The sequence below is a fragment of the Mesorhizobium sophorae genome, from assembly GCF_002270415.1.
Lineage (GTDB): Bacteria > Pseudomonadota > Alphaproteobacteria > Rhizobiales > Rhizobiaceae > Mesorhizobium > Mesorhizobium sophorae.
Map to the genome: position 1 here is coordinate 562197 of NZ_NNRI01000022.1, position 55961 is coordinate 618157.

At 62.3% G+C, this 55961-nt stretch carries 56 protein-coding genes and 1 tRNA gene (1 of these 57 only partly in view); 34 read left to right on the plus strand and 23 right to left on the minus strand.

The genetic code is table 11. From position 1 onward, the window contains the following. Positions 1-36 precede the first annotated feature (36 nt). Genes CGZ66_RS33780 through CGZ66_RS33800 form a run of 5 tightly spaced genes read right to left on the minus strand, consistent with a single transcriptional unit; the run spans position 37 to position 5138 of the window. Positions 37-1095, minus strand: a complete 1059-nt coding sequence (locus CGZ66_RS33780) for an ABC transporter ATP-binding protein (RefSeq protein WP_095090989.1) — start codon at positions 1093-1095, stop codon at positions 37-39. A gap of 46 nt (positions 1096-1141) precedes the next feature. Next, entirely contained in the window at positions 1142-2074 is a 933-nt protein-coding gene (kce, locus tag CGZ66_RS33785) for a 3,5-dioxohexanoate:acetyl-CoA acetone transferase (protein WP_095090990.1), read from the minus strand. Positions 2075-2105: 31 nt separating this feature from the next. Then, entirely contained in the window at positions 2106-2954 is an 849-nt protein-coding gene (locus CGZ66_RS33790) for a carbohydrate ABC transporter permease (RefSeq protein WP_095090991.1), read from the minus strand. Further along, the gene (locus CGZ66_RS33795; RefSeq protein WP_095090992.1) at positions 2951-3886 is read right to left on the minus strand and encodes a carbohydrate ABC transporter permease; all 936 of its coding nucleotides are present in this window, start codon (positions 3884-3886) and stop codon (positions 2951-2953) included. The genes CGZ66_RS33790 and CGZ66_RS33795 overlap by 4 nt, the downstream gene beginning before the upstream one ends. 1 nt (position 3887) lies before the next feature. Next, complete coding sequence (locus tag CGZ66_RS33800; protein ID WP_095090993.1) at positions 3888-5138, minus strand: sugar ABC transporter substrate-binding protein; 1251 nt, start codon at positions 5136-5138, stop codon at positions 3888-3890. A gap of 149 nt (positions 5139-5287) precedes the next feature. Between CGZ66_RS33800 and CGZ66_RS33805 the strand changes: the two genes are divergently transcribed. The 3 genes from CGZ66_RS33805 (at position 5288) to CGZ66_RS33815 (ending at position 8593) form a co-directional block, all read left to right on the plus strand. Next, a complete protein-coding gene (locus tag CGZ66_RS33805; RefSeq protein ID WP_245331345.1) occupies positions 5288-6214 on the plus strand; it encodes a BadF/BadG/BcrA/BcrD ATPase family protein in 927 nt (308 codons plus the stop codon). Further along, complete coding sequence (locus CGZ66_RS33810) at positions 6215-7237, plus strand: SIS domain-containing protein (RefSeq protein WP_095090994.1); 1023 nt, start codon at positions 6215-6217, stop codon at positions 7235-7237. Positions 7238-7366: 129 nt separating this feature from the next. Further along, positions 7367-8593, plus strand: coding sequence for an ROK family transcriptional regulator (locus tag CGZ66_RS33815; RefSeq protein WP_095090995.1), 1227 nt, complete (start codon positions 7367-7369; stop codon positions 8591-8593). Positions 8594-8647: 54 nt separating this feature from the next. Here CGZ66_RS33815 and CGZ66_RS33820 read toward each other — a convergent pair whose 3' ends face one another. Further along, on the minus strand, positions 8648-9283 hold the full coding sequence (locus CGZ66_RS33820; RefSeq protein WP_095090996.1) for an FMN-dependent NADH-azoreductase: 636 nt from the start codon (positions 9281-9283) through the stop codon (positions 8648-8650). A 113-nt stretch (positions 9284-9396) separates the two neighbouring features. Here CGZ66_RS33820 and CGZ66_RS33825 point away from each other — a divergent pair, with 113 nt between their 5' ends. After that, positions 9397-10359 (plus strand): LysR family transcriptional regulator, encoded by a 963-nt coding sequence (locus CGZ66_RS33825; protein ID WP_095091720.1) that lies wholly within the window; start codon positions 9397-9399, stop codon positions 10357-10359. On the opposite strand, the gene CGZ66_RS33830 is transcribed toward CGZ66_RS33825, so the two are convergent. Then, the gene (locus CGZ66_RS33830; protein WP_095090997.1) at positions 10289-10918 is read right to left on the minus strand and encodes a TetR/AcrR family transcriptional regulator; all 630 of its coding nucleotides are present in this window, start codon (positions 10916-10918) and stop codon (positions 10289-10291) included. The genes CGZ66_RS33825 and CGZ66_RS33830 overlap by 71 nt on opposite strands. Positions 10919-10984: 66 nt before the next feature. Here CGZ66_RS33830 and CGZ66_RS33835 point away from each other — a divergent pair, with 66 nt between their 5' ends. Next, positions 10985-11401: a VOC family protein gene (locus CGZ66_RS33835; protein ID WP_095090998.1), complete on the plus strand. Its 417-nt coding sequence runs from the start codon at positions 10985-10987 to the stop codon at positions 11399-11401. A 107-nt stretch (positions 11402-11508) separates the two neighbouring features. Further along, positions 11509-12453: an arginase family protein gene (locus tag CGZ66_RS33840; RefSeq protein WP_206073832.1), complete on the plus strand. Its 945-nt coding sequence runs from the start codon at positions 11509-11511 to the stop codon at positions 12451-12453. Here CGZ66_RS33840 and CGZ66_RS33845 read toward each other — a convergent pair. Beyond that, positions 12416-13363 (minus strand): S1C family serine protease, encoded by a 948-nt coding sequence (locus CGZ66_RS33845; RefSeq protein ID WP_095090999.1) that lies wholly within the window; start codon positions 13361-13363, stop codon positions 12416-12418. The two genes, CGZ66_RS33840 and CGZ66_RS33845, sit on opposite strands and share 38 nt — an antisense overlap. Positions 13364-13577: 214 nt before the next feature. On the opposite strand from CGZ66_RS33845, the gene CGZ66_RS33850 reads away from it, so the two are divergent. The 3 genes from CGZ66_RS33850 (at position 13578) to CGZ66_RS33860 (ending at position 16080) form a co-directional block, all read left to right on the plus strand. Continuing rightward, positions 13578-14450: a S1C family serine protease gene (locus CGZ66_RS33850; RefSeq protein WP_095091000.1), complete on the plus strand. Its 873-nt coding sequence runs from the start codon at positions 13578-13580 to the stop codon at positions 14448-14450. 8 nt (positions 14451-14458) lie between these two features. Further along, positions 14459-15103: a helix-turn-helix transcriptional regulator gene (locus tag CGZ66_RS33855; protein ID WP_095091001.1), complete on the plus strand. Its 645-nt coding sequence runs from the start codon at positions 14459-14461 to the stop codon at positions 15101-15103. Between the two features lie 110 nt (positions 15104-15213). After that, positions 15214-16080, plus strand: coding sequence for an SDR family oxidoreductase (locus CGZ66_RS33860; RefSeq protein ID WP_095091002.1), 867 nt, complete (start codon positions 15214-15216; stop codon positions 16078-16080). A 108-nt stretch (positions 16081-16188) separates the two neighbouring features. On the opposite strand, the gene CGZ66_RS33865 is transcribed toward CGZ66_RS33860, so the two are convergent. Both CGZ66_RS33865 and CGZ66_RS33870 read right to left on the minus strand, forming a co-directional pair. Further along, positions 16189-16704: a TIGR00645 family protein gene (locus tag CGZ66_RS33865; protein ID WP_095091003.1), complete on the minus strand. Its 516-nt coding sequence runs from the start codon at positions 16702-16704 to the stop codon at positions 16189-16191. A 321-nt stretch (positions 16705-17025) separates the two neighbouring features. Then, positions 17026-19248, minus strand: coding sequence for an OmpA family protein (locus CGZ66_RS33870; RefSeq protein WP_095091004.1), 2223 nt, complete (start codon positions 19246-19248; stop codon positions 17026-17028). A 196-nt stretch (positions 19249-19444) separates the two neighbouring features. Between CGZ66_RS33870 and CGZ66_RS33875 the strand changes: the two genes are divergently transcribed. Both CGZ66_RS33875 and CGZ66_RS33880 read left to right on the plus strand, forming a co-directional pair. Further along, entirely contained in the window at positions 19445-19891 is a 447-nt protein-coding gene (locus CGZ66_RS33875; RefSeq protein ID WP_095091722.1) for a YcgN family cysteine cluster protein, read from the plus strand. Positions 19892-20195: 304 nt separating this feature from the next. Continuing rightward, on the plus strand, positions 20196-20615 hold the full coding sequence (locus CGZ66_RS33880; protein ID WP_095091005.1) for a hypothetical protein: 420 nt from the start codon (positions 20196-20198) through the stop codon (positions 20613-20615). Between the two features lie 253 nt (positions 20616-20868). Here the strand turns inward: CGZ66_RS33880 and CGZ66_RS33885 are convergent, their stop codons facing one another. Continuing rightward, a complete protein-coding gene (locus CGZ66_RS33885) occupies positions 20869-21579 on the minus strand; it encodes an SIMPL domain-containing protein (RefSeq protein ID WP_095091006.1) in 711 nt (236 codons plus the stop codon). Between the two features lie 135 nt (positions 21580-21714). Here CGZ66_RS33885 and CGZ66_RS33890 point away from each other — a divergent pair. The 4 genes from CGZ66_RS33890 (at position 21715) to CGZ66_RS33900 (ending at position 25924) form a co-directional block, all read left to right on the plus strand. Next, a tRNA-Ile gene (locus CGZ66_RS33890) sits at positions 21715-21790 on the plus strand. 81 nt (positions 21791-21871) lie between these two features. After that, entirely contained in the window at positions 21872-23542 is a 1671-nt protein-coding gene (locus CGZ66_RS40165) for a site-specific integrase (protein ID WP_167392354.1), read from the plus strand. Positions 23543-23860: 318 nt separating this feature from the next. After that, positions 23861-24370, plus strand: coding sequence for a hypothetical protein (locus CGZ66_RS33895; protein ID WP_095091007.1), 510 nt, complete (start codon positions 23861-23863; stop codon positions 24368-24370). 627 nt (positions 24371-24997) lie between these two features. Further along, positions 24998-25924 (plus strand): DUF3102 domain-containing protein, encoded by a 927-nt coding sequence (locus tag CGZ66_RS33900; RefSeq protein ID WP_095091008.1) that lies wholly within the window; start codon positions 24998-25000, stop codon positions 25922-25924. A 14-nt stretch (positions 25925-25938) separates the two neighbouring features. On the opposite strand, the gene CGZ66_RS33905 is transcribed toward CGZ66_RS33900, so the two are convergent. After that, positions 25939-26631, minus strand: a complete 693-nt coding sequence (locus CGZ66_RS33905; RefSeq protein WP_167392355.1) for a helix-turn-helix domain-containing protein — start codon at positions 26629-26631, stop codon at positions 25939-25941. A gap of 389 nt (positions 26632-27020) precedes the next feature. On the opposite strand from CGZ66_RS33905, the gene CGZ66_RS33910 reads away from it, so the two are divergent. Then, positions 27021-27449 carry a hypothetical protein gene (locus CGZ66_RS33910; protein ID WP_143748930.1) on the plus strand — a complete coding sequence of 143 codons (429 nt, stop codon included), beginning with the start codon at positions 27021-27023 and terminating at the stop codon, positions 27447-27449. Between the two features lie 184 nt (positions 27450-27633). On the opposite strand, the gene CGZ66_RS33915 is transcribed toward CGZ66_RS33910, so the two are convergent. Then, on the minus strand, positions 27634-28095 hold the full coding sequence (locus CGZ66_RS33915) for a hypothetical protein (RefSeq protein ID WP_095091011.1): 462 nt from the start codon (positions 28093-28095) through the stop codon (positions 27634-27636). A gap of 96 nt (positions 28096-28191) precedes the next feature. Further along, complete coding sequence (locus CGZ66_RS41190; protein WP_095091723.1) at positions 28192-28923, minus strand: topoisomerase DNA-binding C4 zinc finger domain-containing protein; 732 nt, start codon at positions 28921-28923, stop codon at positions 28192-28194. Positions 28924-29152: 229 nt separating this feature from the next. Here CGZ66_RS41190 and CGZ66_RS39590 point away from each other — a divergent pair, with 229 nt between their 5' ends. From CGZ66_RS39590 to CGZ66_RS33960, 8 genes are all read left to right on the plus strand, one after another. Beyond that, the gene (locus CGZ66_RS39590; protein WP_143748931.1) at positions 29153-29446 is read left to right on the plus strand and encodes a hypothetical protein; all 294 of its coding nucleotides are present in this window, start codon (positions 29153-29155) and stop codon (positions 29444-29446) included. 928 nt (positions 29447-30374) lie between these two features. Then, positions 30375-31499 (plus strand): hypothetical protein, encoded by a 1125-nt coding sequence (locus tag CGZ66_RS33930; protein WP_143748932.1) that lies wholly within the window; start codon positions 30375-30377, stop codon positions 31497-31499. Positions 31500-32168: 669 nt separating this feature from the next. Beyond that, complete coding sequence (locus CGZ66_RS33935; RefSeq protein ID WP_143748933.1) at positions 32169-32717, plus strand: hypothetical protein; 549 nt, start codon at positions 32169-32171, stop codon at positions 32715-32717. Positions 32718-32811: 94 nt separating this feature from the next. After that, positions 32812-33126 carry a hypothetical protein gene (locus CGZ66_RS33940; protein ID WP_095091015.1) on the plus strand — a complete coding sequence of 105 codons (315 nt, stop codon included), beginning with the start codon at positions 32812-32814 and terminating at the stop codon, positions 33124-33126. Next, positions 33123-33479 (plus strand): hypothetical protein, encoded by a 357-nt coding sequence (locus tag CGZ66_RS33945; protein ID WP_095091016.1) that lies wholly within the window; start codon positions 33123-33125, stop codon positions 33477-33479. Before CGZ66_RS33940 ends, CGZ66_RS33945 begins: the two co-directional genes overlap by 4 nt. 131 nt (positions 33480-33610) lie before the next feature. Further along, positions 33611-33868: a hypothetical protein gene (locus CGZ66_RS33950; RefSeq protein ID WP_095091017.1), complete on the plus strand. Its 258-nt coding sequence runs from the start codon at positions 33611-33613 to the stop codon at positions 33866-33868. Next, positions 33865-34071, plus strand: coding sequence for a hypothetical protein (locus CGZ66_RS33955; protein ID WP_095091018.1), 207 nt, complete (start codon positions 33865-33867; stop codon positions 34069-34071). The genes CGZ66_RS33950 and CGZ66_RS33955 overlap by 4 nt, the downstream gene beginning before the upstream one ends. Before the next feature lie 288 nt (positions 34072-34359). Then, positions 34360-34836, plus strand: coding sequence for a hypothetical protein (locus tag CGZ66_RS33960; RefSeq protein ID WP_095091019.1), 477 nt, complete (start codon positions 34360-34362; stop codon positions 34834-34836). Positions 34837-34981: 145 nt separating this feature from the next. On the opposite strand, the gene CGZ66_RS33965 is transcribed toward CGZ66_RS33960, so the two are convergent. Beyond that, complete coding sequence (locus CGZ66_RS33965; protein ID WP_095091020.1) at positions 34982-35563, minus strand: hypothetical protein; 582 nt, start codon at positions 35561-35563, stop codon at positions 34982-34984. 275 nt (positions 35564-35838) lie between these two features. Here CGZ66_RS33965 and CGZ66_RS33970 point away from each other — a divergent pair, with 275 nt between their 5' ends. Beyond that, the gene (locus tag CGZ66_RS33970; protein ID WP_095091021.1) at positions 35839-36189 is read left to right on the plus strand and encodes a DUF2958 domain-containing protein; all 351 of its coding nucleotides are present in this window, start codon (positions 35839-35841) and stop codon (positions 36187-36189) included. An 86-nt stretch (positions 36190-36275) separates the two neighbouring features. Here CGZ66_RS33970 and CGZ66_RS33975 read toward each other — a convergent pair whose 3' ends face one another. Continuing rightward, positions 36276-37058, minus strand: a complete 783-nt coding sequence (locus CGZ66_RS33975) for a hypothetical protein (RefSeq protein WP_143748934.1) — start codon at positions 37056-37058, stop codon at positions 36276-36278. Positions 37059-37379: 321 nt separating this feature from the next. On the opposite strand from CGZ66_RS33975, the gene CGZ66_RS33980 reads away from it, so the two are divergent. Beyond that, the gene (locus tag CGZ66_RS33980) at positions 37380-38582 is read left to right on the plus strand and encodes an ATP-binding protein (RefSeq protein ID WP_095091023.1); all 1203 of its coding nucleotides are present in this window, start codon (positions 37380-37382) and stop codon (positions 38580-38582) included. A gap of 73 nt (positions 38583-38655) precedes the next feature. On the opposite strand, the gene CGZ66_RS33985 is transcribed toward CGZ66_RS33980, so the two are convergent. Beyond that, complete coding sequence (locus tag CGZ66_RS33985) at positions 38656-40776, minus strand: DotA/TraY family protein (RefSeq protein ID WP_095091024.1); 2121 nt, start codon at positions 40774-40776, stop codon at positions 38656-38658. A 6-nt stretch (positions 40777-40782) separates the two neighbouring features. Beyond that, positions 40783-41097: a hypothetical protein gene (locus CGZ66_RS33990; RefSeq protein ID WP_143748935.1), complete on the minus strand. Its 315-nt coding sequence runs from the start codon at positions 41095-41097 to the stop codon at positions 40783-40785. A 288-nt stretch (positions 41098-41385) separates the two neighbouring features. On the opposite strand from CGZ66_RS33990, the gene CGZ66_RS33995 reads away from it, so the two are divergent. Genes CGZ66_RS33995 through CGZ66_RS34005 form a run of 3 tightly spaced genes read left to right on the plus strand, consistent with a single transcriptional unit; the run spans position 41386 to position 44154 of the window. Further along, positions 41386-41742 carry a hypothetical protein gene (locus CGZ66_RS33995; protein WP_095091026.1) on the plus strand — a complete coding sequence of 119 codons (357 nt, stop codon included), beginning with the start codon at positions 41386-41388 and terminating at the stop codon, positions 41740-41742. A 1-nt stretch (position 41743) separates the two neighbouring features. Next, entirely contained in the window at positions 41744-43675 is a 1932-nt protein-coding gene (locus CGZ66_RS34000) for a MobA/MobL family protein (protein WP_095091027.1), read from the plus strand. Then, a complete protein-coding gene (locus CGZ66_RS34005; RefSeq protein WP_143748936.1) occupies positions 43672-44154 on the plus strand; it encodes a hypothetical protein in 483 nt (160 codons plus the stop codon). Before CGZ66_RS34000 ends, CGZ66_RS34005 begins: the two co-directional genes overlap by 4 nt. 10 nt (positions 44155-44164) lie before the next feature. On the opposite strand, the gene CGZ66_RS34010 is transcribed toward CGZ66_RS34005, so the two are convergent. The 5 genes from CGZ66_RS34010 to CGZ66_RS34030 all read right to left on the minus strand — a co-directional run bounded on the left by CGZ66_RS34010 (position 44165) and on the right by CGZ66_RS34030 (position 49130). Continuing rightward, a complete protein-coding gene (locus CGZ66_RS34010) occupies positions 44165-45223 on the minus strand; it encodes a hypothetical protein (RefSeq protein WP_095091029.1) in 1059 nt (352 codons plus the stop codon). A gap of 48 nt (positions 45224-45271) precedes the next feature. Next, positions 45272-46225, minus strand: coding sequence for an HNH endonuclease (locus CGZ66_RS40470; protein WP_206073833.1), 954 nt, complete (start codon positions 46223-46225; stop codon positions 45272-45274). Positions 46226-46269: 44 nt separating this feature from the next. After that, entirely contained in the window at positions 46270-47229 is a 960-nt protein-coding gene (locus CGZ66_RS34020) for a hypothetical protein (protein WP_095091030.1), read from the minus strand. Beyond that, entirely contained in the window at positions 47222-47506 is a 285-nt protein-coding gene (locus CGZ66_RS34025; RefSeq protein WP_095091031.1) for a hypothetical protein, read from the minus strand. The genes CGZ66_RS34020 and CGZ66_RS34025 overlap by 8 nt, the downstream gene beginning before the upstream one ends. 505 nt (positions 47507-48011) lie before the next feature. Continuing rightward, positions 48012-49130 (minus strand): NAD(P)/FAD-dependent oxidoreductase, encoded by a 1119-nt coding sequence (locus CGZ66_RS34030; protein WP_095091032.1) that lies wholly within the window; start codon positions 49128-49130, stop codon positions 48012-48014. Between the two features lie 112 nt (positions 49131-49242). Here CGZ66_RS34030 and CGZ66_RS34035 point away from each other — a divergent pair, with 112 nt between their 5' ends. The 5 genes from CGZ66_RS34035 to CGZ66_RS34055 form a co-directional block, all read left to right on the plus strand. Further along, positions 49243-50148 (plus strand): LysR family transcriptional regulator, encoded by a 906-nt coding sequence (locus CGZ66_RS34035; protein WP_095091033.1) that lies wholly within the window; start codon positions 49243-49245, stop codon positions 50146-50148. A gap of 89 nt (positions 50149-50237) precedes the next feature. Beyond that, complete coding sequence (locus CGZ66_RS34040) at positions 50238-52316, plus strand: hydantoinase/oxoprolinase family protein (protein WP_095091034.1); 2079 nt, start codon at positions 50238-50240, stop codon at positions 52314-52316. A 4-nt stretch (positions 52317-52320) separates the two neighbouring features. Continuing rightward, entirely contained in the window at positions 52321-54306 is a 1986-nt protein-coding gene (locus CGZ66_RS34045) for a hydantoinase B/oxoprolinase family protein (protein ID WP_095091035.1), read from the plus strand. Then, positions 54303-54605, plus strand: coding sequence for a (2Fe-2S)-binding protein (locus CGZ66_RS34050; RefSeq protein WP_095091036.1), 303 nt, complete (start codon positions 54303-54305; stop codon positions 54603-54605). Before CGZ66_RS34045 ends, CGZ66_RS34050 begins: the two co-directional genes overlap by 4 nt. Further along, positions 54602-55961, plus strand: the 5' portion of a protein-coding gene (locus tag CGZ66_RS34055; protein ID WP_095091037.1) for an FAD/NAD(P)-dependent oxidoreductase. Its footprint extends 11 nt past the window's final position; 1360 of the gene's 1371 nt are visible here — the first part of the coding sequence; the start codon lies at positions 54602-54604; its stop codon lies off the right edge, out of view. Before CGZ66_RS34050 ends, CGZ66_RS34055 begins: the two co-directional genes overlap by 4 nt.

Sequence of the window (55961 nt, forward strand, 5' to 3'; positions counted from 1 at the left end):
GCCTTTTCTCATCGGTGGCTATCTTGCCGCCGCGATCTATTGGATCGCGGACGTGATGCGCCGACCCTCGGCGTTGAACAGATGGAGCTGTGTCAGGTCCGGGGCCAGGAAAACGTGCTGACCCGGCATCACGCTTATCCGCTCGCGCAGCAGCGCGCTCAGCGTGTTGTTTCCGGCTTTGGCAATGACAAGGGTTTCCGAGCCGGTCGGCTCGACCACTTCGACCACTGCCGGCACGCCGCTGTCGGAAAGCCTGAGATGTTCGGGCCGAATGCCCCAGGCGACGGCGCTTTCGGTCTGTTCCAGCACAGGCAGCGGGAACACGATGCCGTCGCCAGTGGTGAAGCCGTTGGCGGTGCTGCGCCCTTGCAGGATGTTCATTGCCGGCGAGCCGATGAACTGGGCTACGAACAGGTTGGCCGGCCGGTCGTAGAGATCGAGCGGTGCGCCGACCTGTTCGACGATGCCGCCATTCATGACCACGATCTTGTCGGCCATGGTCATGGCTTCGACCTGGTCGTGAGTGACATAGACGATGGTGGTTCCCAGGCGCTGGTGGAGCGCCTTGATTTCGGTGCGCATCTGCACGCGCAGCTTGGCGTCGAGGTTGGAGAGCGGCTCGTCGAACAGGAAGACCTTCGGCTCGCGCACGATGGCGCGGCCCATGGCGACACGCTGGCGCTGGCCACCGGAAAGCTGGCGCGGATAACGCTCAAGCAGATCCTGCAGTCCCAGGATTGTCGCGGCGCGCGCAATCTTGTCGTCGATTTCGCGCTTGTTTTCCTTCTTCAGCGTCAACGCGAAAGCCATGTTCTCGCGCACGGTCATATGCGGGTAGAGCGCATAGTTCTGGAACACCATGGCGATGTCGCGCGATTTCGGCGCGATGTCGTTGATGACCTTGCCTTCGAGCGCGATCTCGCCGGTGCTGATGTCCTCCAGCCCGGCGATCATCCTCAGCAAGGTCGACTTGCCGCAACCGGATGGGCCGACGAGGGTGACGAATTCGCCCGAAGCAATGTCCACCGACACGCCGTGGATGACCTTCGCCTTGCCATAGGCCTTCTCGACATCGGTGATGGAAAGCGCGCTCATCGTGTCATCCTTGGAAAAGATCTGGTCTCGGGAAAAGAAAATCGCCTCAGAAAGAGACCTTGTCGCCGCCCTTGAGTTGCAGGATCTGCCGCGCCTCGTCGGGGGTGGCCACAGAGGCGCCGAGCCCCTCGATGATCTGGCGCACCTTGCGCACCTGTTCGGCGCTGGATTTCGCCAGCTGGCCCTTGCCGATCCACAGTGAATCCTCCAGCCCGACCCGCACATTGCCGCCCAGCGCAATCGCCTGGGTGGCGATGGGCAGCTGACTGCGCCCGGCGCCCAGCACCGACCAGTGGTAGTCATTGCCGAACAGGCGGTCGGCGGTGCGTTTCATATGTGCGACATCCTCCGGATGAGTGCCGATGCCGCCGAGGATGCCGAACACGCTCTGGACGAAGAACGGCGCCTTGACCAGGCCGCGCTCGACGAAATGGGCGAGCGTGTAGAGATGGCCGATGTCGTAGCACTCGATTTCAAAACGCGTGCCGTTTTCCGCGCAGGTGCGCAGGATGTAATCGATGTCGCCAAAGGTGTTGCGGAAGATGCGATCGCGCGACCCTTCGAGATATGGCCGCTCCCATTCGTGCTCGAAGGTCTTGAATCGCTCCAGCATGGGATAGAGGCCGAAATTCATCGAGCCCATGTTGAGCGAGGCGACTTCCGGCGCAAAGGTCGCCGCCGGCTTGACCCGTTCCTCTACGCTCATCGTCGCGGCCCCGCCGGTGGTGATGTTGATCACGCAGTCCGAGCGCTGCTTGATCACCTGCAAGAAGGGTGCAAAGGCCTCGGTCGACTGGTCGGGACGGCCATCGGCGGGATTGCGCGCATGTAGATGGACGATGGCTGCACCTGCCTCGGCGGCTTCGATCGCGGCCTGTGCGATCTGCTCGGCGCTTACCGGCAGGTGCGGCGACATCGACGGCGTATGGATCGAGCCGGTAACTGCGCAGGTGATGATGATCTTGTTCTGGTTGGCCACTTGAAAGGATCCTCGTCTATTTGACCGCGCCCTATTTGACCGCGCCTTGGGTGATGCCCGAGATGAACTGCTTCGAGAGCACGATGTAGAGCAAGGTGATGGGCAGTGCCGCCAGCGTCAGTCCGGTGAACAGCACGCCCCAGTCGGTGGTGAACTCGCCGACGAAGACGGTGAGGCCCTGCGGCAGCGTCTTGAGATCGTCCGACGTGATCAGCACCAGCGGGAAGAAGAAATCGTTCCAGATCGGAACCGCGTTCTGGATCGCGACGATGACCAGAGCCGGGCGCGCCAGCGGCAGCATGATCGAGCGCATGATGCGAAATTCGCTGGCGCCGTCCATGCGCGCCGATTCTTCCAGTTCGCGCGGCAAGGTTCTGAGGAAGCCGGTCATGATGAACACCGCAGAAGGAATGCCCATGGCGACATAGACCAGCACCAAGCCAGCATAGCTGTCGACCAGTCCCAGCGTGTCCAGCTGGATGAACAGGGGGATGATCGCCAGTTTCAACGGCACGGTCATGCCGCTCAGGAAAAACATCAGCACCAGCGCGCTCAGCCTGAACTGGTAGCGGGCGATCGCGTAGGCGGCCATGGTGCTGAACAAGAGGATCAGAGCCACCGCTGCCGTGGTGATGCCGACCGAATTGGCGAGGTAGCGGACGAAGTTGGTCTCGGTCCACACACGTTCGGCATTGGTCAGCGAAAAGCTCGACGGCATGGCGAAGGGCGAACTGAATATCTCCGCATTGGTCTTGAAGGACGAGATCACCATGACGAACAGCGGATAGATCATGATGACGGCATTGAGCGCCAGCATCAGCTGGATGGCGCCGTTCTTCAACAATTCGCCGCGGTCCCGGCTGCCGGCTGCTGCGCTCACAGTTCGATCTCGCGACGGCGCAGGTAGCGAAGCGCGATTGCGGTGACGCCGGCAACGATGATGAACATCATCACGGCCAGTGCGCTGCCCTGGCCGAAATCCTGGATGCCCGTCGTCGTACTGCCAAAGGCGGTGCGGTAAAAATAGAGGCCGAGCACGTCGGTGGCGCCGCCGGGTGAGCCGGTAAGGCCAGCCATGACATAGGGAATTTCGAACCAGTTGAAGCTGCCGATGAAGGTCAGGATGGTGACGATGGTGACGCTCGGCGCAATCAACGGCCAGATGATCCGGGTCATCAGCACATAGTCGCCGGCGCCGTCGAGACGGGCGGCCTCGATCACTTCCTTGCCGACGCGCTGCATGCCGGCCAGCAACACCAAAGTCGGGAAACCGAGCCAGTGCCAGATGTTGGTGAACAGGATGCTGCCCAACGCGGTCGATTCATTGCCAAGCCACGGGATGGCGCCGATGCCGACAAGCGCCAGCGTCTGGTTCACCAGCCCGAACAGTGGATGCAGGAACAGTTTCCACAGGAAGCCGACGATGACCGCCGACAGCACGACAGGAAGAAAGACGATAACCTGATGGATGCGATGGCCGGGCAACGCCTTCAACAATGCGTAGGCGAGTAGGAACGCGGTGCCATTCTCGAATACCATCAGTGCCACGAAGGCGATGATGTTGTGCTTCAGCGCATTGTAGGTCCAGTCGCTGTACGGCGTCTCGAACAATACCTTGCGGAAGTTCTCGAAACCGACGAAGCTGGTGGGCTGCAAGCCGTTGAACTCATAGAAGGCAAGGCGGAAGGCCGACAGCAGGGGCCAGAGTACGAACAGCACCATGACCACCAGGGCCGGCGTCAGCAGTGATGCGATCCAGAGTGACCGGCGCCACGGGAAGGCTTTTGCAGTGTGGCGCCGGCCGTTGTTCATTTCACTTGCCCTGGAAAGGCTTGTACCACTTGGCGAGCCCGTTGGTCAGGTCGGCGGCCAACTGGTCCGGGGTGATCGAACCCGACATCATCTTGGTGATGTCGCCCTGCAGCAGCTCCGATCCCGTCGGCTTCTCGAAACGGAAGTAGACGACATTGATATGCGGCATGGCCGTCTCGTTCAACTTGGCGACGTGGGCGAGCAGTTCATCCTTGATGACGACACCCTTGATGGGCGAGATGTTGCCGAGCAAGGCCGAGAACTTGTCGCCGAACTCCTTGGTGCCCATCCAGTTGACCAGCTTGAGCGCGGCCTCCTTGTTGGCCGACTTGGCGTTGACGGCATAACCGCCGTCGAAGAATTTCGTCACTTGTGGCGTGTCGCCGGTCTTGGCCATTGGCGGCGCAACGAAGTCCATGTTGATCGCCGGGTTCTGGGTCCTGTAGGTGGCGATATCAAAGCTGCCGCCGGCCAGCATCGCCGCCTTGCCGCTGATGAACAGCTGGCCCGCGGTTTCATAGTCTATGCCTTCGAAACCGGGAGGCATGTAGTCGCGCAGCTCGAGCAGCTTGCCGAGTGCAGCGACATAGCGCGGGTCCTTGAAGGTAGTCTTGCCCGAAGTCAGGTCGGTGACAAAGTCCTGGCCGAGGAAGGGGTTGGTGAAGATGGCCACGAACATCTCGTTGAACCAGCTTGTTCCCATGCCGTTGGCCAGGGGATAGATGCCCTTTTCCTTGAGCGCCTTGCTGACGGTGATGAACTCGTCCCATGTAGTCGGAGGGGTCAGCCCGGCCTTGGCGAAGACATCCTTGTTGATGAACAGACCGAGCGTCTGCGAGGCGAAGGGCAGGGAATAGACCTTCTTGTCGGCGCGGTAGGTGCCGGCCACCAGTGCATCGGCGGGCTGGTTGGCGAGCGAGGGCACGGTGGTCATGTCCTGCGGCTCGAAATAGCCGGCCTTCACGAACTGCTCCAGCCAGCCATAAGCGTGGGTGTGGATGACGTCACCGCCCTTGCCGGCCGCTAGCGCCGTCGAGACGATCGTCGGATAGTTCTCGTCCGGGAAGGACTCGAACTTCACATGGATGTCCGGGTTGGCCTTGGTGAAATCGGCGAAAAGTTCGTTGTAGGCGGCCTTGTCTTCCTGGCGCCAGGTCCAGAACGAGATGTCGGTAGCATGCGCCACGCTTGCTGCGAGTCCCCATGCGAAAGACGCGGCCGCGAGGGCCAGGCCAATCCTTCTCCTGCTCATGTTGCAATCTCCCAATGCGCTTGATGCGCTTTTTACGACGATTATCAAATCATAGTTCTTGCCGTCTGGAAAGATAGTTTGTAAAGTTTCCTAACTAATATGGAATGGACGCGGCAACCCGCTTCGTCCGGCTTGTGCGGTGGATGTCGTTGACCCAGAAAATGATTGCAGGCGTGGATATCGGCGGCACCAAGACGCGCATCATGGTGTGCCTGGGCGAACGTACGATCGCCGACGAGGTGCTGGTGACCGAGACCTGGCGCATCCGTGAGATGGAGGCCGATGCCACGAAGCTGGCCGGCATCGTCGTCAATCTGTGTGGCGGCATGGCGCCCGCTGCCCTGGCGGTTGGCGCACATGGCTGCGACACGGGTGAGCAGTGCCTTCGCTTCCAGGCGCTGCTGGCGGCCAGGACCGGCGGCGCGGTGCAGGTCGTCAACGATGCCGAACTGATGGTGCCCGCCGCTGGCCATGTCGACGGCATCGGCGTCGTCTCGGGCACCGGCTCGATTGCGGTCGCACGCACGGCTGAAGGCAAGATGCTGGCTGCCGGCGGATGGGGCTGGATCCTCGGTGACGAAGGCAGCGCGCCTGCCCTTGTGCGTGAGGCGGCCAAGGCAATCCGCCGCGCGCTCGACCGTGGCGAGGATGCCAGCGACCCGCTGATTGGAGCGCTGATGCGGGAACTTGGCACTGACGACCAGACCAAGCTTGGCATCCTGCTCAACGAAACGCGCGGCGCGGCGGTCTGGGGCCGCCATGCCAATGCCGTTTTCGACGCGGCGATCGCCGGCTCGGCGCTGGCTGTCCGTGTGATCAGGGAAGGCGGGGCAGGGCTTGCCGCATTGGTCGAACTGCTGATCGAGCGCGGCGCCAATCCGGCTCTTGTGGTGGCCGGCGGTGGCGTCATAGCAGAGCAGCCGATGTTGATGACGGCATTTGTCGACGCGATGGCAAAAGTCTCGCCACGGAGCAAGGTGCTGCTACTACGCGAACCGCCAGTGCTCGGCGGGGTCGCGCTGGCCAGGCGGCTGCTTGCCGGCCAAAGTGTGTCTTCACAGATCGGAGCCGTTTGAATGATGAAGCGTATCGGCTACCGCCAGGCAGTGGCGCGCCAGACGGAAAGTCTTGAGATCGGCAGGCGTTCGGTGGCCAGGTCGCTCGATGGTCTCGATGTCGACGTCCTTGCCGGCAAGGCGATCGGGCTTGCCGGCATTGGCGCCAGCTATCAGGCCGCCCTTGCCGGGGCGCTTTATCTGCGCGCGTGCGGCATGCGGGCCTTCGCTTACACGCCGACCGATCTCTATGGCCACACGGATGCCGCAGCGGATGCCTTCATCGCGCTTTCGTCCTCGGGGCAGAGCCGGGAAATTTCCGACGTCATGCAAGAGGCGTCGGAGGCACCGCGGCTGGCCGTCTGCCGTGGCAGCGACAATCCGCTGACTGATCTGACCGGCGCCGTGCTTGCCACGGATTCGGGCGCCGACAATGGTGCGAGTTCGACTGGCTATACCGGCACCTTGCTGGCGCTTGGCATGCTGATCGACAGGCTCGCCGGCAACAGCTTCGACTGGGCGCGTTTGCCAATCGCGGTCGCCACTGTTCTTTCCGGTGCCGAGCAGGCGGCCGGCCAGGCGGCACGGCTGCTGCAGGGCAGGACATCCATCGATATCGTCGGCGCAGGTGTCAGCTTCGCCAATGCCGGCGAGGCGGCGATGCTGATCCGTGAGGCGGTTCGGGTACCGGCATCGGGATGGGACACGCTGAACTACCTGCATGGGCCGATGGAATCGCAGGATGCGGCAACCGGACTGATCGCCATCGGCGACGGCCGCGAGGTCAAGATCGCCACCGATGTCGCCGCGTTCGGCTGCCCCTCGGTGCTGGTGACGCGGCGCACGGACGTCGCTTCTGCAGACAGGCTGGTGGTGATCTCCATTCCCGCCCTTGGCAACGCCATCGCCGACGCCATCCTGGAGATCATCGCCATCCAGCTTATCGTCGGCGACATGCAGGATGCCGCTGGCCTCACAGATATCGTTTTCCGTTACCGCCAGACCGATATCAAGCTGAAGCCTTGGTCGCCGACCGAAGTCTGACGTAACCGCCAGTTGTCGAGAAAATTGCCAAACCGCCCGGCAATGAGGCATTGAAGAGGTGTGAGTCGCGGCGGTGTTCGCTCTCGCAGACGGCAACAGGATTTGCAGGGCAAAGCTCGAAAGGCAGAGATGGCGGCTGCGGAAATCCCCAATCTGACCGACAGTGCCCGCGCCGTGCTGCGTGTGCTCGCCGCGCATGGGCCTGTGACGCGGCCGAAGCTCGGAGCGATGCTCGACCTGTCGAAGCCGACCATGTCGGCCGCGGTTTCGGAATTGAGCGAACTGGGGCTTGTCGCCTCGCGCGGGCTGGAGCGCGGCGCCATTGGCCGCACGGCAACCATCTATGGCATCGGTCCGGGCGCGGGCTATGCGATCGGCGTCGATGTCGGCGCAGCCCAGGTGCGCGCTGTCGCTTATTCGATGGACGGGCAGCCGTTGTCGGCGGCGGAAGAGCCGATACCGGAGGCCAAATCCAGCCACCCCGACGACGTCGGCGCCATCGTGCTGTCGGTTACTCATGCCACCATGGGGAAGGTGGGCAAGAGTTTTCGTGCGCTCCGCGCCGTTGCCGTGGCGGTGCCGCGTATTGTTTCCAACGACCGCTTCGACCGGCCGGGCGGACCGTCGGCCGTGCTTGGCCTGCTGCGGCGCGATGTCGAAGTGCCGATCATCCTGGAAAACAACGTCAACTGTGCCGCCATTGGCGAAATGCATTTCGGCGCCGCGCAGGGCCACCAGACCTTCGCCTTCCTGCAAGTTGGGGTGCGGGTTGGCCTTGGCTTCATCACCGAGGGACGGTTGTTTCGCGGCGCCGGCGGCGCCGCCGGCGAAATCGGCCGCATGCCGTTTCCGTGGTCCGTCAGCGAGACGCCCTATCGTGAAGGGCTCGAACATTATCTCGGCTCGCGGGCGCTGATCGAGCGATGCCGTGTCGGCTGGCCCTTGCAGGAAGGCGCGCCGCCCGACTCGGCCAAGGATCTGTTCGCGCGCGCCCGAGAGGGTTCGGCGTCTGCGCTGGCGGCTGTCGAGCGTCATGCCGCCGATATCGGCAGACTGGCGGCCGGCTGCATCGGTATGCTCGACCCCGGCCTGATCGTGCTTGGCGGCGGCGTTGGCAGAAACCCGCTGATGACGGAAAACGTTGAGCGTGTCGCGGCAGAACTTGCGTGGCCGACACGCATCGCCGTCAGTTCGCTGGGAGACGGCGGCACCGCGCTTGGTGCGATGAAGCTGGCCGTCGACTACAGTCTCGGGCTCATGCTGCGCGAAGGCCGGCATCCGGCTGTGGTGTTGCCGCCTTTGCCCGAGATCGCGCAAGACATGACGGATATTGTCGCTGAGGCAAAGGACGCTTGACCACAAAAAAGGCAGGCGCCAGGCGCCTGCCTTTCAAATTCGACGATTGATGGCTTAAGCGGCCGCAAAGACCTGCTGGCTGGCCGCCACCACGGCATCGACCTTGGCGGTCGCCTTGGCGAGCCCGGCGGTGACCGCGTCAGGGCCCATGCCGACGCCTTCGATGCGGATGACGTCGACATCGGTCATGCCGAGGAAGCCGAGCACGCCGCGCAGATAGGGAATGGCGTGATCGAACTGGACGGCCGCGCCTTCGGAATAAATGCCGCCCGAAGCCAGCACGATATAGACCTTCTTGCCGGTGACGAGGCCCTTGGGGCCGTTCTCGCCATAGGCAAAGCTCTTGCCGGAGCGGGCGATGTGATCCACCCAGGACTTCAGCGTCGAGGAGATGTTGAAGTTGATGAAGCCGGTGGCGAGGATCACCGTGTCGGCGGCGAACAGTTCGTCGAGCACAACGTCGGAGACGCCGACGACTTCAGCCTGGCGCGGGGTGCGGGCTTCAGCCGGAGTGTAGATGCCGGTCGAATAGTCGGCGTCGATATGCGGCAACGGATTGGCGACGAGGTCGCGCACGACAAGCGTGTTCGACGGATCGGCAGCGAGGAGCTTTTCAGCGAATTCAGTAGCAATGCGGGTCGAGTGCGAGGCAGTGCCGCGGGGGCTCGACGTAACGAGAAGGATAGACATTTTGGGGCTCTCCAGGGGGTTGGATTAATTTGTCCCGCTGGATATGGGGCCATCGACCCATTTGAAAAACTGGCATATTTTCTATACTATCCATCTATGAAGTGGATATGGTCATGCAGCCCAACCCGACGCTCGATCAACTTCAGGTCTTTTTGACTGTCGCCGAGGCCGGCAGTTTCTCGGCCGCCGGCCGCAAGCTCAACCGCGCGCAATCCGTCATCAGCTATGGCATCGCCAATCTCGAGGCGCAGCTCGGACTGAAGCTGTTCGAGCGCGAGGGCACGCGCGAGCCGCAACTGACCGAGATCGGCCGGGCGATGCTGGAGGATGCGCGACGCATGGTCGGCGTGCTGCAGCGGATCCGCACGCGAGCCGACGGCTACCATCAGGGGCTGGAGGCGGAAGTCGCGCTGTCGGTCGATGCGGCACTGCCCTCGCCAGTATTGGTTCGGGTGCTGAAGGCATTCGAGGCGCAGTTCCCGACCGTGACGCTGCGCCTGCACATAGGCTCGCTGGGGTTGATCCCGGATCACGTCGTCAGCGGGCAGGCCGATCTCGGCATTGGCGGCCTGCTGGGAGAAGTCGACGATGTGCATCTTGTGCGCATCGGCTTCATGTCGATCGTGCTGGCTGCCGCGCCAAGTCACCCGCTGGCGTTGCTGCCGAAGCCCGTCGCAATCGAGGATGCGCGCGAACACATCCAGCTTGTCGTCACCGACCAGTCCGAACGCACCAAGGGGCGCGACTTCGGTGTCTTCGCCTACCGCACCTGGCGGCTGACGGATATGCGCACCAAGCATATGCTGATGCGCGAGGGGCTGGGCTGGGGCGGGCTGCCGCGCTGGCTGATCGCCGACGACCTGGCCAGCGGCCGGCTGGTGGAACTTGACCTCGAGGCTTTCAGGGAGGCGAACTCGCCACTGTTTGCCATGCATCGCAACGACAGCAGCCCGAAGCCGGCGGCGGCCTGGCTGATCGAGCAGTTCAAGCGCGAGCTCGGCTGCTTCAACGAGTTCGAGCCGGGCCAGGTACCTGACGAGGAGGACCTGGAGAGAGCCCATCAATCAGCGCCATGAGCACGGTGCGGTAGTCTTCGGCTGACTCACCGGCCTCGGTGGCCAGGGCCGCACGGTCGAAGGCGGAAGCCAGCAGCGCGGTCAGCGCCTCGACAGGCAATCTCGTCATCGTCTGCGCCCGCATCGCCGCGACAAGCCCCTCGCGAAGCGAGCGGTTGCCATGCCGGTTGTCGATCGCGTCCATGGCGGCGCGGCCAAGCACGGCCGGCCCGTCAAGCAGCAACAGCCGCGTGCGGCCGGGCGCGCGCATGGCGACGAGATAGGCGTCCGAACCGGCGATCAGGGCGTCGCGGGCAAACAACGAGGGCGGCGAGGCGCGCTCGATTTCGTCAGCCACAACTGCCGCTTCCTGTTCAACCACGGCGGCGAACAGCGCTTGCTTGTCGGCAAAGTGGTGGTAGAGCGCGCCGCGCGTGACGCCCGCGGCTGCCACGATCTCGGGGGTGCCGGTCTCGGCATAGGATTTTTCGGTGAACAATTTGCGCGCCGCGGCGATCAGGTCGGCGCGCGTCGCCTCGGTGCGGTCGCGGTTGGAACGGCGCGCGGATTCTCGTTGCATACATGCAGCCTGTATGTTAATTCAATCTACATGCAGACTGTATGTTATTTGACGGGAGAAGGAAAGATGAAGACCACGAGCTACTACCCGGTGCTGATGACAGGCGATGTTGCCGCCACAAAGGCTTTCTATATCAAGCATTTAGGCTTCAAGCCGCTGTTCGAGAGCGACTGGTACGTGCATTTGCAATCTGCCGAGGATCGCCGCGTCAATCTTGGCATCGTCCATGGCGATCATGAAACGATCCCAGAAGAAGGGCGGGGCCGCACGTCTGGTCTGCTGATCAATTTCGAGGTCAGGAACCCAGATGCTGTCTACGAACGGATCACCGCCGCCGGCCTGCCGATCTTGTGCAGCCTGCGCGACGAACCCTTTGGCCAGCGGCATTTCATCACCAAGGACCCCAATGGCGTGTTGATCGACGTGATCAAGCCGATCCCGCCGAGCCCGGAGTTTCAGGCGCAATTTACCGAGGGTGCCTGAATGGGGTCGCTGGCAGGAACTGTCTGCAGAGATGGGCAGCGGCTCCGGCGGCGTGACCTGGCGGGCATTCGCGGCCTATGGTGGGCTTGGCAAACCCAGGCTCTTCCATGCGTGAAATCTGCCTTATCCGCGCCCCGTCCAACCTTGGTCTTCGCCCGCTGCGGCCCGGCCATGTGCCGGGGACATGGCGGGCGCCGCAGGCGCTGAGCGAGGCCGGCCTGGTCAAGGTGGTTGCTCCCGCCAAGGTGGTCGATCTCGAACGGCCCGCCTACGGCACCGAACCGCAGCCTGGCACCCGACTGCGCAATGGCCCTGCGATCCGCCGGTTTAATCTGGAGCTTGCCGAGTTTGTCGCCGGCGCGATCGGGCAGGGCGAATTTCCACTGATCGTCGGCGGCGATTGTTCGATCCTGCTTGGCGCGCTGGCGGCCGCACGGCGGTCCGGTCCACTGGCCCTGGTGCATGTCGACGGTCACAGCGATTTCCGTCATCCCGGCAACTACGATGCCGATGCCACGCTCGGCTCGGCCGCCGGCATGGATCTCGCGCTCGCCACCGGGCGCGGCGAACCGCTCCTGACCGAGTGGCCAGGCATTGCCGGGCCGTTGGTGGCCGACGAACGAGTGATCCAGATCGGCGAACGGGAGTGCCGTGATGCCAACTTCGCCTGGCCGGACATCAACTCCACCGCCATGACGCTGATCGACGTCTTTGCCGCGCACGAGCTTGGCGTGGCGAGGGTGCTGGAAAGGACCCGGGCAACACTGGCGCGGTCTCCCTACTGGCTGCATCTCGACATTGACGTGCTCGACCAGACGGTGATGCCGGCGGTGGATTCGCCCGGCAGTCCCGGCATCGATCCCGACGATCTCGTCGCTATCCTGTCCGCATTGGTTGCCGGTCCTGCCTGCATCGGCATGGACATGACGATCTTCGATCCCGACCTCGACCCGACCGGCGAACTGGCGGCGCTACTGGTGTCGCTGCTTGGGCGGGTGCTCGAGCAGCGAGACCTCAGTTGCGCGCCACCGGCGTCACCGTCACCTGGCTGACGCCGGTGCGGCGCACGACGGTGCACAGTGTCTCGCGGCCGATACGCTCGGCGTCGAGCAGGCGCACGAGGTCGTCGACGCCGGTGACCGGGCGGCCGTCGATGGCGGCGATGATATCACCTTCCTTCAGGCCGGCCTTCGCCGCCGGGCCATTCTTCTCGACGCTGCGCAACCGCACCGCCGTGCTGGTCGAGACTTGCGACAAAAGGGCTGCGCGGCGCGGCAGGTTCGTCGTGTCGGCTGAGACGCCGATGAAGGCGCGGCGCACGCGGCCGAAGCGGATGATCTCAGCGATGACGAAATTGGCGGTGTTGGAGGCGACGGCGAAAGCAATGCCTTGCGCGCCATGGATCATGGCGGTGTTGACGCCGATAACCTCGCCGGCCGACGACACCAGCGGCCCGCCAGAATTGCCGGGGTTGAGCGCTGCGTCGGTCTGGATGACATCGTCGATCAGCCGACCGGTGGAGGCGCGCATTGAGCGGCCGAGCGCCGAGACCACGCCTGAGGTGACGGTCCATTCGAAGCCGAGCGGATTGCCGATGGCAATGGCGATCTGGCCGCGCCGCAGCCGCTTGGAATCGCCAAGGGGGGCGACATCGGCAAAGCTGCCGTCGGCACGTACCAGCGCAATGTCGGTGTCGGGGTCGCGGCCAAGCACGCGCCCCTCGCTGGAGGCGCCGTCCGGCATCGAGACACGCACCGTCTTGGCGTCGCCGACGACATGGAAATTGGTGACGACCAGTCCGTCCGGCGCGATGACGAAGCCGGAACCATGGCCGCCCTGACCGCCAACACGCTCGATGCGGCAGACGGCGGGGCCGATGCGGTCGACGGCGTCGGCAACCGTCGTTGAATAGGCGTCGAGCAGCGTATCGTCGGTTTGGAGTTTGGCGGCGGCGAGGGCCATTGGCGGGCTCCGTGTTTTCAGGCTTTTTCCTGTGCGTGTCGTTATCCCAAAACCGCTGAGCACTTTTGCGCGACACGCACTATATGTGCGAAGCGGCTGGAACCGTCGCGACCTGACCAGATGGCCAGTCAAACCGCCAACTAGCCGTCAGGCGAGTACCTCCAAGCGCGCTGCCGAGCGATATCTGGGGCATGAAGAAACCCAGGAGACCAATATGAGCGATTTCAATCTGAGCGCGTTTTCCCAGGCCATCGCCGATCTCGCCGCCAAGGCGGCGCCGGCAATTGCAAGTTTCGCCACGAATCATCATCGCACGGCAAGCGCCTTCCATTGGAGCGACGGCTATTTCGTCACCGCCGAGGAAGCCGTCGAGGCTGGCGAGGAGATCGAGCTGACGCTGGCCTCTGGCAAGACGGTGAAGGCCGAACTCATCGGCCGCGATCCATCGACCGGCGTCGCCCTGCTGAAGCCGGCTGATGGGGCCACGGCGCCTTCACTTGTCAAGGCCGATGCGGTACGGCCCGGCAACATCGCCATCGCCATCGGCAACAGCCAGGGTTCGGCACTGGCCGTGTCGGGCTCTGTCGGCGAGGTCGGCCCGGCCTGGCGCTCGATGCGCGGCGGCACCATCGACCGGCGCATCAATCTTGCCATCGGCGCCGGCGGCCGTTTCGAGGGCGGTCCTGTGCTCGACGCCAAGGGCGCGCTGATCGGTATGCTGTTGTTCGGGCCGCGCCACCGGGCGCTGGTGATGCCTTACGAGACGATCGAGCGGGCGGTTGCGACCTTGCGCGAAAAGGGTCACGTCGCGCGCGGCTATCTCGGCGCGGGGCTGCATCCGGTGCGCGACCGCGACGCGCATGGCGCGATGGTGATGAGCCTCGACGCCGAGGGCCCGGCCAAGGCCGCCGGCCTTTCGCTGGGCGACATCATCGTGGCATGGAATGGCGAGGCCGTGCATGGCCCGCGCGACCTGATCCGCAGGCTCGGGCCTGACAGCGCCGGCGTTGCCGTGACACTCGGTGTCGTGCGCGGCGGCGAACAGCGCGATGTCGCGCTGACGATCGGCGAAAAGCCGCTTTCCTGAGAGGAGTGATGGACACGCTCACCAGCGACCGGATCATGCATGACGGTGCCGCCTCACGGCGGCTGGTGGTGCTGATTGCGCTTGGCGACGCGGCTCGCGCCGAGCGCCTGGCTGCGTCGTTTGCCGCGAGCGAAGACCTGCTGCCGGTCGCGGCCGGCGGCGGTACCGCCGATGTCGCCATCGTTGACGACAGCAGCGGTAATGCCGTGCCGGCCTCCACGCCACGGGTGCTGCTGTCGGGCAGCGCCGAGCGGCCTGCCGGCGAGGTGTTGGCCGTGATGCCTGCGGGCACGGACGATTTGTTGATTGCAGCGGCAGCACGGCTGGCGGCGGCCGGCTATCGCGTAGCGAGCGATGGCGGACGCGGGCGCCATGAGGATTTCCATGCCAGCGATCGCGAGGCCGGCGATGGCGAGCCGTTTGACGACGAAGCCTCCGACGAGCACGCCGCCCGGCCTTCGCTGTCGCCGCGCGAGGCGGAAGTGCTGGCGCTGCTGGCCGAGGGCGCACCCAACAAGGTGATCGCGCGGCGGCTGAACATTTCCGTGCACACGGCGAAGTTCCATGTTGCCGCGATCCTGATCAAGCTGGGTGCCGCCAACCGCACAGACGCGATCGCCATCGCGATGCGCCAGGGGCTGGTGCTGGTTTAGTCACAAACCCTACGCAGCGTAACTCGACGTCCAGCGCGTCGGACCTTGCGCTGTGGTCGCCTGCCGCGCAAAGGTTCGCGTCTGCCATGTTGCAAGGGAGGCGCAAGGAAATGTCGCTCAAGGGAAAGACGCTGTTCATCTCCGGCGGGTCGCGCGGGATCGGGCTGGCGATCGCGCTGCGCGCCGCGCGTGACGGCGCCAATGTGACGATCGCCGCCAAGACCGCCGAGCCGCATCCGAAGCTTCCGGGCACGATCTACACCGCGGCTGAAGAGATCGAGCAGGCCGGCGGCAAGGCGCTGCCTGTGCTGTGTGACATCCGCGAGGAAGCACAGGTTGCCGAGGCGGTTTCAAGGACCGTCGAAAAGTTCGGCGGCATCGACATCTGCGTCAACAATGCCAGCGCCATCCAACTCACCGGCACGCTGGAAACCGACATGAAGCGCTACGATCTGATGCACCAGATCAACACGCGCGGCACATTCCTCGTCTCCAAAATGTGCATTCCGCACCTGAAGTTGGCTAATAATCCTCACATTTTGAATCTGGCGCCGCCGCTCGACATGAAGGCCAAATGGTTCAAGAACCACGTCGCCTACACGATGGCAAAGTTCGGCATGTCGATGTGCACGTTGGGTATGAGCGCCGAGTTCGCCAGGGACGGCATCGCGGTTAATTCGCTGTGGCCGCTCTCGACCATCGACACGGCGGCGGTGCGCAATCTGCTCGGCGGCGCAACTGTGGCGGCGATGAGCCGTTCGCCCGACATCATGGCCGATGCCGCGCATGCGATCTTCATGCGGCCATCGCGCGAGGCGACCGGCAATTTCTATATCGACGAGGAGGTGCTGCGCGCCGAGGGCGTCAGCGATTTGTCCATCTATGCGCCGGGCGCGACCGGGCCGCTGGCTGGCGACTTCTTCGTGCCGGACGAGGTGTTTGCGCGGACGGACACGAAGATCAAGCGGATCTATTAGACGCTCGAGGCAGCCAGCCGCCAATCCTCGAGCCCGGAAAATCCTGATCATGCAGGGCGATAGCGTACCGATCCTGCCGGACTGATTCAACGCCCGGCAGGCGTCACCTCACGCCTCGTCCCTCTTGCCTTTGCTCAGGCCCATCAGCCGGTCGATATAGGCGAGCATGAAGGCCGAGACGACAAAGGCGAGGTGGATGATGGTCAGCCACATCAACTGGTCGGTCGAATAGGAAGACGAGTTGAGGAACACCTGCAAGAGGTGGATGGAAGAGATGGCAACGATGGTCGAGGCAACCTTGACCTTCAGCGAACCGACATCGATCGTGCCCAGCCAATGCACGCCGCCGTCCTCATCGTCGAAGCGGCTGACGAAGTTCTCGTAGCCCGAGATGATGACCATCACGACCAGCGAGGCGACCAGTGCAGCATCGATCAGCCCCAGCATCTTCAGGATTGTGTCAGTGTCGCCAAGCGTCAACGCCACGGTGACGAACTCGTAGAGCTTCTTGCCGAAGGACAGCGCATAGATTGCCAGCGCCACGCCCAGCCCGAGATAGAAAACGACCAGCAGCCAGCGCGAGGCAAGGATGATCGATTCGATGGCCAGTTCGAGACGCTTCATAGAGTGGTTCCGATTGGTTCTCTTGGGATAGTGGGCCGCGAGGTGGTGGCTCGTATTTCGGTCAGGTCGTCCCTGTTTGCAAGACAAAAAACCCCGCCGGCGAGGGACCGGCGGGGCTCAATGCGTCCCGCTGGAGTCGGGACGGGGCAGGGAACGCCCTGTCAAGAATCTGGGGTGGGTGAACCCACGATTCAATGAGCCGGCGCTAATGCTGGTACAATTCTTGTTGAACCTGGCACGTGGAACCATCCCCGGCAGGACCGGGGATGGCTGCTTCTCGTACAGAGTCCGCAAACCAGGTCATGATTTTGAAATCATGACCTAATTGTTGCTGGCGACGGGCGCCACCAGCGAGGTGATGCGGCGAATGGCGACGCGTCGGTTCTCGCGGTTGGGCGCGGCCGTGTTGACCTTCAGATACTCCTCGCCATAGCCCTGCGTCGTCAGGTTCTCCGGCGGAATGCCGAAGGCATTGGTGAGGGCCTCCGCCACCGCTTCGGCGCGACGATCGGACAAAGCGAGGTTGGCCTCCGGCGTGCCGACGGCATCTGTGTGGCCTTCGATCAGGAAGGTCTCGGCCGGGTTCTTCTTCAGCAGCTTGTCCATCGCGCTGGCGACACCCTCGAGCTTCTGCACCTCGGTGTCGGAGATCGAGGCCGAACCGAATTCGAAGTTCAGCGTGTCGAGGTCAACACGGCGTGCAATGTCGCGCACGCGGGCCGAACGCTTGACCTCGTCGATCGAATAGAGGCGCTGGACCTTCTCCACCGGCGGCTGTTCGAGGAAGGTGTAGTAGTCGTCAGGGCTCTCGACGTCCTCGGAATCGAGGATGTACTGCCGGCGCGGGATGGTCAGTCGAATCGGCGGGAGGTCGTCGCCGGGATCGCGCCAATCGCCCTCATCCTGATAGTCCTGCTCATCGACGTAGCTCAGCACGTATTCGCGCCCGTCGGGGGTGATGCGCGAACGCTGGATGACATCGCCGTAGCGGTTGCGGATGGTGACGATCTGGACGCCATTGCCGCGCTCGACCGTCTCGCGTGTGCGGCCTTGCGGCAGATCCTCGTAGTAGACGTCCTTGGCGCCACGGTTCATGCGCGGACCGTCATTGCTCTGGACGATCGTCTGGTTGTTGAGCTGGATGATGACGCGGTCGCCGATTTCCTTGAGCACGTCGACGCCCTTGGGACGGCGGCGGTCGCGGATATTCTCGTCGGGTGCACGATCGACACGCTTGCCTTTTTCCTCCGTCACCGGGACCAATTTTTCGGGCTTGATCTCCTGCTGGGCGGCCTTGTCGTCGGTGGGCGGCGGACCCTGATCGACAGGCGCGACCACGGGCTTGCGGCCCTGATCGCCACCTTGCTGGGCGTTCTGCCCACCATTCTGCTGCTCGCCATTCTGCTGGCCGTTCTGGTTGGCGGGCTTCCTGCGGCCCTGATCCTTGCCGCCCTTGCGCTCGGCATCCTTCTGGCTGTCCAGTATGGGAGCGGCGTTCGGATCGGCAGGTGCCTCGCCCTGGACAGGCGCCGCCTTGCCGCCATTGGCCGGTTGCTCGGCTATGGCAGGCTTTTCGCCGTTGGCCGGTTGTTCGCCCGTGGCAGGCTGCTCGCCGGTGACAGGCTGCTCGCCAACCGGTTTCTTACCGTGCTTCTTGGTCTTGTCCTGCGGCTGCTCGCCCTGGGCCGCTGGCTGTTCGCCGGCGGGAGCCGGTTCGACCTTGGGCTTCGCCACTTCGGCCGGAGCTTGGTTCTCGGTCGGTGCCGGGGCGGCTTCCGGCACGACGGCCGGTTTGGCCGTTTCGACAGGCTTCTTCTGCTTCTCAGGCTTCTGCGCGGGCTCGACGGCCGGCGCTATCGTGGTCGGCTCGGCCTGCTGATCCTGCTTGTGCCTCTTGCGCGGCTTGGCTTGCTCGCCCTGCTGGTTGTCGTTGGCCGGTTCGGCCTGGCCGGCAGGAGCCGCTTCGGCTGGCGCCTGCTCAGTCTGCTGCTGCTCGCGCTTTTTCTTGCGCGGCTGCTGCGCTTCGGCGGCTGGAGCGGCCTGCTCTGCGGGTGCCGCTTCGGCCGGCGCCTGCTCGGTCTGCTGCTGCTGTTCGCGCTTCTTCTTGCGCGGCTGCTGCGCTTCGGCGGCTGGAGCGGCTTGCTCGGCCGGCGCCTGCTCAGTCTGCTGCTGCTGCTGATCGCGATTCTTCCTCCGAGGTTGCTGCTCCTCGACAGCCGGAGCGGCCTGCTCGGCAGGGGCGGACTCCGTCTGCTGTTGCTTCTCGCGCTTCTTGCGCGGCTGCTCCTGCTCGCTCTGGGCGGCGGGCGCCGCCTGTTGCTCTGGCTCGGCCTTCTTCCGCTCCCTTTGTTTCGGCTGCTTCTGCGCACAGGCTTCGGCCGATTCGCCCTCGGCGCACGCTGCCTGCGCCAAAATGAACGCGGCTGACGTGTGCTGGGCGGGGCCGAAGGCGGCACTTCCCTGAAGCGGGAACGCGCCCAACGGCGCGGATGCCATCAGCAGGCCAAGTGCGGTGCCTGCCAGAATCCGTGGTTGGCGTTTCATCGAAAACTCTCCTTATGGGGTCCCATCCTTGCCGAAACCGATCGTGCGCCGATTGGTTCCAGTTTGGCCGCGATAGACGCCGTACGGGGCGATTGGCCGGCCTTTTGAAGGCAACTTCGTGTCATCACCTGGCGATCGCCGCATTCCGGCCGTTGCCGCGCTTGACCTTGCCGGCGGCTGGGGCCACATGCCGGGAATGGAAACGCCATTCTGGAAAACCAAGGCGCTGGAGGCGATGAGCCCGGCTGAGTGGGAGTCGCTGTGCGACGGTTGCGGCAAATGCTGCCTGTCAAAGCTCGAGGACGAGGACACCGGCGAGATCTATTGGACCAGTGTCGGGTGCCGGCTGTTCGACGCGCAGAGCTGCCGCTGTTCGGACTACGCCAACCGGCTGGCGCGCGTTCCCGACTGCGTGGGGCTGACGCCGCAGAACGTTCGCACCATCAGCTGGCTGCCCAGCACCTGCGCCTACAGGCTGGTGGCCGAGGGCCATGACCTCTACTGGTGGCACCGGCTGGTGTCGGGCAGCGCCGAGACCGTGCATGAGGCCGGCATGTCGATGCGGGGGCGGGTCAAGGCAAGCGAGACCGATCTCGCCGAGCCGGAAGACTATTTTGATTACCTGCTAGACGACGAGCCGTAGGGCTCGCGCCGGGACGACGAGCCGTAAGGCTCGCTCGCATTGGAGACGACGAGCCGTAGGGCTCCGCGTTGGAACGAACAAGCTGGTCTTCAGCCAATCAGCTGGATTGGGATCCGGCTACTGAGTGAGGCGTTTTGGGGCATTCACCCCTGCCGTGGACGATGTTAGATGGCCGGCGAAATCCTTTTCCGCCACATGAACCGGAGATGAACGGCCGGTTCGCAATGAGTTCAGACAGCCAAGTGCATTCTCCCCCCATCGGTTCACGAGGACGGGCGAAAGCCCGCAACAAGGAGAGAAGACAATGTTCAACACGATCAAGACGGCAGCCCTTTCGGCTCTGGTCGGTCTCGGCACGCTGGCCGCCATCCCGGCCCATGCCGACAGCCTCTATCTCGGCTTCGGCAACAACAACGACACGCGCTTCGGCGTCTATGCCGGCGACGACGGCTATCGCCACCGCCGTGATGAACGTCGCGGCTGGGGTGATGAACGCCGCGGCTGGGGTGATGAACGCCGCGGCTGGGGTGATGAACGCCGTGGCGAATGGCGCCGTGGCTGTTCGCCGGACCGCGCGCTCGACAAGGCCGAACGCATGGGTCTCCACCGCGTCCGCATCCTCGACGTCAACCGTCGGACTGTGAAGGTGATGGGCCGACAGTACGGCGACCGCGTCGTCGTCGTGTTCGCCAACGACCGCGGCTGCCCGGTCATATATCGCTGAGGCCGGGTCCGGCTTGAATACAAGGGCATGATCTCCTTCAAAGATCAGCCTGGCGGCATGACCCTCTTCGAGGGTTAGCCGGGCAGCATGATCTTCTGCGAAGATCATGCTGGGAGTAGCCGAGCCCCTTTCCTGCTGGAAGGGCGTGGCTCGAAAAAACCCCGCGGGAGCAATCCCGCGGGGTTTTTCATGCAACGTGTTGGCCATGGCTGGATCCATGGCCGAGCAAGCCCAGCCATGGATCGTCAGGCGCCTACTTCAGTTCGAAGGTGACGGTGACCTGGACGTTGTAGGAATTCTCGCCGGCCTGCACCGGAGCCGCGCCCGCCGCGGCATCGAAGGCCTTGGCGTTGATCGGCATTGGTGTCGGCGCGATGTTCTGGTCGGTGATTTCGAGCACCCGGCCGAGGCTGACGCCGGCGGCCTCGGCGAGCGTCTTGGCCTTGGCCACGGCGTTGGCCACCGCCTTCTTGCGGGCCTCCGTGACGGTCGCTGCCGGGTTGTCGTTGGTGAAGGCAATGCCGCCACCCTGGTTGACGCCAAGCGACACCGCCTTGTCCAGAATCTCGCCCGTCTTGTCGACATCGCGCACCCGCACCGACAGCGTGTTGGTTACCTGATAGGCGACGAGTTCGGCTTCCTGGCTGCCATCCGGCTTGTTGGTGTAGTTGTAGCGCGGGTTGATCTGGATGCCGGCGGTCTGCAGGTCGCGGTCCTTGATGCCGGCCGACTTCATGGCGGCGATCACGGCGGCCATGGCGTCGTTGTTGGCGTCGAGTGCCGCGCGTGCGGTCTTGGCTTCGCGCATGACGCTGAGCGTCAGGATCGCCAGATCGGGGGCTACGGTTGCTTCGCCTTCGCCCGACACAATGATGCGGGGCGGCGTCGCCAAATCGGTGGCTCCAGCCATCGCCGGAAAAGCGATTGCAGCGGCGAGCGCGAGAGGCAAAAGGCGTCTGGTCATGAAAATCTCCTTGGTCCGCGATCAAAGTCGCAGAGGTCGCGTAGAGCGCGATTATGGGTTGATTTGGGCGATCCGTGGAAGCCCGACGGGAAAGCCTTGTGCGGCGATGCGAAAAACATTAATCCAGCCCGCGTGGGGCCTGTAGCTCAATGGTTAGAGCCGGCGGCTCATAACCGCTTGGTTGGGGGTTCGAGTCCCTCCGGGCCCACCATCGCTTAAGTCTTTGATTTTATTGTGTAATTATCGCTCCTTATCCAGAAACGTACACCTAAACGTACACCTGGAGCGGGCGATGTATTTATGGCGCAAGGACTCAGGTTTCTTCTTCCAGATGCGAATCCCTGCCGGGCAAGTCGTAAACCTTGGTGCAACGCCTTTGCGCATATGGCTTGGAGCACTGAAAAGGCGTGAGGCGCAGCGTCGGGCGACGGCGCTCGCCGTGATGGCGTTCGAAGGATTGAATGCAGGCATGGACAGGGAGACGCTGACACGCAGCCTGAAGGCCTTGGCAGTGGAGCTTGAAGGGCTCCGGCGCGACGAGTTTTCGGCAGGGCTAGGAGTCCTTGGGGCGCGCAGCGGCGCGGAGGAAGAGGCTGCTCATGGCCCGAGTGCAGACCCCGAGTTTGTCGGCCATTTCCGACGAGCAGAAGCAAGGGCCGAGGGCCGGAGGGATTCCCTGGTCTCAATTCGTCGGCGCCTTGACGTGGTTGGACAGGCTCTTGAAACCGATGCCGCAGCCCTCACGGCAGAGCGCGCGGCCTACCAGCATGCGCTTGCGACCGTGGCGACGATCGGTAGGTCTGTCGTGCCGGCGGAGTCTGTCCCGGTTTCGTCTTCTGTCCCTCTCGTTGCCGCCGACGAGCACCGGGACGAGCGGGAGATAACCGCCGACACCCTCTTGAGCGTGGCCGGGAAAGTCGTCCTCGACCTCCGAAAAGATGCCAAGGCAGGCGGCGGGAAGGGCGACGGCGACCGCTATCAGGAACGATTGGAAAACGGCCTCGCGGCGTTCACCGATGTCATCGGCGACAAGCCTCTTCGGTACTACCTGCCCTTGCATGTTCAGGAGTTCGCCACAGTCATGGCGAAGTGCCCGAAGAACCGGACGAAGTACGCGCAGTTCAGTGGCATTTCGATCCGGGAAATGACGGAGGTGAATGCCAAGCACAAAAAGCGGATTCCGACGCTTTCAACCTCCGCCGTCGGCAGCCTCGTTTCCGAGGTGACGAACCTCTGGTCGAAGGTGACGGCGGGCGTTGCCGATGTAAAGGACTTGAAGTCCTACAAGATCACCATGCCCACCAATGCCCGCAAGGCGATCACCAGAGAGGGGCTGCCAGTCTCCTCCCTGAATGTCTGGATGACGGCTGCCGCATCGCTGTACCCGCGCGACGACTTCAAGAAATTCATGCCCTTGGTTGCTCTGCTGACTGGGATGCGCCAAGGCGAGCTTGTCTGGGTCCAGCCCAAGGACATCGTTGAAATCGATGGCTACACGGTCATCGACCTCCGCCTGCCGCTGGTCATCGACCGGAAGGAGGTCGACCGCGCCCTGAAAACCGAAACCTCCCCGCGCATCGTCGCGCTGCACCCCTTTTTGCGAGAGGCCGGATTCCTCGACTTCGCAAGGGGCCGGAGAGGGTGGGTTTTCGGCGAATACCATCGTCGGGCCAAAGACCCGTCGCATTCTGCTCAAAAGCAGATGGGAAACTGGATGCGGGCGCTCGGAATCCACGTAGAGCACAGGCACGTCTTCCATTCGCTCCGGCACAATGCCAAGCACTGGCTGCGCGGGATCGGCGGCGACACGGGCAAGCTGATCGCCGACCGTCAATGCGGCCACGCTCCAGGCAACGTCGGCGATGGCTACGGATTTCCAGTCCTTCAAAGCGACGAGATCGAGAAGATTGAAGCCTTGCCGCTACCGAAAGGTGTCGATTTCGGCAGCTTCCTCAAGGCCTGACTTCGCCTCGTATCTACCGAGGCGAGGAGGGGAAGGGGGCCGTATGGCTGCACCAGGACGGCAACGGGTTCAACATCTCCCTAACCGCCCTGCCGCTCACCGGACACCTTGTGATCCGCAACCGCAAGGAATCGGGGGAATGATCCCCCGATTCACCTTTCATGCACGTTGGCTCAATTTGAGTTTGACACCTTTAGGTGTCACTGGTGGCCCCGCGATCGGACGGCAGGCTGCATCGTTAGGCGGGAAGCGGACGGGCGGTCTTCTCGGAATTGGCGATTGCGGCTATGTTCACCGAATAACGGGTGGGTCTATGCCATGCTGCCGATCTTTCGCAGGAAGTCCCCGGATACCGAAGTCGCAAAAGAATACCTGGAGGAAGGCGCACGCCTTGCCGACGAGGCATTTGGACGACAGTTTTCGACCTTCATAAAATACACAATGACCAACGAAGTCCTTGGGAAATTCGTTGATGACCAGGGCGACGGATTGCGGGACACCTTTCAATGGTTCGAACTGCAATTCCTGTGGGGCTTTTTTCACGAATACGTTCAGACAGAGAAATTTGCGACTAATGGCTTCAGCAGAATTCTTGTCCACATCATACACCGCCTAATCCATAAACACGGCCTGAGCCTTGCCCACGCCCGCGACGCCGCGCTGGAGCTTGAAGACTTGTACAACAAGGCGGACAGCAATTTTGAGGCCATCTCGGAGCTTGGAAAGAAGGCCTTTCACGATCCCTTACTCGACGACGCGATGGTCTCCATAGTCATGGCATTGGCGATGACCTTGGACATGGAAAGAACCGCCGCCAAGGGCTGCTGATTTCCGGCGACCTGATACCCACGGCGACCCGAAACCACGCACGAATGACCCCTTTACGTGCGACAGATTCTTGCGCCAAGGCCTGAATCGGCCAGAATCCCGCCCTGCTGGCAATGCCCGCTTTTCTTCCAAAATGACCGCTCGTCGGGGTCCGTCGGTCCCGCGTTCCGGCTTTGCCGTCGCATACTAACGCTCCTACGGCGCACCTGGTGACCGAGCTCACGGCCGCGAATTTGCTCTGCCTCCCGGCTGGCTCCCGATCCCGTTCCGGACATCCGGAAGGCTCCGTTTTATACGCTGCTCTCTTGCGTAGATGAGCTGGAAAAGAAAAACCCGCCACAGTGGGCGGGCCTTCCTCTTTTGCGGTCATCGCATCCCTGCTGTACCGCACTCCGATGCTGATGTGCTGGCCCGCATCGGTCAAGCGACATCGGACGGCCCTTCCTCTTTTTTCGTATCCCGGGGGAGACAAGCCCCGAAGGGGCGCGTCGGGGCAGCGCCCCATGAGCCTTATTGCCCATCTCGTCCGCCACCCTGGATGCGCCGCGAGCGGGAAATCCCCAATCATTGGGGGTTTGACCATTCCGTAACCCCTTCCGGATACGCCTGCCGGAAGGAGGGCAGGGCATGGCGAAATCTGCGCAGCGTCTGGCGACAATGGACCGAGGGGCGGCCGTGGTGGGGTTCGACTACGATTCCGTTGTTCCGGAGCGCCGGAGGGCGTTGCAGGATGATGCTCGTGAAATCCGGAAACGCCTGATCGACGCTGCCGCCGCCCTCATGGACATCGGCGAACGGCTGCACCGCGCGCGGGAAATCCTTCCTCATGGCGCATGGTTGCCGTGGCTGGTGGCCGAGACTGGTATGTCCGAGCAGTGGGCACGCGACTGCGTGAATCTTTATCTCCGTTTCGGCGATCGCCCCGCGATCCTTGAGGAACTGAACCTCGCGCTGTCGCCGACCGCCATCGTCCGACTTGCGACCGCTCCAGTGGCGGCCTGCGAGGATGTCCTGGACCGGGCGCGGGAAGGCGAGAGGCTGCGCGTCACCGACGTCGAGGAAGTCATCAAGCAGCACCGGAACCGCGAGCGTGCGGCCAAGGGCAAAGAGCCTGTCGCCCGAGCATATGCCGACGACGGAATGCCTGTCGGCGCCGACGCGCTGCACATCCTCGCCGACCGTGCCCGAGACGGGTTAATCCCGAAGGTGATCGCCCGCGCCCAGTCAGTTCTTGGCGTCCTTGAGGACGCCGAGCAGAAACTGGCCGACGGCAAGCGCGTCACGCAGGAAGGCCTGAAGGCATTACGTCCGGACGCGCAATGGCTTACCGACGCGCTGGAACAACTGACCCAGCGGCGAGTCGCAGGGCAGGCTAAGATTGCCCATGGCACGTTCCTCGACCGTGAGCCGCTGGACGACGGTGCATGGACTGACGCGGCCACTTTCCTGCGAGACATCTCATCCTCGGACGCCATCACGGCAGCGCTGAGCGGGCGCGTTCCGGCATTCGTGGAACAGGGAACGAAGGCTCTCCGGAAAGCGCTCCTGCGGTGAGCCGCCGGATCGACTCACGATAGACGGCGAGGGACCATCATCTCAGTCAGGACTTTCTCGACTGGCACGACCGTCAGGTACCCAACCGTCATGGGAACAGGCGTTTTGTCCACCCAGGTTGCGCTCACCATCTTCGTCGCCCTGAATGCGCTGTAGCATGCGGCGCCCAGCGCCTCCAATTGCTCCAGTAGTTCGCCGAGCGAACGCTGATAGCCGAGCTTTTCGGAGAAGGAGCCGTCATCTCCCAGGTCGCCCAGGTCGCGCAGGAAATCGAAGGTGCTCGCCGCGACCTCCTTGGCCTCATCTGTGATCGCGTCGTCGGCATGGAAGAGGTACGCGTTAGCCTCATAGGCGACACGAGCCAATCCTTCACCGCTCGTAACGCGTGAGACGTTCACCCGCGTATGGTCAGGAAACTGCTTCTGGACCTCCTCGTCTTGCACTTTGCGTAGCCCGCCGAAGAGGGCATGCACACCCTTGATGAATTCAACATCTTCGAACACGTTGGGATTGTCATAGCCCAGCCCGCGAGCGAGCGCCCGCCGTGTGGTAACGCTGACGGGGTGTCCGGCCTCGATCCTCTGGATGGTACGCACGTCGAGCCCCGCCGCGGCGGCCAATGCCTCCTGCGACCAGTGCGACGTTTCGCGGATGCATTTCGTCCAGAACGCCAGGAACTTTGGGTCTTTGGTGTCGATCTCAGTCACTATTAGGTACCTCGCTATCGGATCGTGTATAGGCGGACAATACCAATACCTATGTCCGGCGACACGACAGAACCCCGACAGGATGCCGTAAGGCTAGTGGGCAGACTTCCCCGTCCTCCTCTATCAGAAGCTTTCCTACATGACGGGGCGTGGCATTTCCCTCCCAGGCAGGCTACTTTGCCTCGGGGGGATTGCGCATGACGACTTGTAACGTGTGCGGGGAAGAAATCGTAATTCGCTATAGCGGCGGACAGAAGATACCGATCCATGTAAGCGGCCGTTGGTGCTCAGGATATAATTCAGGAACTAACCGGGCGGTCGTAAAGACGTTCCAAACGGCTGTCTCTTACGTCAATCCGAACGCACATTGTCCGGTCTGCGGAGACCGTGTGTTTTATTACCAGAGTCCGTATGGCGGGCGGGTATTCTTCGACGATTTAGGCTGGCCATGGCCGAAACATCCGTGCACCGACAATCCTCGCTCACAATCCGGCTCGGTGAAAACGATCGCTGTGAGCGGTCATACCTCATTTCGGAACAAGGAAGGGCTGCCGCTCGATCTATACGAACTGCTGTCGCTTACAGAGAAGGACAACATCGTCCACATGCAGTTCGGTCGGATCGGCGAGAACCGCAGCTTCCGCGCATCGGTATCCATCGGTGAACTGAGAACCTGGAAGGTGACCGTCGCTGACCTCCGGGCCGCTCCGTCATTCGCTGTCAGGTCCAGTGGAGAGTTCCGAATTCTTGAATTCATTTCCGGCCGTAAGCAGGTGATCGACCGGATCGTGGTCCGGAAGCCGAAGCCTTCGGCCTAGTCGGCTACCTTTGCGAGGGGCTAGTTCCGTATGGTTGGCCTGCCCCGCATTCGTTTCGGAAAGCTGCCGACGCCGCATGCGCTGGACGAGGAAAGCACCGTCGACGGCGGTGCCTAGATCCTTGCCAACAGGGCGGGTTGAGGTGAGCGGATCGGAAGGATAAGCCGTCAGCCGGGTTTCGACGCTACAAATTCGGAACGCCTATTCGAGACGAAATCCCGATATCTCGGGACGGGACAGGATGGTTCCTAATCACCTCGTCCTTGCAGGCGGCATAGTCCGGACCGCCCTCCCTTCCGTACCCGTCGGTCGCGTAACCACGGTCGTAAAGATGGGCGCAGCCCTCGTCGATCTGCTTCTGCTGTCGCTCCATATCCTCCGACCAGAGTGCGAGATTCAATTGCTGCTGTTGCCGCCGTTCCTCAGATACCTTCTGGTCCTGATGCCATCTTTGGTAGTCGAGCACCGCGTTGACGCCGAAGTACCCCGCCGCGCCGACCGTCGGAATCAGGCACACTGAGGCAATGGCGACAACGATGCCGGGGCTTCTCCTAATGAAGCGGGACAGACCAGATTTCGATCCGTCCCAGGTATCCCGGACCCAGCTTGAATAGATTTCTCGTAGCGTCGGTTCTTCAGCATTCATGGCATCAGCCTCGGCGATCGAACCAAAAGAGGAGCCTTCCCTCTATACTTCATTAGCAGCGAGTTGTGAGGTAGGCCATAGCGTTGGGCGGACGGGTCAGTCGGCCGCCGAACAAGAATACCTGCACCGAGGATATTCGGAGCAGCCGAAGAATGCACCGAACCTGCCGCTCTTTCTAACGAGGTGACCGCTACAGCTTTCTGTCGGGCATCGGGGCTTTGGCGCCTTGTTGCGATGTTTCTGTTTCTTGAATTCCCAAGGATGGATGTTGTCCTCGAAGGCCCATATGCCTCGCTTTGCGCGTCTGGCTTCTTCCAGGGCATCCAAATATCGCTGGTCAGGCCCGTATCGCTCCAAGACCCAAGCCCAGCCGTTGACGACCATCTCTAACTCAATGTTTCTGGTCACGCGGAGTGGTGCCCCAAACGTCGTTATGACATGAGGGCATGACGACGGCGTCGTGAACTCGCCGGCCGCGTAGTCCAGCGTCAAATAGGGAACGCAGACGACACGGCCGTAGGTGTCTACCGACCGCCCGGTATTCATCTTCATCAAGATGACAAGATCGACCCACTTGTCGCCGATCAGGGCCGCAAGGAAATCCCTGGCTGCGCGGCCGCCGGGCTGTTCCATTTCCGGAGCATCGATGAATCCAAATCTAGCGGTTATCTCGATCTCAGCTTGATCCTTTGGGTTTCCAGTGACCTCGCAAGCTTTGATCCGAGTTAGAAACCCGTCGCCATCGAACACCTTCAGCACCGGAGCCCTGATTGTGTCCGTTCGCGGATCTTCAGGCACAATAATCACGGGATTTGCTTCATGAGCCATGGTGTCGGCGGCAAACGAAAAACGAGACTATACCGTCCCCGTTCTTCCTTTCGGAAGTGCTAAATTAAGCCAAGATTCTACGTCCGGAGTAGGCCGTTCTCGTCACCGGAGGCCCGAGGCTCCCACAGGGGGGCCCCTCAGGGACTATCCTTGTCGGTCAATACGCAATTCTGACGATGGAACTCCTGAACCAGATCGGCAAGCCTTCCCAAACGAAGGAGCGAGGACCATGACGGCCCTCATCTATCGGCTTGCCGAAGACCATGACGGAGCGTGGACGCTCGTATTCGATCCAGAGGATCTGCATTTGTATGTCGAGTTCGCCGGGCCCGAAATCGCCTCAGATCCAGTGGATTGGATGACTGTTGAGGATTTCCTCGCCAGACGGCCGCAAGGTTCGCTCCACAAGCGGTGCACGAGAATTTCAAGTCGTTTCTGTGCAAGGCGATGGGGTGATAGCGTTTCGGATGCGGAAGGATTTGCGGAAGCGGTTGACCTATTCGCCGCCGGCTATGACCCTTGATGTCAGCGCATGAAAAAACCCCCATCAACGGCTGCCAGGCCTCCGGGGGTTTTCACGAGAACAGGCAAATGATCAGACCTCTCCCCGCCAGTGTCAATAGCCGACAGGTCCGCTCCAGGTGAGCGGGCGGCTGGGTTTCTCCCCAGCCCTCACATCGCCGAAATCTCAGCCTGAGTGTCAACAATTAGATATATCAGCGCGGCCGAAGCTTCCCGGCATCGGCAGCCGCATCCGCGCGCTGCATGCCGCCGTCGGCGATCGCGGTCCCACCTCCGGCGTGAAAGTTGCCGAGCGGTCGACATCGACCAAGGCGGAGGCCCTCGCCGTCGCAGGCGGAGCCTCGACATCTTTCCGGCTGTTCGACCAGGTTCCCGAAGATGCGTTCGTCGACATCCACGGCGGACCCGAGGAGCGTATCCGTTCGGCCGTCTCCGTTGCCTCTGCTGGCTTCGAATCCGACCGCCGTGAGGCGACTCTTACGGCCCGGCGAAGCGGGCCGCTTGGGAGCGGAGGAGCTACGGTTCCACGAAGGGGAATTGTGGCTCCTCAACAGGGTCTGCCACTCTCCCTTTCCTCTCTTCCTTCCGAAATCGAAGAAGTCGAAGAAACCGAGGCCTACCGTGTTTCTCCCGGCCCACGGCGCTGGGATCTCCTCCATAAGATTCAGAGGCTTTGCCGTCCTTCCGATCCGCTGGAAAGAGGCCCTGCCGTCTGCGGCTGTGGGCGTCCCGCCCAGGATGCCGATTCCGTCAACATCCACCTCCGCCCCGGAACGGGCGGCAAGGTCCGCGCTGGCGTGTCCGGAGTCTACCGCTGCGGCTCGCCGTGGCTTTGTCCGACATGCGCCGCGAAAAAGGCTTTCGAGCGAGCCGAGCGTGTCGGCCGCGTCGCCTCAGCGACCTACGAACGAGGCGGTCAGGTTGCTCTTGTGGTCCTCACGGCCTCCCATGACCTTGGGACGACGCTTGAGCGCGGCAAGCGACGGATTCAGACCGCCAGCGGCCTCGCCCGGAAGGGGCGGGCATGGGTCGAAGCCTGCGACCACTTCGGCATCCTCGGTGTCGTCGTCGGGCAAGAGGTTACCTACAGTCGGGAAAACGGCTGGCACTATCATCAGCACCTCAACGTCGTCTGCGACGGTCCCACCGATGAAGAGGCAGGCCGCGCCGGCGGCGATAGGGATGCCCTCGACGAGCTTGTGAAGGCCCGTGCGCAGGAGGCGGGCGAATACGTCGCTGATGCTTACAAACGCCACATCCGCGCCCATGGCGGCAAGGTTTCGGACAAGCACGGCTGCCATGTCCGCGTTGCCCACGATGCCGACGACGCAGCCGACTACACGTCCAAGGGCAGCATGGCTTGGGAAGTCTCCGGAGGTCATAAGACCGAAACCAGGGCGGACGGATCGATGACGCCTTGGGACATTGCCGAGGCCGCTGCGGCGGGCGACAAATTCTTCTATGCCCGGTGGAAGGAATACGAGGAGGCGATGCCGGGAACCCGCTCCTGTGTCGTTTCGCCGAGGCTGGCGAAGGTGCTGGAGATCGAGGCTGCTGCCGATGCCGAGGAAGGCGAGCAGGTCATCCACGAATCCGATGAAATCGTCGGCCAGGTCGATGCCCCTGTCTGGTCGCGCTGGATGCGTCACGGCCTCGCCGGGACGTTCCTCGGCCGCGTCGAGGAACGGGGAGAGATCGGGTTTGGCGATGCGGTCGATGAGACGCAGGGCGATGCCGACCGCATAGAGAAAGCCCATGCCGCTCGCGACAAGGAAAAGGAGCGCCAGCGGCAAGCGGGCATCACAGACCGTCAGGCCGGGCAGCTCAAGCGCCTCGCGATAGAGGCCGCCGGCCGCTTGCAGGAAGGCGGCGGGCTTGGGAGCCGTGCCCGCCTTCGTCTTGTAATCGACGGCATCGCTGCCGAGAACCCGGCCCTGCCGCGCCTGGACGAAGGATCAGTCATCGCCGCGACTACGTCGGCAGCCAGTGCCGACCGGGAGAACGCGAGACTCATGCAGAAAATCGCCGACATGCTTGGCGGCACTATCATTTGACTCCAATTTCTTCTGCTCCGCGTCGGGCCATCCATCTCCTGCCGCAGCGCCCTTTTATGACCGGAGCAGAAGCCGCCCGTGAGGTCGGCGCTGCGCGCCTCAAAGGGAAATTTCCCCGCTTTTCCTAAGTGAAAAGCTCCTCGCGGCCGGGGCTGAAGCCCCTCCAAATTTTCCTTTGCCCTCCCGTCCGCCTTCCGCTTTTTCCCGGTCTAGGGCGCAGCGGCATACGATGGATGGCATCAAATCGGGGGCTCGTTTTCCCCATGCCTGACGGCAAAGGGGAAACAAGAAGGCAGGAAAGAGGGGCGAACGGCACCGCTGGATGGGCAGCGGCCTTCGGCCTTCGTCGTCGTGACCGGCTGCCGCCCTTTCCGCCTTCGCCTGGGTTGCCGCCCGCGTTCGGTTGCCTACCGGACACGCTGCAACTTTTTTTGCATGCGCCGGGAACCAACTCGATTCTGGATACATAGTGTCTTGCAGAATGGAAAACATAGATTGTTGACAACGCGGAGAGTTAATTGGCGTGAACCAGTTCAATAAGACAGTTCCGCTGTCGCATTGAATTGTTGACATTACTTTACCTCGGAATCTTTTTCTCCGCTTTATGAAAATACGCAGATCTATTTCGCAGTTTATCCTTGCGCTAAGCACAGGATGAACGCAACATATGTGTATGAGCAGCGCGAAATTGGTCGGCTGCTTCCGGAACAGGAGATGGACGTTATGGCCACATTGATCGGGAAGAACGGCCTGAAAGCCGAGCAGCGGAAGGAAATCGGGGAAGCGCTTGCCGCCGTGAACGGCCGGGCGAGCCGCTGGACGGCATCCGTGGCCGAGGTGGTCGGCTGGCTTGAAACGGCTGAAGGCCAGCTTCAGGACGCAGGCCTGCCCGCAACCTACCGTGTCGGTGCGACGGCCGATTGCTTCACAAGTGCGCCGTCCGCCAAGTCCTACGGCTATGCGGTGACCGGGAACCGCGTACTGCTACGCCGTTTCGGAAAAGAGTGGCGCGTCGTCGGCATCGAAACAATCGGCCTTTATCCCCGCGACAGCCGCGCGGACAAGGTGAAGGTGAGCCTGTCGGACGACCAGATCGAGAGGATCAAGGCAGCCGCTGCGGCACCGTTCGCCCTCCAGCCGAAGCCCGAGTCCAACCCGTTCGACGGTCCAGATGTCGATTGCTACGACGCGGAAGGTCGCTTCCGGGAAGCCGCCTGACCACGGAAACCGGGGCACCAGCCCCGGCCTTCCCCCGAGCCGTCGCAGGACGGTTCCGGAGAAGGCCGAAAGCCTGAAAACGAGGAGAACGAAGATGCAGAAATTTTGGGAATCGTCGCCGGAATGGCAGCGCCAGGAGGAGTTTTTTGCTGCGCTGAAGGCGGCCGAAGAGGCGCAGGGCGAGGCAGGCCGGGGCATCCTGTCATGCGTTCGGCTGGGCATTCTGGACGGCCCAGTCTGGGAGAGCGACCGCGCCGCATACCTTCTCGCACACGAGACCTTCGAAGATGCCTTCATGGCCTGGAGCGCGGCCCGCACGGCCTTCTGGACCTCCACCGCAGGCCAAGCCGAGGCTCGTTTCCTTGCTGACCCGATCGCCTTCAGGGCATCGGAAAGTGAGGCAGCATGAGCGAGATCGACAGGGATATCGAGGATGCAGCAGCGTCTGTGGGCGTCACGATCGAAAGCGCCAGCGAAATGCATGTTTCGATCACGCCTGACCACGGCTTCGGCTTCTACGTAACCAGGCACGGGTGGCTGTACACGCGCCAAGGTCCGGACGGTCTATTCGAGGCACCGACGAGCACGGCACACCGCAAACGGACAGGGCAGGCGATAGCGGTGAGTGATTCTCTTGAGGATCTCCCCAACTCCGGCGTGGAAGTATTTCCAACAGCCGCCGACGCGATCCGGACGACGCTCAAAAACTACTTGGTCGAAGCGGCCCCCGTACGAAAACTTAGCGATTTTGAAGGCGACTGAAAATGAACGCGGAGGCTACACCATCAAGAAAAAGGGGCGGACGCCCGCCCTTCGGCGGTAGCCGCGAGGCCGCAGCCGCTGACCGCGAGCGTCGGCGTGACGAGTACGCTGACCTCCGGAGCCGCTTGGCGATGTCGCGGGCAGCGCTGGCAAGACTTCTCGGCCTGTCGGTCGGGACCGTCGGGCTCTACCCTGCGCGGTCGAGCCCGACGGCACCCACCGACGCGACCCTTGCGAAGATGCGCGCGGAGCTTGTCCGTCGTGCCCGCGTGACGATCGAGGAAGCCGAAATGCGGGCGGAGATCGAACGCGATTTGGCTGTGCATGAAGCCCGCTGGCATGTCGAAAAATATGCCAGCGAGGCCGAAAATCTGGAGGACGTAGCATGATGTCGGCGACCCCTGAAACCACCGACATCAATCTCGTGGCCTTCGAGTTCCACACCCGGATTCGAATGGTAGAAGCCGCCGCGGATCTCGCCATCGAAAGCGGGGAAGGCGTCCGCCAGAGCTACGACGTCGCCTTCGCGTGGTGGTGGGTCTTCGCCAATGCCCTGGAACGTGACCGGCGGTCATCAGCAGCGAGGCCATGATGCCAGGGCGTAGCATTCACAGATCCGAAATCGGCATGGCGGACTCATTCTCCGCTGTGCCGGAGGCCTTCGAAAATCGGGTGGAACGCGGGGGTGTAACCCGATTTTCAAAGACCTCAGACACGTCAAAAAGGAGAACGACATGTTGAAATTTTACCTGAAGGCCACGGCGCAAACCGCCATGGAACTCGCCATCGCCGTCGTGATCTTCTGCGGCGGCATGGTCCTCCTCCTCACCTACGCGGCGAGGGGCTTCTGACATTCTTCCCCTGAAAAGAGGAAATTCCTATGACAAACATTGTCCGTTTCCCAGGCCGGGGTTCCGCGTCAGCTGCACCAGATTCCCTGTCTTTCCTGCACGGCTGGCGGTTTCTTGCCGTTGTCGAGAGCGGGGAGGACTACGCGTTGCCAATCCGTGGCATTGCGCATGACGACGGCCCGACGATCGAGATTAATCCTGTCTACATCACCCGCGCCGATCTGGAGGACAGGTCAAGAGTCGTCCTCTGGCTGTGTCCAACTCTCATGCAAATTTGCGGCGCTTTGCTGGCCGAAAGCTTGGAGGCATCGGACGGTATTGGCCGTTTCACCACACAGCGCTGGCGGGCATTTCGTAGCGAGGCGAGCCGCCATGTAACCATGGACTGGCGCGAAATTCTCGCTTCGACACGCCGCGAGGGCGTGGGCTACATGGCCGATCACCTGACGGCATCCCTGTTCATGGAAAGCGGGCTCGATGACCGCTTAGGAGATCATCATGCCTAAGATTCTTGAAAAATGGAAAGCCGCCGGAGCTGAACAGCGAAAGAGGCCGCTAGCAAGAAGCCTCACCGAAATCAGCCTCCTTTTCGGCGGCAGCGCTCTCCTTCTGTGGTGGATGGTCACGGCAATCCAGCTGTAGCGCGGCAGGCTAGTGCGGCGGGCTCTGAATAAACGTCATTCCCCCGACACTGACACCGCTGACGGCTCCGCCCCAGCTGCTCCCGACGGCCGAATCCCGGTCGGCCTTCGACCAGCCGGGAAGGACGGCGACCCCGCCCCACTCGTCGGTGCAGCCGAAGGTTTCGGGATCCAGGTACGCTTCAAAGCCGTAAATGTCCGGGAGCTCCGACGCGTCGTAGTAGATAAAGACCCCGCCGGGGCCGCTCCCGTCCGGCGCGGTATAGATCGTGTCGGCATCAACCTGGAACGTGATCGGCGTGCCAACCAGGTGCACTAGCGAAGCGGCCGTAGTCGTCCCCGAGGCTGGGCAGTAAAGGTGCCAGCCGTTGTTGAGCTCGATGTCGATATACTGCGTCTGTCCTGGATCTCCGCCGTCGTCTGGGTCACCATCATCGCCGCCGTTGTCGGGGGTGCCGACGTCGGCGTCGACAGGCAGGACGAGGCCCGCGCGATAGCGGAAGATGAACCGCGGATCTTGCGACCAGGCAGCGCCGGCGCTGGACATGAGTACCGTTCCGGCGAGTGTCGCCGCGATGAATTTCCTGAGCATGAGCCTTCCCCCTTTTTATCGATCCGACAAGGATGAGCCCGTCCGCCGCAGGACTCAAAGCCGATCCTTTCCTGCCGTTTCGAGCATTCCGTTGAGATCGGGATTCCTGTCTGTTTTCCAGACCTCGCCAGAGGCCGTTTTGTGCGGCCCTGGTCAGGCGGGCAGGCGCGCCCATGGCCGAGCGCTCCGCGTCCCCTTCGGGGAGCCAGGGCCCGCCTTCCCGCCCTCCCTTGTCGGTCGCACGGCCTCGCTGGTGAGGTCAGGAGACAAGGCAAATGATCCCGAAAGCACAACAAGACTTGATGCTCGAAAATGGCCGGGCAAGCGAGGAAAGCGGCGGCCGACTACATCGTCTGCCCGTAGTCAAAATCGTTTCGCTTGATACAGGAGCGGAATGGCTGCTCTCAGAGATCTCGCCGCAAAATCACGCCATGGCCTTTGGCGTTTTCATCCCGACTGACGGCTCAATGCCACTTCTCGGCTGGGTCAGCATTCCCGAACTCTGCTACAATCGCAGCCGAGCGGGCAGGCTGCTCGACGTCGACGTCGACTTCCGGCCGACCCGGGCGATTAGCGAGACAGCCCCCGAAATCCGGTTCACTGGGAAAATACCCTCCAAACCATAAGACAAGGGCGGCCAATCCATGGCGAGCAATACCATCATTATTCGACTGGAGCAGTCGATTGCTAAACTAGGGTTCGACGGTCGGCTTCAGGGGCCGACCTTGCAACCTCGGCAGCTCATTCGGCCAATGCGGCGCTTTATATTCTGGTAGAATGGGTCGCAGATGACCTCCGGATGGAAGTGATTGACGATCATCGACCCCGGAATCTCTGCGCGCAGGCAGAAGGTGAAATCCAGCTCCGGCACCCAGTCCGGCCTGTTGACCTTGATCCGCGTCCACTCCTGCAGCAGTGCTTTGGCAAGCTGCTCCCGTTCATGCGATGCTACCATGCTGAGTGGCAGATCAACGGCAAGAATGGTTGGCACTCCTCGCCGTCGAAGCGATCCATGCGCTTCAAATCCGAGCACGCATTGAATCCACTCGCTGCCGTAAAGCAGGTAGTGGCCAGCGCTGTTCGTCAGCCCCCGATCATCCATCACGAGATACAGTCGGCCCGTATCGCGATCCTCACTATCGAAATCCCGAAGGCGTTGTTCAATGGCTGGCCGCAGATATGCGAGTTGGTCTTCCTCGCTCACGATACGTCTGACCTCGTCGGCAAGAACGGCCGGATCGTTTCGTCGGATTCCAATCCTGTGATACGTGCCAGCATCATCCGTGCGGCAGCCGTGAAATGTGCGTGCCGTCGCAAAAGAGAGAGCGTCGGCAAGAGTCTCCACGACGTATTCGACTTCAAATTGAAGCACGGTTTGGGTCTTCTTCAGCCAATCGGAATCGTCCCAGCAAATATCCTGCTCGCCCATCCGTTGCAGGTGTCGGATACCACGCTCGTTCAGAAAGGGACGGACCCAACGAGAAACGGTCGGCATCCAGAACTTCGGCTCCTTCCAGTCAATGACCCTACCTCGCCAAACTGCACTCATACGGCCCCCGAAATATTTCCAGCGATCTTAGTCAACTCAGCCGCTCCCGTCAGAAAGTCGTCGATTCCTATGTTCACGGATGAACTGGGCGCGTCCCGCGCGAGAAAGCCAGAATGGGCATGCGCATCTCGAACAGCTTGACGGTGGGCGCTGTCACTTCGGCAGGGTAGACTGACAGGGAAGCCGCTGGTGTTGGCGTGCCTCTTCGAATTATATGGCAAAGTCACACAGTTAATTGCGCTTTGTCGAGCAGACGGACACAGGTGGATGACCTACTTTCGACCGCGTACAATTGACGACATTCTTGAGATGAAAGAGCGGGGTGACGCCGAAGGTGCAACGCTCGAATACAAATCATCCAGGCTTTTCGAGCAGAAGAACGAAAAAGTCTTTGAGACGCTTTCGAAAGAATTGACGGCATTTGCGAATGCGATAGGCGGCGCCCTCATCATCGGCGTTGAAGAGGACAACGATCGGAGAATTTCGGATATTCGTCCGATTCAGGATCCATCGAGAAACGAAACATGGCTGGAGGACGGTCTTTTATCACGCATTGCGCCAAGCCTGCAAATTTCGATTGAGCGCATCGACGTGGAAATCGGGCACCTTCTGGTTCTTGATGTGCCTCCGTCGCGGAACGCGCCCCATCAGGCCGCCGACAAGCGCTTTTATGCGCGACGCCTCTTTCGGATTGACCCGCTGCTCCCTTTCGAAGTGGAGGATATCCGGCGAAGAGTCTCCACTTTGCCGAGCGGAGCCAGCCTTTCGATCACGTTCGAAAGCGGAAGAGTCTCATTCTCGATTAAGAATGACGGACTGGGACATGTTTTCGATGTTTCGATCCAGATTGAGGGCATCGAAAATACAAGTATCGTACAGCAATGGGTGCCGGGCGGGTTCGACCGACCTTACACCGAGCCTTTCCGGATCATTCATTCCGGTGAGACGAGAAACTTCCTTGGCGCAGGGTTTGAGTTCTTGCAGGGGCATCTGGATGATCGCATGGACGTTCACCTCCATTACACTGACGAGGACGGCAAGCAACATCAGAAAACCTACACATACTATCTCAAGGATTTTCACAGCACCTACAGGATGAAGTCCCCAAATGAAGAGGTTCTGGAGCAGGGCATCAAAAGGCTGGAGAATATCGAGCGGACCCTGACGAGTTTGTCGCGCGATATCAAAGCCATGCACGAGAACGCGTTTCATCCAACGGGGCTTAACTTTTCCAGGACGACGCTTACAGCTCTTTCCAACAGGGCAGACGTGAAATGGCCGGGTCGGTTTCTTACTATCCAGGCACTCGCGGAAGTTCTGGAAATCGATATTGAGACCGCGCTCAGAATTCAGCGCGAGCTCTTCGGCGCATCGCACTATTTCGGTGGGGCGAACAAACCTCTGGAGGACATTGACCTGCCGGACGACATCAAAGAGCGGATTCGCCAGCGCCTCATTCTGTCGGGCTAAGGCGAGTGGCGTGGTCAATGCTTTGCCCGCGACCTTTGACGGCTGCGGGGCAACATGCCGCCGAAAATATTTCCTATGTCCTCGCCTTCTGCGTGACACCGCCGATGCTGGCGCCCTTGCCTCCGGAGGCTTTCCCGTCCTTCGGACCGTTTGGCCCTTTCGGCATCGGCGTCGGCAGACGTCCATTGGTCGAGATGCCGCCCGCGGATCCGGCAATGACCGTGTTGCCATGCTCCGTCTCTCCCCAGCCCTGGATGTGATGGCCCATGATTGCGGCGACGCGCGGCGGCAGTTCGAGCATGAGCCCGAACAAGCGGAGCATGATGTGCCACTGTATGTAGATCATCATCCCGAAACCGATGAGAACGCCGACGATGCCGATCGACGACGCGCCCTGACTCCCGATGAAAGCGAAATTCCAGGTCAGCAGGAAGGCGTTGAAAACGGCGACCGAGATGGTGTGAGCGCCCAGAAACCCGAGCACGGTAATCGGCTGCCGCAGCACCAGTGAAAACAGGATTTGATAGCCCGCCGTTTGCGCCGGAGAGACGAAGTCGTCACCGTCCATGCGCACATGGATGAGTGCCCACAGAAGCCCCGCGATGGCGAAGGAGATGATCTCAATTCCGAGGATGACGAGCGCGAAGGTCAGGAAAACGTAGGGCATCATAGGCAGCACGTAAGTCAGGATCGCGCCGGCGATGAAAGCGCCGCCGATCAGCCACCATCCCGGCACCATCACGAACTCAACCACCTTTTGTGGCGTCTGCGTCACCGCCGACGTCAAGGATGCAAGGCTGGTCGCGCCGAGCGCGGCCGTAAAGCCGATTTCGGAGCCGCCGAGCAGCCTGTTGCCGATGTTGATCAGGTCGCCGACCGGATCAGGACGGAAGGAATCGTATCGGGTCAGGTAGGCCAGGACGGGTTCGGAAATGGCGTTCGTCACAGTGGCGAGAATGCCCGCTCCCTCGCCGACAGCGGCGAGATCGTCTCCGGACACGACGAGCTTGTATGATTCAGCGCTCAGTTGCGACTGGACAAGCGCCACGGCGACGGAGACTTCATTTTGGTACCCGCCCCATGCTTGCGGGTTCGGAGCGACGTACTTCGGCGCTTCGCCCGCATACGACGCCGACTTCTCCGAAACCCGCGACAGCATGCGATAGTACGAACCGAGCAGGTACCAGCCATGCTGCTGGACACCTTCGACGATCTTCTGGCGCGAGTCCCTGTCCTCGTTTGCCGCGTTTTTCGCGGCGCTGGCAGCAACGGCCGTGTCGAAACCGTCGCCGATTTCGTTCAGCCGAACGGCAAGGTTGTAGACGAGGTAGCTGCTCGAAACCCATTCCTTGATATGCGACAGGTCTGGTGAGGGCTTCGAGATATCGAACCGCTCTGACGTGCCGCTCTTCTTGAGAACTTCGGCGATCGGCGCGGGAATACCGATCGCGCGCACCTGTCCGACGAGCGCTTCTACGGCCTTTCTCCTGTCCTCGCCGAAGCTGCCGAACTCGTCGGTCTTCGGAGCGGAGAAAGCGACCGAGCCGCATGCCTGTCCGTAGTCCCAGATCCTTCCTTCGACGGTCGGAGGCGCGTCGTCATTCCATGGCCAGAAAGCCTTTCTTCCTGGTTTTACGACGATGCCGCCGCCAGCGGCTGGAGGCGACTGTGGAGCCCCTTCGCCGACGAAAGCGGAGGTCCGCTGGTACGCCTGTGCGAGGATTGCCGAGCACACTTCAGACACGGCAATTTGCTTCGCGAGCGCCCGTCCGGACATCGAAATCGGCGTCAGCGGATGGCCGTCTTTGACGACATACTCGACGGCGGAATTCGCCGTCGCGTTTCCCATGTTCACGCCCGCCAGGAACGCCAGCCGCTCGACCCCATGGATGGGCGAAAACCCGTTCATGAGCGGGATCGGCACGAGCATCCCGAACCCGAGGATGACGCGCAGCGGTGCCCAAATTTGATGATACCGCTCGCCGAGCACCTTCCCCGAATACGCCGATGACACTATCCCGACGATAATGTGCCAGCCCAGAAACATCGAGCCAAGAACCAGCAGCGTCGATGAAAATGTCCCGAGCGCGACCGAGAACCCGCTCGCTTTATCGAACGAGATCAGCGCCTCCATGAGATTCCAGACGATATCCGAATCAGGCAACGTGGCGAGCGGATCGGAGGTCGGATTCATTTCGCCTCACTCTCTCGGATCACCGTCAGGCATCGGCAAAACCGCCGCCTCTTGATCAGCCGCCAGCGGCGAGCCGTCGAACATTTTCTTGTCCCGCTCCGCGACGAATTTGCCGACGAGTTTCCTGCCTATTTCGTTCGGGATCACGCCCGCGTCGATCGCGGCGAACAGTGCGCCGCCGATGACGATTTTCCGCCGCGTGTCGTCCTTCCGCGCAGCCTTCTTTTCCTGTGCCTTCAGTCGCACCAGGTCCGATTCCAGCTTCGCCTTGCGCTGGAGCAGGCCCTTTTCCCGTTCCCGAATTTTTGAAAGATCGAGCATCCAATTTTCTCCCGTTGCCATCTCCGCCGGCGGATTCGCAAACCGCCTCCGGAGAAATCCGAAGGCCAAATTTGTTGAAGTCCCCAGCCCTGCCTTGACGAAATCCCCTCCCGGAAATCCCGTTCTCATTCAATGATTTGTCGAGGCCTTGCACAGCGCAAGAGCGCACCCAAACATGGGTACGGGAAGCCGACAGAGACGGCCCCCTGCTAAGGGCGCGATTAAGCGTTGTTCCAACGCATCGCGCCCTACCGGGCCGGAGACGCACCGCGAGGAGGAGACGATTCAATGAGCAGGAAGATTCACGACGCGACCGCCGCTCCAGGGCTTGAGGATGATCCGTTCGCCTATGTCGAGGCGGCGGACGACAATCCGTTTGCCGACCTATGGGGCGAACTTACGACCGAAGAGAAGTTGAAACTTCTGGAGCGGGCGACGGCCGAAGACCCCTTCGGCACTACGCACCTGGACGACTGCTTGTCAGGCATGCGCATCACGCCGTCGCCGCTCACCCGCTACGGGCGGGCGAGCGCTGCCTATCTCCGTTCGTGTTACTCGCACGAGCAGGACGACGACCAGCAGGAAATCCTTCGGTTGGTCGCGGCATATTGGCTGCGCAAGAGCCGTGCTCACTGGCTGGACTGACATGACGACTTCCCTCCCGCCCGACTCTGCGATTTTCAATGTCCGCGTTTCCGTTTTTCAAAGGAGCGCAGGCCGCTCCGCCGTGGCCGCTGCCGCATACCGCTCCGCCAGCCGCCTCGAAGATCACCGCATCGGTCAGACTTTCGACTACACAAAAAAGAAGGCCGAGGATTCTTTCATCGTCGCGCCTCCGGACGCGCCCGCGTGGGTCCACGACCGCGCGGAGCTATGGAACCGCGTTGAGGCTGCCGAGAAGCGGAAGGACGCCGTTGTCGCGAGGGAAGTCCTCATCACGATCCCCCGCGATATTCCTGAAGAAGATCGCCGCCTCTTCATCGAGCAGGCCGTCGCTCCATACGTCGCTGCTGGCGCGATCGTCGACGTCGCCTATCACCGTCCGCGCGCGGCTGACAGCGAGGAGCAGCCCCACTTCCATGTGATGCTTTCCACGCGGCTCCTTGACCCGACGCAGGAGTCTGGATTCGCGAAAACCCGCAACGCGGCACTCACCAGTATGTTCGAGTCCGGAGGGCGTCACGGCGGTGAGCGCGGTGATGCCTTGAGGGTTGAGCGCGAGCGTATCGCCGGAATCATGAATCGATTCCTGGAAGCCGCTGGCAGCGCCCGCCGTGCTGACCACCGCTCCAACGCCGATCGAGGGCTGCATGATCGCGAGCCCGAGTCCAGCATCGGCGAAGGCCGGAAGAAGGCCGTCACCCGTCGTCGGAAGCACGACCGCCGCACCGCCCTTGTTTCAAGCATGCGCAGCGTAAGAATTGCTGAGAACGAGCTCACGAAAACCGAGGAGGAAATCATGGCAACGAACCCGACCCACCAGGCCCGCAAGGGCATCCGTCCCCGCGTCAAGGCGGACTTCAAGGCGAGGCTTCTGAAGGAGCGCTTCCCGGACTTGCCGAGCATGGAGGGCTGGGCCGCATCGCTTCACTTCATCGACACGAGCACTCCCGGCCTGACCAGGATCGCGACCCGAGACGGCGGGCATGTCGAGGTTAGGGGCCGTATCGCCAAAGTATATGGCGAACGTGGACAGGCCGATGCCCTTGCGACCGCGCTAGAGGCTACCGACGACATTGACGACATCGAGCGCCTGGAGGAGTTGAGGAGCATCCAACGGCGAGGCTCCGGCCTCCGCCAGCGCCGCAGGCCCGATGAGGTTCCAAGCCTCCCCGCCGACCAGGTGGAAAGCCTTGCCGACCGCTGGCGCAGCCGTGGTTACACCCGAATTACCGAGGCACCGGACGGTGTTTGGGTGACGATCGGAAATTGCAGGCTCCAGGATCTTGGGGACGAGCTTCGAATCCATGGCCCGGCCGCTTCCGAGGCAGCAGTCAGGGCGATGGTGGAAAAAGCCGTTGCCGAATGGGGATCGGAGATCGAGGTTTTCGGCGACAGGGCCTTCAAGGACTCGGCATGGACCGAAGCCCAACGACAGGGTGTCACGGTCTACGACAAGGAATCCGGCGAGCTTTACAAGCCATCCGAGGATGTCCGGAGGGCTTTCGAAGCCGACCGCTCTCGCACCCGCTCCGAAGGCGACGAGCTCAACGCGATCAGGAATCATAAAGCCGTCGCCGCCTTGGTGCTTGAGGCTGCTGCTGGCGATGCTGCGGCGCTCACTCGTCTGGAAACGAACGATCGCGAACTGTTGGACTTCATCGTGCTGCACCTGGACGACGAGCAGCGCGGGCGACTTGTCGGAAAGCCGGAGGCCGAAGTCGTTGCTGCGCTCCCGCAATTCCGTGCTTTCGGCGGTGCTGCGCGCGAGCGCGAGGACAAGAAGCGCGGCAAGGCTGTCGAGGGGCTTGCACCTGACATCCGACCGGAGTCCGAGGTAGAACTGGAGGCTTGGCGACAGGCCCGATACGACGCTAGTGTTGCAGCCGAGGACGAAGCCAAGTGGGGGCCGCGTTGAGCCGCGACTCCTTCGATAGCGACGGGGAAACCCATGCACTTCGCCGATACGTCTCCGCCCGCGCCCGTGGCAGACCGCACCCGGAATTCTCCCGCTATGATACCACCATTGCCTGTTGGATTGCCTCCGACGAAACCGAGGCCGTCGGCAGCTTCGACGGGAAGGCCTTCCGTCAAGTTCGCCGCCACGGTTTGCCATGGTGCCAGTGGCTCGGGTCGGACACCCGGATTGCGGAAGACCACGCTCTACAGGCGTTCTTCGAGCTCCGCGCCCGTGAGCCGCACGACTGGCAGCGCCTCCTCATGGAAGTCACCCGAAACCGTCGTCAGGCTCTCCGCAACTGGCGTCGCGAAGGCCTTGCTATCCTGTCCCGTGTCCGTATGCAGGCGGCGCATGGCCCTGACGTGTGCATGCCTTCCACCCTCGCCGAGGAGTTCCGGATGCCCGGCCGGGGGATGCGCTCCCTGAAAAGGTTTTGACGCTGGCCGACTAGAACCGCCCCATTAGATTGAGCAGGCCGCCCATAGGGGTGTTCCATGTTCGAAAAGGAATCTCGACCTTGGTGTCGTCAGGGGAGGTCTTGATCAGCTTTATTCCGCCCCTTTCGAGAACGTCGATCGCGATGTCACCGATTGGATCGAATTCGGCCCGCTCATCCCATTCGCCAAGCCGTTCCCAGAGTTTCCTATAAGCGGTTTCGAGCTTTTCGAAATACTCGGAGAACCAATGACCGTTGAGTGCTTCGGCCAATTCGGGAAGATCAGCGATCTTCTTATCGAGGCCGTGCATCGTTCCAATCAGATAGGACGCCCATTTGATGAGGTTGCCATATAGCGGCGGGACCTCTGCAAGAATTTGGTCGATGTCGCCATGTGTCCGATAGGACAAAATGAATTCATTCGCCGATTGGCCTGTTTCCGAGAGTGCCTTGACGAACGTGCTGACATAACCGTCCGTCGGGTCTGCACCCCAGTCTGCGCTCGCCCGCGTAGCGCCGTATTCTTCCCAGCATGCATCGGTGACCTCTAGTCGGAAACGGTCGAAGTAGTTCGAGCGGCTTTCACGTAAAATCACATTCGGAAATCGCTTGTCGAATGCTGTATGCAGCATCGCATGAGCGCATTCGTGTGCAAGGGTATGGACAGCCAGCGGGAATAATTCGGCCTCAGGTTCTGCAAGGCCGAGGAGCGCGTGGACGTGAAAGACCAAGTGGGTTTTGAGCTTTCCATCTCTTAGAACCGCTGGTGCCATTGCTATGCCGATTACGCCGTCTTCGTCGGTGGAGGCCGTCAAAGGTCGGAGGCCTTCAATGCCGCGATCGAGGGCGGCCAAAGCTTCATGGTAGTCCCCAGAAATGGTAACGCCATCGACCCCGCTGAGGTCCATCGATCTGCCGAGAACCCTCATCGACCCTAATACTCGATATGCAAACTCGCGAGCTTTGTCCTCGCTCTCAAACGAGCCGCTGAGGCTAATGCCAACGTTGGTTGGCAGCGTCGTAGGCTGCTCGGAATCATCAACGGTGATGGGTTCGCTATCGTCAGCCATGCAGGGGAACTCCAGTGTAGTCGTAAATCGGTATCTTATTGCTTCTGTTCAAGAATATTCGCTGGTCGCTGCAAGGTCCAGGCTCGCCAAGGTGCGTTTTGCCTGCTCGGTGATCATACTTCTCAGCTCGGCTACTGAATACGGCGGGTTCCGGCGATGCACGACGTGATGACAATTCGCGCAGAGCGGCACCAGATCGCGGATCGGGTCGACCTGATAGACTTCGCCGATCTCCGAGAGAGGCGTTAGGTGATGAACGTGGATTAGGTCGGCGCCAATCGGGCCATACCTATCCTCATAGCTGAGGTCGCATGCCTGGCATTGGTAGCCGAAGTGCTTGATACACTCACGTCGAGCTTCGGCGTTGCGTTCGTATTTCGTGAGTTCAACCGTTTTTAGCTCGCCTTCGGTTAGGACACCGACAGGGATGCCCAGACCGCCACCCGTTGCCGTAGTGGGAGGGATCCGTCCGATCACGAAGTCCCCAGAGACCCCAGTGACGTGCATCTCCCAGATACCCCACTGACCGATGGAAAGGCTGGATTCCGGCGGGGCGGGATGCAACTCCGATGTCATCTCTCCTGTCACCGGGTCGCGCCATAAGCGGCGCATGTCGCGATTTCGCTCATGGAGATACCATGCCGGCCACTCGCCAAGTTGGTATGCCCAAGATTCGCCACGAGCGTGACACCTGCGCGCGATGGCCAAGCATTCCGAAGCGGGTGGAACTGCTATTGAGATCCGGAAGTTGGGCCCTAGCTGATCTGCGGGTGGTGTTAAGTAGGCGTAGTTCTTTGTCTGCTTGACAAGCGACCAGCCCCGCCTAGGAAGAATCACGCTCAGCGTGAGGGAAGCTCCGAACCGATAGGTGTTCGGTCCATACTTCTTTGGTGCCTTCCCACTTGCACTGAACTCGATCACTTTGATCGGCCAACCTGGAGGGGTGTGGGTGCGCGCCGCTGGTTCGTCGAGTTCCCAGGTATCTGCCTCTTCTTTGGCCACGAATCTGTTTCCCGTTAGAGGGCGCTCGGTCTGGATCTCAGGACCTAGTCGTCCTTCGACAACATGTGATCGCAGTAGTCGCAGAGTCGGGGATTGTTGACAGACTTGTTACTTATACTAAGTGACTCACCGCACCTCGCGCAGTCGCCGCCCACCGCATAGCCGCAGAAGAAACATTTTACGGTGATGCCTGTTTCCACATATGTGGCGTTGTAGCACTCAGGACAGTCGTGAATCGTCGGCTCCAACCCTTCCTTGGCAGCCATGTAGTCATCAATGCCGAAGCCTGCCTGCACAATTATCTCGACGGTCTTCTCTGCTGAGAAAGCATCGCCGCATGCCTTGCAGCATCCCTCAATGTCACCTGGCTCGTCGTTGGTGTCGTCTTTCTGGTAAACGAGCGACGATCTACAGTTCGGGCACGAGATATCATCGCGTTCAGCAATCTCTGGCCACCAGGGAATTTCCTGGAATGTCGCGTTGCACGAGTCTTTCAGCTTTCTGAAGAACGCGCGTTCTGCAAGCATCAAATCCCACGTGTCGCCAAGCTCAACCTTGGGCGATTTCTCCAGTATTGCGAAGAATCCTTCCACCAAAGGAAAGCAATCGGCTATCACCTGTCGTATCGCTGGTTTCGGCGTTGCAGAGTGGTAGTGCTCAAAGTCATTCCGGAGCTTCTGGAGGCCTTTGATGTCGCCAGCAGGCCATGTGAGCTTGAAACCCTTGAAGCGCTCACGGAGTTCCGCAAGGTCAATAGTCTGCTGGCCCTTCGCTGCATATGCTACCTCGCCGTCGTCGTCCAAAATTGGGGCGAACTTCGATGCAAGGATTTCCATGGGGTCGGCGTCGTCTGGCGCAGCATTCAAAAGACACTGTTTTCCAAGAAGTAGCACCCCTGCATAGAAATTCCGCAGCGCGCTTATCGGCCGAAGTTCGTCGTTGGATTGAAAATCCTGGATACCAAGCCTGATCGAGGCGATGGCGTTCTCGTAGATGTCACTCATCACCTATGAATCCTTGGTCCGCGTGGACAGCCATTGCGGCCACGTGGTCGAACATCTTCTTCAGATGCTTGCTCATGAGCACTTGTACGGTCTTCGGAGCCTGTCCGCTATCGTAGACGGAGCCTTCGATAGCTTCCCGGAACTGCTTCACGGCGGCGCTGGGTGTGGTTCCCGCGAGATGGGCGTAGTTGCTTGCTGACAGCAGGGCAAGCGCATGAAAGGCGTGCTCAAGAGCCAGAAGCCTCGCCAAGTCATCTTCGCCCCAATTGACGCTCATTGTTCGCTCGCTCCGCCCTGCGCGATCTCTGACCGATTCCCCCTCGCTTCTCAATTGTTGACAACGGAATCCTTGGCGCTGTACACCCTTGCGTACACCAATCAGGTGTACGTTTCTTGATTCTGGCGATTTCGGTCAACGCTATTCGCGCTTTAGAATCAACGACTTAAGGGCGGATTACTCGCAAAGTCCCTCCGGGCCCACCAACATTTTAAACATTTGATTTCATTGTATTTTATGGTTCATTTCGACGCCGCTTTTCGGCCTCGAACCCCGTCGGTCCCTGAGAATCGGTCACTCAGTACCAGGCGAGGGGGTTCGTGATCGATAGCGCGCGGGGCTTGCGTCGCTTGGCGAGGTGGCGACATGTACAACCGCTCGTCAGGTCGCGAAATCTTCTACCTTGGCCGCAAATGCACGTCTTCGGGCCGGGCGTGGAAATCGTGCCACGGCTGTACCGGCTACTCGTCAAAAGGCCCGTCTGTGCTCTTTAGGCTGCTGCTCTTCAGGCGGCGCGGCCGAAGCGATCGACCCTGAAATCGTGGAGCGGCGTTTCGCAATGGTCGGTGGTGATGAGTTCGGCCATGGCGTCGCCCACGCCCGGGCCGAGCTGGAAGCCGTGTCCGCTGAAGCCGAAGGCGTGGAACAGGCCTGGCGTCGTCGCCGAGCGTCCCATGACCGGCAGCATGTCCCGCACATAGCCCTCGCAGCCGGACCATGTACGGATGATCGCGACTTGCGCGATTGCCGGCAGCAGCCGCGCGACGGCGCGCAACTGCACCGGCAGGCGCATGGGGTCGGCGTTCGCATGGCCCGGATCCAGGTTAACCGCCACCCTTTCGGCGGCGCCGCCGAAGACGATGTTGCCCCGCTCGACCTGACGCAGATAGGCGCCATGGTGCTTATCGCGCGTCCAGATGCCCACCACCGGTAGAACCTGATGTGGCACGGGCTCGGTAACGCCCATCTGCGGGCCGCGGGCGTCGAGCGGGACCTCTTCGCCGAACTGCGCGGCGATGCGCGCGCCCCAAGCTCCGGCGGTGTTGAGCAGGCAGCCGGCGGCGAATGTACCTTTTGAACTGGCTACAAGGAAACCGGAGCCCGTGCTGGTGATCTTCCCGACTTCGGCTCCCTCGACGATTTCCGCGCCCAGCTTGCGGGCAGCCTCGGCAAAGGCAGGTGCGATCAGCCGCGGATTGCCGCTGCCATCTTGCGGAGAGAACGACGCCGCGATCGCTTCGGGACCGAGGCCGGGAAAGCGGGCATGGATCTCGCGCGGGCCGAGTTCCTCTAGCTCAAGGCCCCAGGGGCGCGCCGCCTCGGCATAGGTCCGCATGTCTGCGAGCCCGCCTTCATCGAAGATCAGCCGGATATGACCGGTGGCGCGGAATTCCACGTCGCGGCCAAGCATTCTTTCGGCCTCGCCCCACAGCCTGAGCGAACGTTGGGCCAATGGAAGCTGGGAGAGATGGCGCCCGGTGCGCCGGATGTTGCCGAAGGAGGCGACGGTTGCACCGGTGCCGATCCGATTGCGCTCGACCAGCGTCACGCGTGCCCCGCGCCTGGCGAGGAAATAGGCCGAAGCCGTCCCCATCAGTCCGCCGCCCAGCACGATCACATCCATAGTTATTTCCTTGAGCAGATGATCCTTTGAAGACGCCGATCTTGTCCGCGCCACGGCGTTGCGTCAAAGATGCGTTTGGACAAGAGCCATAAGCTTTACCTATGGAGTGGCAATGCGGGCCCGGCAGCTCGAAGTGTTCATCGCCGTCATGCGCGCGGGCACCGTGACCGCCGCGGCGCGGATGCTGAACATCTCCCAGCCTGCGCTCAGCCAGATACTGCTCCACACCGAGGACGAACTCGGCTTCACGCTGTTCGAGAGGGTGAAGGGCCGGCTACGGCCGACCCCTGAGGCGCTGGAGATCTTCGTCGATGCCGAGAGGCTGTCGGCAGGGCTCGAGGGCTTGCGCCGCAAGACCACCGACCTGCGTCTGGGCCGAACTGGGTTAGTCCGGGTCGCGGCTTCGCCACCGCCGGCCATGGCGATATTGCCGCGCGCGTTCACCGGATTCCGGGCGCAGCATCCCGATATTTTGTTACGTTCCCATATGGCCCCGATCGCCGCGATCATCGACATGCTGCGCGCCGGCGATGCCAGCCTCGGCGTGGCCATGGACGACCGTCTGCCTCCCGATATCGAGGCGGAAGTGATCGGCAGCGTCGGATTCGCATGCCTTTTGCCCATAGGGCATGCGTTGGCCAGGAAAACCGAGCTGCGGCTCGCCGATCTCGCCGGCGAGGAATTGATATCCTATCGCGGAAACACCCGTCCCGCCGACGAACTGGCCCATGCGGCCCGCGCGCAGGGTGTGGCGCTTTCGCTGTCGCTCGAGATCGACGTGTCCATCTCCGCGGTCGGCTTCGTTCAGACCGGTCTGGGTATCGGCCTCGTCGACGCGCTGCTTCCGTGGCACCAGTTCGCCGGGCTTGCCGTCAGGCCGCTCGCGGCGGGGCCGGAATTTCCGATCGCGCTGCTGACCTCGCGCACACGGCCACTTTCGCGGGCCGATGAGATGATGCGCGAGCAAATCCGTGCTGCCTGTTCGGTGGTCCTCGGCGAACATCGCGCCAAAGCATAAGCAAGACTTATATCCTTGCCTCTCATCCATCTTGGACCATGACCGTCCGCTCGTGCCAGTTTTGGTCGCCAGACAGGAAGGGACGCATCATGGACGGTGCCATCGCGGTAAATGGGGCGCGGAAAGAGGCCGACTGGAAGGTCGGCGTCGATATCGGCGGGACATTCATCGATTTCTGCGCGCTCGAAGCCCGTTCCGGTCGGGTCGCCTCGCTGAAAGTGCTGACGACGCCGGAAGATCCGGGCGCCGAGCTGATGACGGGCCTCACCCTTCTGGCCGAACGCGAAGGCTTTGATCCTGGGCGCATGACGCGCTTCGTGCACGGCACGACGGTCGGCATCAACACGATCATCCAGCGCAAGGGCGCGCCGCTGGCGCTGTTCACCAATGCCGGCTTCGAGGACGTGATCGAACTCGCACGGCTGCGAATGCCGGACATGTATTCGCTGTTCTGCGCGCGGCCGGAACCGCTGATCTCGCGCGACATGGTGTTTGGCATTCCGGTTCGCATGCGTGCCGATGGAAGCGAATCCCAGGCACCGGACATGGCGGCGGTGGCCAACGCGGTGGCACTGGCGAAAGCGAACGGGGCGCAAGGGATCATCGTCTCCTTCCTCCATTCGTGGCGCAACGCCGCGCAGGAGGCCGCCGTCAAGGCAACGATCGCGCGTCTCGCGCCAGACCTCTTCGTCTTCTCCTCGGCCGAGGTATGGCCGGTCATCCGCGAATACGAGCGCAGCTCGACCGCCATCCTCAATGGCTATGTCCATCCGCGCGTCTCGTCCTATCTGACTGCGTTGGAAGAGAGACTGAAGGACCGCGGCGTGCCTGCCCGCCCGATGCTGACGAAGTCGAACGGAGGGTTGATGAACGCTGCCGAAGGCAAGCGCGCTTGCGTGAACATGCTGCTCTCGGGAACGGCCTCCGGCGTCATCGGCGCCTCGTGGCTGGCGCGTCAGGCCGGAGAGGACAAGGTTCTTACCCTCGACATTGGCGGGACCTCGGCCGACTTCGCGCTTATCATCGGCGGCGAGGCGCAGTTCGGGACAGGCGAATTGATCGGCGAGTTTCCGCTCCATATCCCCTCCGTGTCGGTGAGCTCGATCGGCGTCGGCGGCGGGTCGATCGCCAGTGTCGACGCACAGGGGGTGCTGCGGGTCGGGCCGGAGTCGGCCGGTTCGACGCCAGGACCGGCATGCTATGGCCGTGGCGGCGAGCGGCCGACGGTGACGGACGCCATGGTGGTGTGTGGATGGCTTGGTCACAGCGAGATGGCCTATGGCCAGCTCAGGATCGATACCCAACTGGCGCATCGCGCAATCGGCGAACTTGCCGCCCGCCTCGGCCGTCCAGTCGAGCAGACCGCGCAGGCGATCCTCGACATCGCGGTGTCGGAGATGTTCGTCGAGGTCGAGAAGCTCGCCTCGCGCGCCGGTGTGGACTTGCGCGATTTCACGCTGATGCCTTTCGGCGGCGGCGGCCCCATGCTCGGCGCCTTCCTTGCCCGCGAACTCGGGATGAAGCGTGTCATGGCCCCGCGCCGCCCCGGCGTAGTGTCGGCGCTGGGTGGGCTGGTGGCGGATCTGCGCGGGGACTTCATTCGCACCATCTTTAGCCCGCTGTCGGGCACGTCGCTCGCCGGAATTCGCGAGGTCTTCGAGGCCCTCGCGCGTGAGGGTCGCGACTGGCTTGCGGCGCAGGGGCACGATGGGGCGGCGGAACTCAGTCTCTCCTGCGATATGCGCTATGTTGGGCAGAGTTATGAGATCGAGGTCGTCGTTCTGCAGGAGTGGCTGACGGGTGGCAACGCGGGTGCCATCGAGGAGGCCTTCCATCGCACCCATGAGCGGCTCTACGATTTCCACGACCCGGATGGCGAAATCGAACTTGTGAATGTCCGGCTGTCCGCCATAGGCGAGGGGCCGAAACTTTCCTTCCCAGAGAGCGACGAGATCGGCGCTGCCGCCATCCCGGCGCGCCGGCTCCCGGTCTACACAGGCGCGAGCCTCGAAACCGTCGACCTCCACGACCGGCAGGCCCTTTTGCCGGGCAGCACTTTCCGCGGGCCGGCCGTGGTCGTTCAGGAAGACACCACCTTCGCCATTCCCGCCGGAGCGCAGGCAAGGGTCGACCGTCACCTCAACCTTCTGCTGACCTTCCCGGAGTGATGCCATGTTTGACCGGACAAATCTGCAGGTTCTGGCGAATCATGCCCGCGCGGCCGCCGAGAACATGGCCCACACGCTGCACCGCACCGCGCACTCCGCCTTCGTAAAGGAGACGCAGGACTTTACGGTGATGCTGATGGACCGTTCAGGCGCGACCTTCGCCGTGCCGATGGACCTCGGCGCCACCTGGTATCCGGGGCTTTCGTATCACCGCGCTATCGCGATGGTCGACAACTACCGGCCGGGAGACGTCGCGTTCACCAACGATCCCTATTCCGGCCACGTCGCCACGCACGCGCCCGACACGCATCTGTGGAAGCCGGTCTTCGTCGACGGCGATATCGTCGCCTGGACAGGAGGGCATATCCACAACACCGACATGGGCGGGGCTGTTCCGGCTTCGCTCAGCCGGGCGCTGACCGAAATCCATCAGGAAGGTATCCGCTTTCCCCCGATGAAGCTTGTGAACGAGGGCGTCTTCGACGAGACGATCCTGCGGATCATGAGCACCAATGTGCGCAAGCCCGACCTCAACATAGGCGACATCAAGGCGCTGGTCGGCGCGCTCAACACCGGCGAGCGCAAGATCCAGGCGATGGTGAGGAAGTTCGGCAAGGCCGGCTTCATCGAAGGCGTTTCCGCGCTTCTCGACCATGCCGAGGCGCAGGCGCGCGACGTGCTGCGCTCCATGCCCGACGGGACGTGGGAATTCGCCGACTATGCCGACGAGGATTCGGTCGAGGCCAATCCCTGCCGGCTGAAGCTGACGCTGACGATCAGGGGCGACGAGGCGGTGCTCGACTTCACCGGCTCCGATCCGCAGCTCGGCTCCTCGCTCAACGTGCCTTCAGGCGGCGACCCGCGCCACACCATGCTGCTGGTGGGCGTCTACTATGTGCTCTACACGATCAACCCGAAGATCCTGCTCAATACGGGCCTCACCCGGCCGTTCACCTGCATCGCACCTATGGGTTCGGTGTTGAACCCGGTATACCCCGCCGCCGTGGGCATGCGCTCGCTCACCTGCGCCCGGCTGCGGTCGGTCATCTTCGGCGCCTTCTCGCAAGGGGTGCCGGACCGCCTGCCAGCGGCACCCGCCGGCAACAACTGCATCGTCAATGTCATGACCACGGACGAGCGGACCAGCCGGACCGTCATCGCCGCGGTCAATCCCGTCGTGGGCGGCGGTGGCGCGATGCCGCATCGCGACGGGACCAATGGGTCGGGCGCCGATGCCGCCTATCTCAAGAACACGCCGATCGAGATCACCGAGACCGAGACCCCGGTCGAATTCGTGAAATACGGGCTCGCCAGGGACAGCGGCGGTGCGGGCCGTTGGCGCGGCGGCCTGGCGACCGAGATGGCCTTCCGTGTCTTCGCCCCCGACTCAAGGATCACGGCGCGCAACCGGGATCGCAGCTTCTTTCGTCCCTGGGGCGTGCTGGGCGGCAAGGCGGCCGGCCTGTCGGATATGGTCGTCAATCCGGGGACCGAGCATGAGCGGCGACTGGGCAACATCGACACGGCGGTTCTGCAGCCTGGTGACGTGCTCGATATCCGCTCCGCCGGAGGCGGCGGGCGCGGCGATCCGCATGAGCGCGAGCCCTGGCGCGTCGCGCAGGACGTCCGGCGCGGCTATGTCTCGCCAACGGCTGCCGAGCGCGACTATGGCGTCGTCATCCGCGACGGCGAGGTCGACGAGCAAGCGACGGAAAGGCTGCGCGCACGCCAGGGGCCAGCCGCCGGCCATTTCCATTTCGGTCCGGAGCGCGACGGTTACGAAGCGCAGTGGACCCCAGCGGCCTATGACCGGCTTACCGCCATACTGAGGGACTTGCCGATCCATTGGCGGTTCTTCGCCAAGACGGAGATCTTCCGCCGCATGAAGGGACGTTCGGGGCCGGAGGGCGTCCAGGCGGCGTTCGATGCGGCCTGCGAGCGGTTCCCCGAACTGCCGCGTCCTCGTCCCGTGCGAGAGGCAGCGGAATGATCACGGCCGGCCGCATCGTCCGGCTGGCCGAGCGCGACCGGGCCGAGGTTTATTTTTTTCTCGACGGGCAGATATGCAGTGCTCTGGCGGGCGACACCGTGCTGACAGCCATGCTGGCGTCAGGGCACGCGTTGCGAAAATCCGAGTTCGGACCCGAGCCGCGGGCCGGCTTCTGCCTGATGGGAGCCTGCCAGGATTGCTGGGTGTGGCAGGACGAGGGACCGCGTATAAGGGCGTGCTCGGCATTTGTCACCCAGGGCATGCGTTTGCACACAACGCAGCCGGAGAGCTGGACGTGAGCGAGACCTCATCGCAGCGGGTCGTGATCGTGGGCGCCGGTCCAGCCGGCATAAGGGCCGCTGCGGCGCTGGTCGAGGCCGGACTTCACCCGGTGGTGATCGACGAAGGGCATTGCGCGGGCGGGCAGATCTATCGCCGCCCCCCTGCCGGCTTTACCCGCACGGCAGAGCAGCTCTACGGGCCGGAAGCGCCGAAGGCGCGCGCGCTGCATATGCTCTTCGATCGGCTGGCCAAGGAAGGGCGGCTCACCCATTGCGCGGCGAGTTCGGTCATCGCAGCGCAGGAGGGTCGGCTGCACGTGCTGGGGGAAGGCCGCGTGCAGATGATCGGCTATGACCGCCTGATCCTTGCCACCGGCGCATCCGACCGAGTGGCGCCGGTTCCCGGCTGGCAGAATGCCGGCGTCTATAGCCTTGGCGCGGCGCAGATCGCGCTCAAGGCGCAGGGCGTCGCTCTTGGGCGGCGGATCGTCCTTATGGGATCGGGGCCTCTGCTGACGCTGGTCGGCGCCCAACTGGTCAAGGCTGGAGCGGATGTGGCGGCGGTGTTGGACACCTCGCCCTGGCGCCAGCAGATGCGAGGGGCGGTCTGGGGACTTGCTGCCCGGCCATTGGTTGCGCTGCGCGGCATGGTCCTGCGAGCAAGGCTCGGCGGCCGCTACCATGCGGATGTGACGCTCGAACGGATCGAGGCCGACGAGCAAGGTGTCGCGGCGATGCGCTGGCGCGACCCCGGCGGCCGGGAGCACCGCACCCCTTGCGACATGATCGGCATGGGCTGGCACCTGCGGGCAGAGACGCATCTGGCCGACCTTGTGGGATGCACCTTCACCTATGACGAGCAATGGCGGCAATGGCTGCCAAGGACCGACCAGATGGGTCGTGCCGGCAACGGAGTCTACCTTGCCGGCGATGGGGTTCGTCTTCTGGGAGCGGATGGCGCGGAGATCGCTGGGCGTCTCGCGGCTGCGGCATGCCTTGCCGATCTCGGAATTCCTGCGTCCGCCACCGGCGTCGATTTGCGCAAGCTGGCACGGCTCGAGCGCTTTGCCCGCGGCCTGGCTTACGCCTTTCCCTGGCCGGCAGCGATGGCGCGGGCACTTCCCGATGAGGCGGTCGTCTGTCGCTGCGAGAACGTGACAGCCGGAGCCGTACGCCAGAGCGTGGATTTCGGCGGCGGCGAGGCCAACAGGGTGAAATCGCTATCGCGCGTCGGCATGGGGCGATGCCAGGGGCGCTACTGCCAGTTGGCTGCCGTCGAACTCGTGGCGGCGCAGGCCGGCTGTGCGGCCGACGCTGTCGGCCGGTTCCGCGGACAGGCGCCTGTCCGGCCGGCGCCTGTCGGTGCCTTCCTCC

Coding starts and splice junctions, on each gene's coding strand:
- CGZ66_RS33780 (WP_095090989.1), bottom strand. CDS start 1,095: ATGAGCGCGCTTTCCATCACCGATGTCGAGAAGGCCTATGGCAAGGCG.
- CGZ66_RS33795 (WP_095090992.1), bottom strand. CDS start 3,886: ATGAACAACGGCCGGCGCCACACTGCAAAAGCCTTCCCGTGGCGCCGG.
- CGZ66_RS33800 (WP_095090993.1), bottom strand. CDS start 5,138: ATGAGCAGGAGAAGGATTGGCCTGGCCCTCGCGGCCGCGTCTTTCGCA.
- CGZ66_RS33810 (WP_095090994.1), top strand. CDS start 6,215: ATGATGAAGCGTATCGGCTACCGCCAGGCAGTGGCGCGCCAGACGGAA.
- CGZ66_RS33815 (WP_095090995.1), top strand. CDS start 7,367: ATGGCGGCTGCGGAAATCCCCAATCTGACCGACAGTGCCCGCGCCGTG.
- CGZ66_RS33820 (WP_095090996.1), bottom strand. CDS start 9,283: ATGTCTATCCTTCTCGTTACGTCGAGCCCCCGCGGCACTGCCTCGCAC.
- CGZ66_RS33825 (WP_095091720.1), top strand. CDS start 9,397: ATGCAGCCCAACCCGACGCTCGATCAACTTCAGGTCTTTTTGACTGTC.
- CGZ66_RS33830 (WP_095090997.1), bottom strand. CDS start 10,918: ATGCAACGAGAATCCGCGCGCCGTTCCAACCGCGACCGCACCGAGGCG.
- CGZ66_RS33835 (WP_095090998.1), top strand. CDS start 10,985: ATGAAGACCACGAGCTACTACCCGGTGCTGATGACAGGCGATGTTGCC.
- CGZ66_RS33840 (WP_206073832.1), top strand. CDS start 11,509: ATGCGTGAAATCTGCCTTATCCGCGCCCCGTCCAACCTTGGTCTTCGC.
- CGZ66_RS33845 (WP_095090999.1), bottom strand. CDS start 13,363: ATGGCCCTCGCCGCCGCCAAACTCCAAACCGACGATACGCTGCTCGAC.
- CGZ66_RS33850 (WP_095091000.1), top strand. CDS start 13,578: ATGAGCGATTTCAATCTGAGCGCGTTTTCCCAGGCCATCGCCGATCTC.
- CGZ66_RS33855 (WP_095091001.1), top strand. CDS start 14,459: ATGGACACGCTCACCAGCGACCGGATCATGCATGACGGTGCCGCCTCA.
- CGZ66_RS33860 (WP_095091002.1), top strand. CDS start 15,214: ATGTCGCTCAAGGGAAAGACGCTGTTCATCTCCGGCGGGTCGCGCGGG.
- CGZ66_RS33865 (WP_095091003.1), bottom strand. CDS start 16,704: ATGAAGCGTCTCGAACTGGCCATCGAATCGATCATCCTTGCCTCGCGC.
- CGZ66_RS33870 (WP_095091004.1), bottom strand. CDS start 19,248: ATGAAACGCCAACCACGGATTCTGGCAGGCACCGCACTTGGCCTGCTG.
- CGZ66_RS33875 (WP_095091722.1), top strand. CDS start 19,445: ATGGAAACGCCATTCTGGAAAACCAAGGCGCTGGAGGCGATGAGCCCG.
- CGZ66_RS33880 (WP_095091005.1), top strand. CDS start 20,196: ATGTTCAACACGATCAAGACGGCAGCCCTTTCGGCTCTGGTCGGTCTC.
- CGZ66_RS33885 (WP_095091006.1), bottom strand. CDS start 21,579: ATGACCAGACGCCTTTTGCCTCTCGCGCTCGCCGCTGCAATCGCTTTT.
- CGZ66_RS40165 (WP_167392354.1), top strand. CDS start 21,872: ATGTATTTATGGCGCAAGGACTCAGGTTTCTTCTTCCAGATGCGAATC.
- CGZ66_RS33895 (WP_095091007.1), top strand. CDS start 23,861: ATGCTGCCGATCTTTCGCAGGAAGTCCCCGGATACCGAAGTCGCAAAA.
- CGZ66_RS33900 (WP_095091008.1), top strand. CDS start 24,998: ATGGCGAAATCTGCGCAGCGTCTGGCGACAATGGACCGAGGGGCGGCC.
- CGZ66_RS33915 (WP_095091011.1), bottom strand. CDS start 28,095: ATGAATGCTGAAGAACCGACGCTACGAGAAATCTATTCAAGCTGGGTC.
- CGZ66_RS41190 (WP_095091723.1), bottom strand. CDS start 28,923: ATGGCTCATGAAGCAAATCCCGTGATTATTGTGCCTGAAGATCCGCGA.
- CGZ66_RS39590 (WP_143748931.1), top strand. CDS start 29,153: ATGACGGCCCTCATCTATCGGCTTGCCGAAGACCATGACGGAGCGTGG.
- CGZ66_RS33940 (WP_095091015.1), top strand. CDS start 32,812: ATGCAGAAATTTTGGGAATCGTCGCCGGAATGGCAGCGCCAGGAGGAG.
- CGZ66_RS33945 (WP_095091016.1), top strand. CDS start 33,123: ATGAGCGAGATCGACAGGGATATCGAGGATGCAGCAGCGTCTGTGGGC.
- CGZ66_RS33950 (WP_095091017.1), top strand. CDS start 33,611: ATGTCGCGGGCAGCGCTGGCAAGACTTCTCGGCCTGTCGGTCGGGACC.
- CGZ66_RS33955 (WP_095091018.1), top strand. CDS start 33,865: ATGATGTCGGCGACCCCTGAAACCACCGACATCAATCTCGTGGCCTTC.
- CGZ66_RS33960 (WP_095091019.1), top strand. CDS start 34,360: ATGACAAACATTGTCCGTTTCCCAGGCCGGGGTTCCGCGTCAGCTGCA.
- CGZ66_RS33965 (WP_095091020.1), bottom strand. CDS start 35,563: ATGCTCAGGAAATTCATCGCGGCGACACTCGCCGGAACGGTACTCATG.
- CGZ66_RS33970 (WP_095091021.1), top strand. CDS start 35,839: ATGATCCCGAAAGCACAACAAGACTTGATGCTCGAAAATGGCCGGGCA.
- CGZ66_RS33975 (WP_143748934.1), bottom strand. CDS start 37,058: ATGCCGACCGTTTCTCGTTGGGTCCGTCCCTTTCTGAACGAGCGTGGT.
- CGZ66_RS33980 (WP_095091023.1), top strand. CDS start 37,380: ATGACCTACTTTCGACCGCGTACAATTGACGACATTCTTGAGATGAAA.
- CGZ66_RS33985 (WP_095091024.1), bottom strand. CDS start 40,776: ATGAATCCGACCTCCGATCCGCTCGCCACGTTGCCTGATTCGGATATC.
- CGZ66_RS33990 (WP_143748935.1), bottom strand. CDS start 41,097: ATGCTCGATCTTTCAAAAATTCGGGAACGGGAAAAGGGCCTGCTCCAG.
- CGZ66_RS33995 (WP_095091026.1), top strand. CDS start 41,386: ATGAGCAGGAAGATTCACGACGCGACCGCCGCTCCAGGGCTTGAGGAT.
- CGZ66_RS34000 (WP_095091027.1), top strand. CDS start 41,744: ATGACGACTTCCCTCCCGCCCGACTCTGCGATTTTCAATGTCCGCGTT.
- CGZ66_RS34010 (WP_095091029.1), bottom strand. CDS start 45,223: ATGGCTGACGATAGCGAACCCATCACCGTTGATGATTCCGAGCAGCCT.
- CGZ66_RS34020 (WP_095091030.1), bottom strand. CDS start 47,229: ATGAGTGACATCTACGAGAACGCCATCGCCTCGATCAGGCTTGGTATC.
- CGZ66_RS34025 (WP_095091031.1), bottom strand. CDS start 47,506: ATGAGCGTCAATTGGGGCGAAGATGACTTGGCGAGGCTTCTGGCTCTT.
- CGZ66_RS34030 (WP_095091032.1), bottom strand. CDS start 49,130: ATGGATGTGATCGTGCTGGGCGGCGGACTGATGGGGACGGCTTCGGCC.
- CGZ66_RS34035 (WP_095091033.1), top strand. CDS start 49,243: ATGCGGGCCCGGCAGCTCGAAGTGTTCATCGCCGTCATGCGCGCGGGC.
- CGZ66_RS34040 (WP_095091034.1), top strand. CDS start 50,238: ATGGACGGTGCCATCGCGGTAAATGGGGCGCGGAAAGAGGCCGACTGG.
- CGZ66_RS34045 (WP_095091035.1), top strand. CDS start 52,321: ATGTTTGACCGGACAAATCTGCAGGTTCTGGCGAATCATGCCCGCGCG.
- CGZ66_RS34050 (WP_095091036.1), top strand. CDS start 54,303: ATGATCACGGCCGGCCGCATCGTCCGGCTGGCCGAGCGCGACCGGGCC.